General features: G+C 47.3%; 43 protein-coding genes, 16 tRNA genes and 1 rRNA gene (1 of these 60 running past the window's edge). 11 read left to right on the top strand and 49 right to left on the bottom strand.

The features are described 5' to 3' along the window. From AC0LWN_RS13780 to AC0LWN_RS13705, 16 genes are all read right to left on the bottom strand, one after another. On the bottom strand, positions 1-171 hold the start of the coding sequence (locus tag AC0LWN_RS13780; RefSeq protein WP_474666167.1) for a hypothetical protein. Its footprint begins 963 nt before the window's first position; 171 of the gene's 1,134 nt are visible here — the first part of the coding sequence; its start codon is at positions 169-171; its stop codon lies beyond the left edge, outside the window. Positions 172-184: 13 nt separating this feature from the next. Then, positions 185-4,672, bottom strand: a complete 4,488-nt coding sequence (locus AC0LWN_RS13775; RefSeq protein ID WP_474666165.1) for a hypothetical protein — start codon at positions 4,670-4,672, stop codon at positions 185-187. An 83-nt stretch (positions 4,673-4,755) separates the two neighbouring features. After that, positions 4,756-8,976, bottom strand: coding sequence for a hypothetical protein (locus tag AC0LWN_RS13770; RefSeq protein ID WP_474666163.1), 4,221 nt, complete (start codon positions 8,974-8,976; stop codon positions 4,756-4,758). A gap of 89 nt (positions 8,977-9,065) precedes the next feature. Beyond that, the gene (locus AC0LWN_RS13765) at positions 9,066-10,145 is read right to left on the bottom strand and encodes a hypothetical protein (RefSeq protein ID WP_474666161.1); all 1,080 of its coding nucleotides are present in this window, start codon (positions 10,143-10,145) and stop codon (positions 9,066-9,068) included. Between the two features lie 69 nt (positions 10,146-10,214). Further along, the gene (locus tag AC0LWN_RS13760) at positions 10,215-12,044 is read right to left on the bottom strand and encodes a hypothetical protein (RefSeq protein WP_474666159.1); all 1,830 of its coding nucleotides are present in this window, start codon (positions 12,042-12,044) and stop codon (positions 10,215-10,217) included. Positions 12,045-12,059: 15 nt separating this feature from the next. Further along, positions 12,060-12,473 carry a DUF8551 domain-containing protein gene (locus AC0LWN_RS13755; RefSeq protein ID WP_474666157.1) on the bottom strand — a complete coding sequence of 138 codons (414 nt, stop codon included), beginning with the start codon at positions 12,471-12,473 and terminating at the stop codon, positions 12,060-12,062. 16 nt (positions 12,474-12,489) lie between these two features. Next, positions 12,490-12,909 (bottom strand): hypothetical protein, encoded by a 420-nt coding sequence (locus AC0LWN_RS13750; RefSeq protein ID WP_474666155.1) that lies wholly within the window; start codon positions 12,907-12,909, stop codon positions 12,490-12,492. Continuing rightward, entirely contained in the window at positions 12,909-16,007 is a 3,099-nt protein-coding gene (locus AC0LWN_RS13745; RefSeq protein ID WP_474666153.1) for a M23 family metallopeptidase, read from the bottom strand. The genes AC0LWN_RS13750 and AC0LWN_RS13745 overlap by 1 nt, the downstream gene beginning before the upstream one ends. Before the next feature lie 15 nt (positions 16,008-16,022). Further along, the gene (locus AC0LWN_RS13740) at positions 16,023-17,435 is read right to left on the bottom strand and encodes a hypothetical protein (RefSeq protein ID WP_474666151.1); all 1,413 of its coding nucleotides are present in this window, start codon (positions 17,433-17,435) and stop codon (positions 16,023-16,025) included. 51 nt (positions 17,436-17,486) lie between these two features. Beyond that, positions 17,487-18,128, bottom strand: coding sequence for an S-layer homology domain-containing protein (locus AC0LWN_RS13735; protein ID WP_474666149.1), 642 nt, complete (start codon positions 18,126-18,128; stop codon positions 17,487-17,489). Between the two features lie 11 nt (positions 18,129-18,139). Further along, complete coding sequence (locus tag AC0LWN_RS13730) at positions 18,140-22,693, bottom strand: phage tail tape measure protein (RefSeq protein ID WP_474666147.1); 4,554 nt, start codon at positions 22,691-22,693, stop codon at positions 18,140-18,142. A 65-nt stretch (positions 22,694-22,758) separates the two neighbouring features. Continuing rightward, positions 22,759-22,929, bottom strand: a complete 171-nt coding sequence (locus AC0LWN_RS13725; protein WP_474666145.1) for a hypothetical protein — start codon at positions 22,927-22,929, stop codon at positions 22,759-22,761. A gap of 167 nt (positions 22,930-23,096) precedes the next feature. Beyond that, positions 23,097-23,558 carry a hypothetical protein gene (locus AC0LWN_RS13720; RefSeq protein WP_474666143.1) on the bottom strand — a complete coding sequence of 154 codons (462 nt, stop codon included), beginning with the start codon at positions 23,556-23,558 and terminating at the stop codon, positions 23,097-23,099. Positions 23,559-23,647: 89 nt separating this feature from the next. Next, on the bottom strand, positions 23,648-24,490 hold the full coding sequence (locus tag AC0LWN_RS13715; protein ID WP_474666141.1) for a major tail protein: 843 nt from the start codon (positions 24,488-24,490) through the stop codon (positions 23,648-23,650). Positions 24,491-24,611: 121 nt separating this feature from the next. Continuing rightward, positions 24,612-25,049, bottom strand: a complete 438-nt coding sequence (locus AC0LWN_RS13710; RefSeq protein ID WP_474666139.1) for a hypothetical protein — start codon at positions 25,047-25,049, stop codon at positions 24,612-24,614. Positions 25,050-25,123: 74 nt separating this feature from the next. Next, positions 25,124-25,654, bottom strand: a complete 531-nt coding sequence (locus AC0LWN_RS13705; protein ID WP_474666137.1) for a hypothetical protein — start codon at positions 25,652-25,654, stop codon at positions 25,124-25,126. A gap of 213 nt (positions 25,655-25,867) precedes the next feature. Between AC0LWN_RS13705 and AC0LWN_RS13700 the strand changes: the two genes are divergently transcribed. The 5 genes from AC0LWN_RS13700 to AC0LWN_RS13680 all read left to right on the top strand — a co-directional run bounded on the left by AC0LWN_RS13700 (position 25,868) and on the right by AC0LWN_RS13680 (position 29,276). Then, a complete protein-coding gene (locus AC0LWN_RS13700) occupies positions 25,868-26,479 on the top strand; it encodes a hypothetical protein (RefSeq protein WP_474666135.1) in 612 nt (203 codons plus the stop codon). Further along, positions 26,472-26,729, top strand: a complete 258-nt coding sequence (locus AC0LWN_RS13695; RefSeq protein WP_474666133.1) for a hypothetical protein — start codon at positions 26,472-26,474, stop codon at positions 26,727-26,729. The genes AC0LWN_RS13700 and AC0LWN_RS13695 overlap by 8 nt, the downstream gene beginning before the upstream one ends. 127 nt (positions 26,730-26,856) lie before the next feature. Continuing rightward, the gene (locus AC0LWN_RS13690; RefSeq protein ID WP_474666131.1) at positions 26,857-27,777 is read left to right on the top strand and encodes an aldo/keto reductase; all 921 of its coding nucleotides are present in this window, start codon (positions 26,857-26,859) and stop codon (positions 27,775-27,777) included. Between the two features lie 106 nt (positions 27,778-27,883). Then, the gene (locus AC0LWN_RS13685) at positions 27,884-28,699 is read left to right on the top strand and encodes a MerR family transcriptional regulator (RefSeq protein ID WP_474666129.1); all 816 of its coding nucleotides are present in this window, start codon (positions 27,884-27,886) and stop codon (positions 28,697-28,699) included. Positions 28,700-28,799: 100 nt separating this feature from the next. After that, positions 28,800-29,276: an SAM-dependent methyltransferase gene (locus AC0LWN_RS13680; RefSeq protein WP_474666127.1), complete on the top strand. Its 477-nt coding sequence runs from the start codon at positions 28,800-28,802 to the stop codon at positions 29,274-29,276. Positions 29,277-29,422: 146 nt separating this feature from the next. Here the strand turns inward: AC0LWN_RS13680 and AC0LWN_RS13675 are convergent, their stop codons facing one another. The 9 genes from AC0LWN_RS13675 to AC0LWN_RS13635 all read right to left on the bottom strand — a co-directional run bounded on the left by AC0LWN_RS13675 (position 29,423) and on the right by AC0LWN_RS13635 (position 43,957). Next, complete coding sequence (locus AC0LWN_RS13675) at positions 29,423-32,956, bottom strand: alpha-amylase family glycosyl hydrolase (protein WP_474666125.1); 3,534 nt, start codon at positions 32,954-32,956, stop codon at positions 29,423-29,425. 465 nt (positions 32,957-33,421) lie between these two features. Then, the gene (gene pgmB, locus AC0LWN_RS13670; RefSeq protein ID WP_474666123.1) at positions 33,422-34,084 is read right to left on the bottom strand and encodes a beta-phosphoglucomutase; all 663 of its coding nucleotides are present in this window, start codon (positions 34,082-34,084) and stop codon (positions 33,422-33,424) included. 51 nt (positions 34,085-34,135) lie between these two features. Next, positions 34,136-36,397: an alpha-L-rhamnosidase-related protein gene (locus AC0LWN_RS13665; RefSeq protein ID WP_474666121.1), complete on the bottom strand. Its 2,262-nt coding sequence runs from the start codon at positions 36,395-36,397 to the stop codon at positions 34,136-34,138. Between the two features lie 50 nt (positions 36,398-36,447). After that, entirely contained in the window at positions 36,448-37,287 is an 840-nt protein-coding gene (locus tag AC0LWN_RS13660; RefSeq protein ID WP_474666119.1) for a carbohydrate ABC transporter permease, read from the bottom strand. Positions 37,288-37,306: 19 nt separating this feature from the next. Then, positions 37,307-38,203, bottom strand: a complete 897-nt coding sequence (locus tag AC0LWN_RS13655; protein WP_474666117.1) for a carbohydrate ABC transporter permease — start codon at positions 38,201-38,203, stop codon at positions 37,307-37,309. A 58-nt stretch (positions 38,204-38,261) separates the two neighbouring features. Further along, on the bottom strand, positions 38,262-39,578 hold the full coding sequence (locus AC0LWN_RS13650; protein ID WP_474666115.1) for an ABC transporter substrate-binding protein: 1,317 nt from the start codon (positions 39,576-39,578) through the stop codon (positions 38,262-38,264). Between the two features lie 53 nt (positions 39,579-39,631). Further along, a complete protein-coding gene (locus AC0LWN_RS13645) occupies positions 39,632-41,968 on the bottom strand; it encodes a glycoside hydrolase family 65 protein (protein ID WP_474666113.1) in 2,337 nt (778 codons plus the stop codon). A 164-nt stretch (positions 41,969-42,132) separates the two neighbouring features. Further along, on the bottom strand, positions 42,133-43,143 hold the full coding sequence (locus AC0LWN_RS13640; RefSeq protein WP_474666111.1) for a LacI family DNA-binding transcriptional regulator: 1,011 nt from the start codon (positions 43,141-43,143) through the stop codon (positions 42,133-42,135). 88 nt (positions 43,144-43,231) lie between these two features. Further along, positions 43,232-43,957 (bottom strand): helix-turn-helix domain-containing protein, encoded by a 726-nt coding sequence (locus AC0LWN_RS13635; RefSeq protein ID WP_474666109.1) that lies wholly within the window; start codon positions 43,955-43,957, stop codon positions 43,232-43,234. Between the two features lie 135 nt (positions 43,958-44,092). Between AC0LWN_RS13635 and AC0LWN_RS13630 the strand changes: the two genes are divergently transcribed. Continuing rightward, positions 44,093-46,384, top strand: a complete 2,292-nt coding sequence (locus AC0LWN_RS13630; protein ID WP_474666107.1) for a glycoside hydrolase family 65 protein — start codon at positions 44,093-44,095, stop codon at positions 46,382-46,384. Between the two features lie 387 nt (positions 46,385-46,771). Here the strand turns inward: AC0LWN_RS13630 and AC0LWN_RS13625 are convergent, their stop codons facing one another. Beyond that, positions 46,772-46,975 carry a hypothetical protein gene (locus tag AC0LWN_RS13625; protein ID WP_474666105.1) on the bottom strand — a complete coding sequence of 68 codons (204 nt, stop codon included), beginning with the start codon at positions 46,973-46,975 and terminating at the stop codon, positions 46,772-46,774. Positions 46,976-47,036: 61 nt separating this feature from the next. On the opposite strand from AC0LWN_RS13625, the gene AC0LWN_RS13620 reads away from it, so the two are divergent. Together AC0LWN_RS13620 and AC0LWN_RS13615 are read left to right on the top strand one after the other, a co-directional pair. Next, positions 47,037-47,243: an alpha/beta hydrolase family protein gene (locus AC0LWN_RS13620; protein ID WP_474666103.1), complete on the top strand. Its 207-nt coding sequence runs from the start codon at positions 47,037-47,039 to the stop codon at positions 47,241-47,243. Positions 47,244-47,271: 28 nt separating this feature from the next. Beyond that, positions 47,272-47,421 carry a hypothetical protein gene (locus AC0LWN_RS13615; RefSeq protein WP_474666101.1) on the top strand — a complete coding sequence of 50 codons (150 nt, stop codon included), beginning with the start codon at positions 47,272-47,274 and terminating at the stop codon, positions 47,419-47,421. A 5-nt stretch (positions 47,422-47,426) separates the two neighbouring features. Here the strand turns inward: AC0LWN_RS13615 and AC0LWN_RS13610 are convergent, their stop codons facing one another. The 6 genes from AC0LWN_RS13610 to AC0LWN_RS13585 all read right to left on the bottom strand — a co-directional run bounded on the left by AC0LWN_RS13610 (position 47,427) and on the right by AC0LWN_RS13585 (position 52,465). Beyond that, the gene (locus tag AC0LWN_RS13610) at positions 47,427-47,621 is read right to left on the bottom strand and encodes a hypothetical protein (protein WP_474666099.1); all 195 of its coding nucleotides are present in this window, start codon (positions 47,619-47,621) and stop codon (positions 47,427-47,429) included. Between the two features lie 223 nt (positions 47,622-47,844). Further along, entirely contained in the window at positions 47,845-48,084 is a 240-nt protein-coding gene (locus AC0LWN_RS13605; RefSeq protein ID WP_038596501.1) for a NifU family protein, read from the bottom strand. A 321-nt stretch (positions 48,085-48,405) separates the two neighbouring features. Then, positions 48,406-49,803 carry a Fe-S cluster assembly protein SufB gene (gene sufB, locus AC0LWN_RS13600; RefSeq protein WP_474666097.1) on the bottom strand — a complete coding sequence of 466 codons (1,398 nt, stop codon included), beginning with the start codon at positions 49,801-49,803 and terminating at the stop codon, positions 48,406-48,408. Between the two features lie 43 nt (positions 49,804-49,846). Continuing rightward, positions 49,847-51,154 (bottom strand): Fe-S cluster assembly protein SufD, encoded by a 1,308-nt coding sequence (gene sufD, locus AC0LWN_RS13595; RefSeq protein ID WP_474666095.1) that lies wholly within the window; start codon positions 51,152-51,154, stop codon positions 49,847-49,849. Between the two features lie 23 nt (positions 51,155-51,177). Beyond that, positions 51,178-51,957, bottom strand: a complete 780-nt coding sequence (gene sufC / locus AC0LWN_RS13590; RefSeq protein WP_474666093.1) for a Fe-S cluster assembly ATPase SufC — start codon at positions 51,955-51,957, stop codon at positions 51,178-51,180. Further along, the gene (locus tag AC0LWN_RS13585) at positions 51,938-52,465 is read right to left on the bottom strand and encodes a MarR family transcriptional regulator (protein ID WP_474666091.1); all 528 of its coding nucleotides are present in this window, start codon (positions 52,463-52,465) and stop codon (positions 51,938-51,940) included. The genes sufC and AC0LWN_RS13585 overlap by 20 nt, the downstream gene beginning before the upstream one ends. Positions 52,466-52,805: 340 nt before the next feature. On the opposite strand from AC0LWN_RS13585, the gene AC0LWN_RS13580 reads away from it, so the two are divergent. The 3 genes from AC0LWN_RS13580 to AC0LWN_RS13570 all read left to right on the top strand — a co-directional run bounded on the left by AC0LWN_RS13580 (position 52,806) and on the right by AC0LWN_RS13570 (position 55,789). Continuing rightward, complete coding sequence (locus tag AC0LWN_RS13580) at positions 52,806-53,477, top strand: FadR/GntR family transcriptional regulator (protein ID WP_474666089.1); 672 nt, start codon at positions 52,806-52,808, stop codon at positions 53,475-53,477. 375 nt (positions 53,478-53,852) lie between these two features. Next, positions 53,853-55,094 carry a CynX/NimT family MFS transporter gene (locus AC0LWN_RS13575; RefSeq protein ID WP_474666087.1) on the top strand — a complete coding sequence of 414 codons (1,242 nt, stop codon included), beginning with the start codon at positions 53,853-53,855 and terminating at the stop codon, positions 55,092-55,094. Positions 55,095-55,246: 152 nt separating this feature from the next. Then, positions 55,247-55,789: a site-specific integrase gene (locus AC0LWN_RS13570; RefSeq protein ID WP_474666085.1), complete on the top strand. Its 543-nt coding sequence runs from the start codon at positions 55,247-55,249 to the stop codon at positions 55,787-55,789. 46 nt (positions 55,790-55,835) lie between these two features. On the opposite strand, the gene AC0LWN_RS13565 is transcribed toward AC0LWN_RS13570, so the two are convergent. The 17 genes from AC0LWN_RS13565 to AC0LWN_RS13485 all read right to left on the bottom strand — a co-directional run. Beyond that, positions 55,836-55,917: transfer RNA gene (locus AC0LWN_RS13565), tRNA-Leu, on the bottom strand. Positions 55,918-55,953: 36 nt separating this feature from the next. Further along, positions 55,954-56,027, bottom strand: a tRNA-Cys gene (locus AC0LWN_RS13560). A gap of 8 nt (positions 56,028-56,035) precedes the next feature. Continuing rightward, positions 56,036-56,110 (bottom strand) — tRNA-Gly (locus AC0LWN_RS13555). 5 nt (positions 56,111-56,115) lie between these two features. Then, positions 56,116-56,190, bottom strand: a tRNA-Gln gene (locus AC0LWN_RS13550). 23 nt (positions 56,191-56,213) lie between these two features. After that, positions 56,214-56,289 (bottom strand) — tRNA-His (locus tag AC0LWN_RS13545). 38 nt (positions 56,290-56,327) lie between these two features. Continuing rightward, a tRNA-His gene (locus AC0LWN_RS13540) sits at positions 56,328-56,403 on the bottom strand. 18 nt (positions 56,404-56,421) lie between these two features. Next, positions 56,422-56,495: transfer RNA gene (locus AC0LWN_RS13535), tRNA-Trp, on the bottom strand. A gap of 5 nt (positions 56,496-56,500) precedes the next feature. Beyond that, positions 56,501-56,586 (bottom strand) — tRNA-Tyr (locus AC0LWN_RS13530). A gap of 5 nt (positions 56,587-56,591) precedes the next feature. After that, positions 56,592-56,667: transfer RNA gene (locus tag AC0LWN_RS13525), tRNA-Thr, on the bottom strand. A gap of 20 nt (positions 56,668-56,687) precedes the next feature. Further along, positions 56,688-56,763, bottom strand: a tRNA-Phe gene (locus AC0LWN_RS13520). 137 nt (positions 56,764-56,900) lie between these two features. Further along, positions 56,901-56,978, bottom strand: a tRNA-Asp gene (locus AC0LWN_RS13515). Between the two features lie 4 nt (positions 56,979-56,982). After that, positions 56,983-57,059: transfer RNA gene (locus AC0LWN_RS13510), tRNA-Met, on the bottom strand. 15 nt (positions 57,060-57,074) lie between these two features. Beyond that, positions 57,075-57,150: transfer RNA gene (locus AC0LWN_RS13505), tRNA-Val, on the bottom strand. Between the two features lie 56 nt (positions 57,151-57,206). Next, a tRNA-Glu gene (locus AC0LWN_RS13500) sits at positions 57,207-57,281 on the bottom strand. A gap of 14 nt (positions 57,282-57,295) precedes the next feature. After that, positions 57,296-57,388: transfer RNA gene (locus AC0LWN_RS13495), tRNA-Ser, on the bottom strand. 3 nt (positions 57,389-57,391) lie between these two features. Next, positions 57,392-57,467 (bottom strand) — tRNA-Asn (locus AC0LWN_RS13490). A gap of 65 nt (positions 57,468-57,532) precedes the next feature. After that, positions 57,533-57,671 (bottom strand): 23S ribosomal RNA (locus tag AC0LWN_RS13485); the annotation flags it as partial.

Genomic DNA, 57,671 nt, shown 5'->3' with positions numbered 1-57,671 from the left:
AGAAAAGAATGCGAACAGAGGATCAACACCCGACTTTAACCGCAGTGCATTCCCAAGCAATTCATAACGTGATGCGTCGTTCGGGGATATCTCCCATCTCCCATCTAAGGACACCGCCTCGAACGTATCCCGGTAAATCAATCCGCTCTTCTTGAGCGCCACGACACCCATAACAGAGTCCTCCTTACGTAAACAGCCATATTTTTCTACCAATCGAGCAAGCCTTTGGTCTGTCCTGCCACAATTTCAGCAGGCACTTTATGAGCTCCTCAACACATTTGTCCCCTCCCCCTTTTTCACAGTACGGTGTAACGCGTACCCTATCACAAATCCAGTTCGTTAATTGCAGGAGATCAATATCACAATAGTCCCAGCTATATCCGCTGCCAAGCTCCGTGAACACCCACTTAAACTCATGAGCTCCTTTAGAAACTGGATACGAGACCTCATAAAAACCGCCTTGATTTGTGTACGTGTCTACTAGTGTGCTGTCTATAAAGAACTCCAGCTTCCCCTTGAACGGATCAGGGACAAAAACCCAATTTTCGTAGGCTGTAAAGTCAAGCAATTTGAAAGTAGTCATATAATGTTTCCCAGTCACAGTGCTGATCTGGCCACCCTGCTCTGTCTCGACTTCAACTCTGTACTTAGAGTAGGGTGAAAAGGGTAGTTTACTAACAAGGAATGAATCTAGTCCTCCACCGATGAAATCAGTACCGTACACCAAAGTTCCTGTCTCGTTGTATACCCTGACGTGAATCTTACTTGTATAACACCCCCCCATCCAAATAGGCTTGTGATTAGTTGCACGAAAGCCCGTGATCTGGGCATAGGAAGGCATAATTATGCTCTTATCAACCAGTTTGTACCTCCCTTTATACATAGAAGCCTTATCCCCGCTGCAGCCAGCCAAGAAACGCATTGAGATTTCATATGTCTGGACTGTTTGGGTACTGTTATTTAACTTTACAGTTACTTCCTGCTGGCTTGGTGAACTGTATACATCCTGAGAAATAAGACTGCCTCCACTTGTGACCACCACATCAAGCCCAGTTCCTGGGCAGACTGCGCGGTTGGACTGATAGAGCTTGATGACATCAATCCAGCAGTACGAACCATCATTTTCGGGTAATGTTTGAGGGGGATTGCTAGGGGATGGCGGGTACGGGCTGTTGCCTGGGGAGTAAAAGTTCCCGTTCTTATCCCGGCGATATGGGGACCAGGTTTCGGAGAACCAGCCGGAGCTGAGCTGCATGCTCCCTCCATTGCCGTTCAATCCACCAGTTGTTCCTTCTCCCTTCAGCAGGGTATACCTCACTTGATAGGCACGTCCTGGCTGCAAGCTGCCAAAGGACACTATTATATCCCGGCTTGCTGCACCTTCTGTTCCGTAAGTATAAGAATTCAGCACAGATCCGTTTGAGATATCAAGGAGATCAACTTTTACGCTTGTATGGTCTAAACTATTAGGTTTTGAGGGGACTGTTGAACCTGTAAGACTAAAATTTTTAAATGCTACATAGTACGGAAGACCACTAGCGTCTTTGTCGTAGTCTGCGATGGCATCAAACATCCTAAAATAGACATAGTAGTAACCTGGAGGAACACTTTTCTTAATGGGGGGAACGGACAGTGCATTATTCCAGTCAGTAATATATTTGTAGTTATATGCCGGCCCTATATTTTCCAATCTCTGATAAACTTGATTTTCATTTGTGTAAGTTCCATCTGCAGGAACGATGTGCACACTAAATTCTCCCCGATGATCTGTGTCACGCCCCGATTTGTTTCTGTTATCCGATGTGGCCAAGTCCCCTGTCGCGTCAACCAGATACGCCAGTAAATCAAAAGTGATATTTATCCACCCGTGGGTATAAAAATTATTGGAGATCCAGCCTACCGACTGTCCTGGGTCAATCCCTGTAATATTTAAGCAGTGATATCCATCGCCTTCATACAAGGTTCCGCCTGAACCGCCTTTACGGAAAAAATCAACAGAAATAGGTATTTTCTCACTTTTATACGGTATACCTTTCCCCGCCGTAATGGTCAGTTTTTCGTAGAAACTCACGTCCGCATAGCTGTTAAAAGAGAAGTTTCGCGTAATGGTTGCTCCGTTGGTGCTTGATGCCTGCTCCTGCTGCGATAAAGGAGTGTTGAAATGTGTACCTCCGCTGCGCATCCGTGATTGACGATCTGTTAGTAACGCCCAGTCGCTTTGACCATATACGATAGGCTGATTAAAGGAGCCTGCAGGGTAGCTCACCTCTCCTGAATCGGGAGCTCCCGTTCCTTCGGCTTCTGGATCAATATATGTTGTTCCTCCAAGGTCTTTATATACCCACTGGTACGTGTGATTTCCCGCTTTGACCGGAACTTTCACTTTGGTTCCTGTGGTACTGGTTTCAGTCTGGGCATCAGCCCAGACTACAGTCCCATCGATGGTAAGAACCAGATTTTCTTTTGACCCGAACTTTCCTCCATACTCAAATTCAAGGACTCCATCGTTAGTTAAAGGAACACCGGAAAGTGTGATAGTGTTGTTAGAGTTGTCCTTTCCCTCAACAATGTACACCCCGTCCCCGTTATCTGGGTCAGATAACCATTTGAGGATGTCTCTCCACTCCCAATTGGGAGACATGCTGATTCTTAGATCATGCTCGCCATTACTTTTGTTAAAATCCTCTTTGAAAATAGGTTCGTCCGGATTCTCATTCAAAGGAGCGGTGAGCTGAAGCATCTCTTCCACCTCAAAAGAAGCCCCTGGATTTAGGGTGACAGTGTAATTGATTTGGTTCCCATCCTGGCTTGTAAAGGTTCCAGCATTACTCATTTCCCAGTTTCTTGTAATCGTAAACTCACTTCCAAATGGGCCCGTTTTGGTATATGATTTTCCCTGTGTTGCTGAACCATAGCTGTAATCAAGATTTGTAGTAGCAGTGATCCCTTCTTCAGTGTAGGTATCCGTAATCCGAAAAGAAATAAAGTGCTGACCCTGATTTAACGGGATATAAATGTCTTGTCCAGAGTTCGTGTTCCCGGATTCAAACACAACCTCCTGGTCAACCAGAACCTCAAGCCGTTCTGTCGGTCGTAGTGAGTGATCAAAACTAAACTCAAACCAGCCGTCATCTTCCAGGTAAAGAACCGTCTGGAGAGCACCACTTCCTTCAGTAGGATTGTCAATGCGGTAAGTGCTGCTATTGTTTATTTTCTGCCAGTGAAGATTACCACTCTGACTCCAGTTTGCGGTTTCCATCGTCTGAAGTACGGAGTCCTCATAGTGGTCAATTTCTAGAGGAGGGCAGACCATTTCAATTGTCCCTCGGGCATCTACTGTACAACCTTCCCCAACCACTAGAGAATAAGCGATCTTCGCTTGATTCGCCTGCGTAGTGGAGCTGCTCCCATCCAAAGTCCACGACGGGTCGTGTGCTGCCGAAACTGAACTACCCCGCTTCCCCTGACTGTACTGAAAATAATCTTTTAGGTTGTCGGAAAACATCCAGTAACGCTCGCTGGCGACCCCAGGCTGTGCAGTGCCCATTCTGTAAGCAAAACGAACAGTACCGTCACATTCATTGTCCAGGTGGTAAAGGAGGGCCCGGGCTCGGTTTTCGTCTGTAACCACTCCGTTAAAATGGGTTTTAACCACACTGCTCTTCGACCAGGTGATCCACTCGAAGCCCGGTATACCGTAAGCCTCAGAACCCATGGTGTCAAAATCAGGCGGGGTATCTCCGCCCAGGCTGCGGATCACTTCAATGCACTTCACATCTTTGACATAGACAGCATTCTGTCCGAACTGATCCCCGACCTGTTTTCGTACTAGCCAGTCGAACTTATACGTTTGTCCAGGAGCCACATTAAATTTAACTTCCTGCCATCCGCTTCCCTCGGACCACTCCCCACCTACCTGGTTATTATTTATAAAAAAGTTAAGTCCATTACCGTTCGCTGCGCTGGCCCAGTATTTAAACGAGATATATCCCATACGCTTCCAGCGCCAGTTAAAAGTAACTTTAGAAGAATTGCCGGGGAGCAACTGCTTGAGGGCTATTTTCATAATATTTTCATTTCCCGCGGTCTCGTTCGAACCCACAGAATGGACAATTTCCCACTCCTGATCCTCGACAGAAGAAACATAGCGAAAAAGCCCGTGGAAATCGTCAGACTTAGGAAGTGCTGTCATATCAAACAGTGTACGTTCCACGTCATTGCCGTCAAAATGATTGTAATAATCCGCGTTAAATGGGAAGTAAAAGGGGGCAGGACAGTGAGGCAGGGTCACATTATGAGCGAGTTCAGGGTCCTGTGCTTCTTCGAGAATGTGCCTAATGCAGTCTTTTATTAATAAGAGTGCCCGCTGGTAGTCACTCCGGCTGGGGTCGACCTGCTGCTTTACCCACCATTCCAGCCGTTTGTACATATTCCAAAGAGCTTCACGACAGCGAACATTAGAGTACCAGGTCTTATCCCGAAGGTACTGTTCAATAATCTGGTCAATAACGGATTCCAAGGAATCCAGATTCACCGTCTGCCAGCGCCCTATTTGTCCTTTTCCCGGATCACCAATAGCAGGATTAACCTCCCCCGGTTCTCTCGGACCTACTCTTGGTCTATTTGGACTTGCCGGGTTGTCCGGGTGATTGGGGTCGTTAATATTGTTCACTAGCGATGCCTTCATCCGCCCGAAGGCCACTTGCCCCTGCCCTTTCGTGAATATACCAAATGTCGATTTCAATGCCTTCACCTCTAATCTGTAAAATCATATTGGAGCCGCCCGCTTACGGACAGTTTGATCCGAGACCCTTCGACAGAAACCTGAAATTTATACCATTTGTTTTTCTCCCAGGCAAAAGGGTTCATAGGAGCCCCTACCTGCTGCTGATTGCCATCAACTACCCTGTAGAGCTGCATAGGACGGCTCATCCCCAGCGTTCCGTCTACATCGCCCCCATGGGTCACAAACATGTAGTAGTTCTGGGGGTTGATATACCGGAACAAAATGCCTGCCGCGTGATCTCCTTGTTCTGCCCCTACCCTGAAGTCTGTCTCAAACATGTAGTCTGTGTGAGAAAAATCGTTTCGATATAGTCCTGTCAGGGATTCCAGTTGCTGCTCACATATAAACAACCCCTGATTTTTATCCCTGCTCCAAGCTGTGCCACTCTGGTTGTCGAATCGAATCCAGTCATCCTGACCGAGTTCCAGCGTGTTCAGTTCTTCCACCCAAGGATAATAAGGGTTAGATGGATCATAAGGGTCATAATCCTCCGGTACCCCATATCCTCCCGCCCAATCCTCCGGATCCATACCGTTTTCTAATACATCGTTATTGTAGTCATATACAAGCCCTTGTCCTTCGGTTTGGATAGCCTCCATGAAGGCCTGCTTAACTCTTTCAGTAGCCGTTAGGTCTTGATTAAAAGTACTGTCCTTCAGCTTCTTCACGGCTGCCAGGTAATCCTCAATGATGGATTCAGCCGCCTCTTTCGTACCGGTAATGGCACTTAATAGCTCGGTATAGTGTTCCCGCTTGTCAGCGATAAGTTCATCGTGATAAAAGGACGGCCATGCTTCAGGTTCTCCGTGATTGCCTTCCTCAAGCATGGCCGGAAAGGGCTCTACTCTCCCTACAATATCCTCAAACAACTCCGCTGCTTCCGAAGGTCTAACTGCAAACATGTGCTCTTCCAGGAAAGCCTGATGAAATACGAGACGCATATACCCCAGCAGGCCATCTTCAAGCGTACTTCCGTGCTCACTCATTCGAGCTGCTTCGTAGTACATCTCTGCGATAAATCCTGCCCGATCCTGATGCTCTCCAAAGACATACCCTGAAGCCAGATAGCTTAGACGCTCCTGAAGTTCTGCAAGCATGGACTCTTCAGCAGCAGCATCCCTTGAAATCTGACTTCCTAATGCTCCATCACCTGTTTGTGCTGGACGCTTTTCCTGTTGCCCGAGATTTCCTCGCTCCAAGTGCTCCGCAGGTCGCTCTTCTTGCTGAGCCAAGAAGGCTCCCTGGGCATCTAAGGCAGGACGGATATCCGGTCTTTCTCCTTCCAGTTCGACTGCTACCTCTGATGGTTTTGTGAACCGATCCAACTCTCCAGTATCCAGCATATCGCCCGGACGAATAGGTTCTGTTCCCTGGATAGCTTCCTCGTAGTGTGATGGTCGTTTTTCGAGATGCCCTTGTTCGGACTTACCTATTTCAGAAGGTCTTCCTTCCTGCTTCCCAATATCCCCAGCGCTTAATTCGGAGGGTCTCCGGGGTTTAGCGGCAGTCTTTCCTTCTTCAAAATGGGTGAGACGGCTGCTCTGGCCCCCTTCGGTGTGAACACCTAGATAAGAAGGGTCGGGTTCAAAATACCCAAAAGGATTTTGAACCTCAATCACAGCGGGGCGCAGCATATCATCCGCCAGCAGTTCCTCAGATAAATCAGCAGAAAAACTGTTCTTATCGAAGTGCTGACCTTCCTCAACGTGGCCATGCTTCTCCGTCCCGGATGCCAACTCTTCTCCTCGTACCTCTAAGGCGCTTCTAAGCTTATCCCGATCTGCGAAACTGACATCAAATACAAGAAGACCGTTATGGGCTTGATCCGTAGCGAACACGACTTTGGACTCAATAAGAGCATCAAGGCGGCCCTTTGCTCCTACCAGAAAATCCGGAGACATCAGCTCTGCAGCCCTCTCCTTGTTAGCCCACTGCAATGCATAATCAAACAGAGAATGGCCGTCGTGCAGGCGGTCCGCAAATATCATCGGATCGAAAAAATCAGAGAAGAACCCTTTCCAAGCAAAAATAACATCCAGAATTGTGCTCATGAATTCCCGGTCAATGATGCCTACATCCAGATCCTCCGGCAGTATTCCCCACTTATCCCCCTCACGAAGTTCACTAAATAAACGCTCAAACTCCTCGACCATATCCCCTGCCCGTGGAATCGTGATACCATTTGCAAAAGTAGGCGAATCTGTAAGCTCAGCAAGAGGTATACCTCCCTGTCGTACCTTCGCTCCAGCAATTCCTCCAGACACGTAGAGGTCTTTTTCTTTTTTGAAGCTATTTAGTGTATCTGTTAAATGAACGGGTATAGCACTTGGCCTATTGCCTTCGATTGCGCGGGTGAGGGCTGCAAGCTTCAGCGGGTCTTTGCTGCCTATAATGGAACGGGCGAGTTCTGTGTTCAGTTCATTTGATTTTGATGCCGCTTCATTATGTGAGAGTTGAAGCTTACGGACTTCACCATAATCTGCCTCCAGGTTTTGAGACAGATATAAGTCTGCTGAATTTCGCTGAGCCCGTCCAAACTCACGAATAACCTGAACGACCACTTTCCGGTTCAGCTCTGCCTGCTCCATGGAAGTCAGGTGGAGCGCCAGATCCACCGAACGTTTGCCAGAACCTATCGTGTGCCGATAGATCCGGCCATCCCAGTTGCGCGACCCTGAGACTCCCCCTCCATAGGTCGCTGAGCGTTTATTATTTCTCATCGCCCCCTGCACACTTCGCTCCAACGCAAGCAGATTGTCGTGCTTCCGGTTGGCAACCGAGTGAACGAAGAATCCACAATCCTTCAGCACATTCCTCGCGGCCTGCCGGATCAGCAGAGTATAGGTTTGAAACGATATTCCTCGCTCTGCTTCTCCACGCTCTCGTATTACATGTGCAGCATGATCAATATTCCTAATGCCCACTATATTATCAATGAAGCGGCGGGTGATAACCTCTGCCTTACGTAGAGCCTGGACTTCTTTTGCTAAGTGTGCATTATATTGTCTTGTTTTAAGTTCCGCCCAGTGATAGTCGTTATGAACAATAGCTTCACTAATTGCATCATCTCTTTCTCCGGAAAAGAGACTCGGAATTTTAGATGCGGGATGATTATCTCCAATGCGGGCACCTTTAATCCTGTTATAGTCCACTATAGTGCGTGGATCATCAACACGCCCAGCCAATACTTGGCTAGTGGAGACGGGGGCTGAATCCCAGGTAAACAGCCGTTTTCCTTCTTCCCGGTCTCTTAGAACGTTCCCTATCCAGTTAATAATGCGGTGGCTTAAAAAATAGTCACGATTCACAGCGCCGTCCCAGTTGAAGATCCGCTTACCCAGTAAACGCTCTGTATTAACCCGCAGATCGAAAATACTGCTCCGTTTAGCCTCAAGCCTCTCACGCATAATCGTTCCTTGGGGCGTATATGGACGGAATGCTGCTTCAATCTGCAGATCAACAAGTAGATCATGATTATCCACACGAAAGGCCAGATCCTTCATCTGCAGCCGCTGAAGATCAGAGTCAGCAACACGATTGGATATGAAAACACGACGTAGCACATTAAAGTCCCAATCAATGGGACGCTCAGCCAATAGTTCATCCAATGATTGCAGGCTTTCAGATTTTTTGGGGAGAATGGTTCCAGGCAGACCGTCCTCAAACATAGAGCTTCCATGATCGTTGCGATTGCCTATAGCATCCAATAGGATGTATCCCTCTCGGCTGTGCTCATTTACAGTAGCTTCTGTACTGAACAGATGATCGGCTTCCCGGCTACTTTCACTCAACTTAGCAACACTTAGGTCAGTAAGCTCTCCGGCACGTTCGGGTACTAATGCCTGCATATTCCTTAGAAACAAAGCCATTCTTTCATCTTGTGTGGCGTGCGCTGCTTGCATCAGTTCAGCAGGCCGATTCTGATCTTGCCCTAAGATCACTATTCCGCCTTCAATTCCTTCCATGTCTTTCCGAATAGCCTGCGCAATTTGCTGATGTAGTAATGCCGGAACCTCTTTTCTCGTTGCAACAAGAAAATCCAGCATAAGCACACTGCTGTACCTGCCGAACGGAATATACACAAAAAAGTAAGGCTTGACGGATGGTCGCAGCGTAGTGACCTTAAAGAAGTACCCCGTCTGGGACACTGCATAGTCGGACACTTTGAAATTATATTGTTGACCAGACATAAGAATCCTCCGTCCTAAGAAAAAAGGGAAATTCAGAGGGCTGTCTGAAGTTCCCTTTAAGCTCTTATACGATTTAGTAGGGCGATTTTTTAGTAGCGGACTTCTTTCAGAAACGCGATACCCATCTGAACGTTCGCCGATTTTTTCATAAAATTGTTTTCGGTGTTGTGATCGAAGTAACGATAAACCTCCTGCTTCCAGGTCTTTCCTTCTGTTCTTTCAGGGATATCTACAATCAGCTCATCCAAATGAAGAATATTATTCTTCGAAACTGCAATGCAGTAGTCCAGGCTGCCGCGGTATCCGTCAAACGGGTGAACAATGTAAATCGGGGAAAGGTGATACTTCTTAGTCCAGGAAGATGCGTTGAATCCCTGTGGCTCCAATTTCAGACCTGTATCACCTACTTGAGTATCAACAAATGCTTTTCCTGGTGCCGGTGCCTGTGTAATGAAAGACGCAAAGTGCTGCTGGAACTTGATTCCTGATCTTGTCTTAAACATTTGAAGGGTGTTGTTGCCATAACTGGTATATGCGCCAAAGTTATAAGGTGCCGACGGAACGGCACTTGGCTCGTTGGTTACCGACCCACCGGTTACCATGATATTGCCATCCACATCATCCTCGTTATATTTGAAAGGCTTCAACGCCCCAATATAAACGAAAGACTTGCGATAATCGTCAAAGTTAACTGCCGGGTCACCAACGATTACCATCGCCAGCCGGTTATTCATTACGTTCATATACAGGTACACAGGTTTATCATGGGTACGGTCTGTTGCAGGGCTGGCATCCTGCTTTGCCCATTCAATGTTGACAGGCTGTCCTGCCTCTCCGAAGGTAGCTGAACCGCCGGTACCTGTTTTATTAAAAAGAACCTGTACAACCATCGAGCTATGCTTTGCAGAAGCTCCGAATCCACTGTTAGTGAATTTAACATAGAACTCACGGGTTAGCGCATTGATCTTGCTAGTTCCCTTTAGGACCAGTTCTTTAATCTTACCGGTTGCTACGTCTACAACTTCTGATTCGAGGGCCCATGTGTTAGTAACAGCAGTTTCTCCTGCCGTTGCATTGAAGGGGTATGATGCTCCAATCACCTGTGCTTTGATCGTATCCAGTAATTCACGGGAAGTGGTAATCGTTTCAACGTACTTAAAATTTGCCATGCGGGGAGTCCTCCTTAGGATGGGAAATGTAAAGCGGGGTTAGTAGAAAGGTTTCTGTACAGCGGTGTTTTACCTTACTTCTTTCAGAATAGCAATAGAGCATTCATCAGGGTTAGCAGAGAACTTCAAAAAATTAACGGGAGAGTTCACACTGAAAAACTTATAGACTTCTGTCCAGGTTCCTTTGGAATGGTCCGCCGGGTCTTTCCACTCTTCAGTGTCTACAATCAGCTCATCCTTGTTAATTAAGTTAAAGTCATTGATGGCTACAACACCATCCATGTAACCACGATAGCCTTCGTACTGATGTACCAGGTAGACTGGACTGGCATGGTAACGCTTGGTCCAAACTGAAGCCTGGAAGAAGTTTTTAGTCTTATCAAGGATTAGTTTAGACAGATCGGAAGGGATGCTACCAACTCCACTGTAGGAGGGAAGCTGTGTGATAAATGCGGGATAGTAGGATTGGTACATAACATTTGAGGCCGTTCTGAACATAGAGAAGGAATACATTCCGTTCGAGGTATTTCGCCCAAATCCGGCATAGGCAGGGTTCTGGTCTACACGAATATCAGCAATAGTGAAGCCGGACTTTTCCACAGTCATGTCACCCATGCCTACAGTCACCCCGAAGTTACCAGCATAATCCGTATCATTGAACGGGATAATTCGTCCGATGTATCCAAAGCTGCGGTAGTAGCCTTCAATGTCGGGAGCCGGATCTCCTTCGAGTACCAGAGCCACCCGGTTGTTATTGACAGACAGCCAATAGTTAACTCCATAGTCCGGACGTCGCTTCTTGTTGGCAAGCCAGCTTACGGTACTATTTGCCCCGAAGAAAAAGTGTGCCGGTGGACTGGTAACTTGGGTTGTTCCATCATAGTCGTACAGCCACTCTATATACGCAGGGGTATATTTACCCTCGGATGTTTCAGGGTCATTCCACTTCATATAAGCAAAGTGAGCTTCTACCTGATCCTTAATTGTAGGGACCTGGTTTATCTTTACTGTGGCTACATCACAAGCCTTATTATATGTGCTGAGCGAACTTCCCGCAGCTTCGACCACTTTAAAATTCCCACCGTAGTACACATCAAAATAGTTAAATTGCTGTGCAGGCATTTTCAGCATCACATAGAAGTCTTTTGCCACCTGTCCCTCTGGAGGCTTTTTGACCGACTTCAGCACCACTGTCGTATCTGAATAATGTGTTAAATCAGCCTTATATGTGAGCTGGTCGAACCTGTGTGGTAAAGCGAGATTCGGAGCTACAGAACCATATTTACTACTAATGTACAGATAGATATTAAGCTGGCCATTTGCCAAAAAGGAATCATAATCCGAGGGCATCGGAGCTACGATTTTAAAATCCTGCCACCGGGCATGGTCGATAAAATCAGAACCCTTACTATATCCCTGTTTTACAATGTAACAAGCTTTTTTAGATGCTCTAGTTGTATCATCTACGTTAACTACAAGTAAATCAGCGACAGGCCGTACTACAGGCAGGTTTGTATCAGGGTCCGTATACGCAACCTTTGTCACAAGCAATTTCCTGCCAGTTGGAGTATTGCTGAAGTTAGCAGTGTTGACCTCATTTACGTATCCGTCGGAATCTACAAGTGAAGCTTCCGAAGCCGGATTCTTCACTCCCGTCAAGTCACTCAACTTATACACCGGATACTTTTTCCCATCTGTATGCAGATACATGCCCGCCGTAGACGGTGTGCTTACAGGTGTATAGGTTACCCATTTGTCTTGTACAGATCTGTAAGATTCAGTCCAACCATTTTCCTCGTCATCCGGTAGTTTTGCATTTACAATTTGATTCGAGAGCTCAAAGACAATCTTGTCTGCATTTGCGCTGCCTTCTACCCAAGCAACTCTATTACTTGGCATATTACACACCCCTCCTTATTTACGCAAAAATTTCACGTTGTACCATACCTGCTTTGCCGAGCCGCTGAGATTGTGGTACTCGAACTTGATCTCGGCGTTGTCCGGGAGAGGATATACGATCCCGAAGGAATTGCCCATGGATACACTCTCTGGCAGCTCCTTGGTGTAGACCGTCTCGCATATCTTATCTCCGTTGACGGTCAGCTCCCAGAAATCTCCGATGCAGTATTCACTGGCCGCAAAGGCCACGGACAGAAACTCTGTCGCATAAGGGAGACTGTACGTGTCCTCATAGACTTTCGCCACAGCCGTCACATCAATCATTCTCCCGCGGACAAAGGGCCGGGTGAATTTACTAAAGTGCGGATAAGGCAGCTCGCGGACTTTATCAATCGTGCCTCCTGCCGGGTGTGTGATCTGAAAAGACATTCTGCTTCACCCCCTCCTATATACGAGTTAAGGTTGTCCCATTTAAGAGTCCGCTTTCCTCATCATAGTTTAGACCGATGATTAAATTTTCTAGCGTTGCCCCTGCCGGATTCTTGCGGATCACGTTCACCGACCCCAGCCGCCAGACCGTGTAGTATTCCCAGTCCGGATGCTCCGAGTCTACATTAACAGGAACCCCCGCCATATCATCTCCGCATCCAAAAGTCATATAAATATCAGTAACATACCCTGATTCATAGAGCATATGCGCTCCGGTAACCTTCTCTGCGTCCATAGGATGCTCTCTGATCAGAAGGACAGAGGGGGTTCCTGCAAACGGATCAACAGCTGTTATTTTAGTTGTAGACTTTTTTGTCTCTGCCTTAATCAGATCCAGAATAGGATAAATCAAATAGTCGTTTGCCACACCGGCCATTAGAGAATAGCCCCCTCTCCGCTCGACCAGGTTAAGTCGATGATTTGCAAGTACCCGTTCTCCACAGAGAACGTCGATTTGATTCCTTTAATAGTGTAGACACTTCTTGTAGTTGTATTGCGGTCTGAAATGTATACTCTATCCAGCACTTCAAGCGCAGGATTACCCGGGACAGAGATTTGAAGGGTGCGGCATAGACATTTGTTGTCGAAGAAAAATCTTTCGGCAATCTTCCGCTTCTCTGATTCGCTTTTGGCATACGGAATGTTAAGGACAGCAGTGCGGACCTCTCCCTTGAGCTCAAGCAGGATTTCCGTGTCTAAAAAGTGCATATACTTGCCTTCATCATCGAAAACAGCAAGATGGCTGCGGCCCCGGCTCCAGTCGGTAGTCTTCGCCAGAGATACCAGATTCTCGTATTCGGTAAACTGTCCGGCAATCGGCTTGTTCATATTAATCATTTCCAGGCGATACGTCCCGTAACGGTCACAGTACGACCGGTAGTTCGTATCCTTGGTAATTTCAGAAATAGCCTCTCCAGCCTTACTCTCGAATGCCTCGAACTCCTTGCCGTATTCCTCTATGAAGGGGTTCAGCCAGCCATTGGGAGTCATGACAGCCTCAATATCCACCTCTTCAAACTCGCCCTCCTTGTTTGGGACAGCACGAATAACTTTACCTTTAGCTTGGCTAGTACTGATAAAATATGATTCCTCAATCACATAGTCGGGGTAGTGGATATCGCTTGGAGCTTGCCGCCAGCCGGTCATTCCGGCAGAAACAATCAGGTCTGTCACGACTGCGGATTTCAGCCACGCTGCTTTAAGATCGTCTGGTCCTGTACCCGTTGCTACAGTTGTGGAAGATGAAGACTGGGGATATGCCGGAATATCAGCAAAGGGTGACGGGTCCGCCCTATAACTCTGATAGATCGCCCATACCGGATTTGGCCAATTGGTATCTTTAGACCATTGGTAGTTCCCCTTGTCTCCTCCCCGCCAAAAGTATTTCACATCTTCAAGCGAGTTGATCCGCCAGCCCCGGCTCTTAAGCGCCTCCGCGTAGCGTTTGGCTCCAAAATACAGTTGTTTGTTAATCCCCGCATATTGCGGTTGTTTGGCAGAGCCACTGGGTACACCATATCCCAGGATATAACCTCCGCTGGATTCCCGGCCCGCACCTGTCGTCCCCATGTTCGTTTCATGTTTCGCAATGGCGAGCAGGAAGAGATAGTCTACAGCAGCCCCCTTGAAGTCGGGGTGTTTGGCATTGTACTTGGCCCTGGCCACAATTTCTTCAAAGCGGGAACCGCTGTATCCCTCGCTCACGCTGCCTGCGTCAGTTACCTTCGTCTCAGTTTTATTAGTATCCAGCACACTTACCTTGGGATAGGCTTTATCCTCCAGCAGCACATGATTCAGCACTTTTTTATACATGTCCCTGCAGGTAATGGTCAACTGGTGGTCGTCTGCCCCGCCGTCCACTTTGTCAATAAGTCCTGTAAATACACGAATTAAATTCTGACCATACCCGAAATAAATACGCACTGGCGTATTCTCGGAAAGAACGCCTACATGATAACCATTAATATAATAGCTCCATGGGGACTGCTGATACATCTCAGGGAAATAGAAAGGGTTGTAATCGGGGGAATAGTATCCATCGGGGTTCGAAATGACAATTCGGGCTTCATGAGACTCCATCTCCAGTTGATCATCAATATCAACCGAAATAATATTATCCAGAACCAGCGTATCCATATACACGAACTGGCCCACCTGCAAGGAGTTCTCTTTCTTCACTTCATTGAACACAATAGACTCGATTTCAGTAGTTTCATAGTATCCTTTCTTCTGTGTAGGATCGGCAGCGGACAGCTTATCAGTGTTTACCTCGCCATTCACTTCATTAATCCTTATATAATTCAGACCCAGTTTGCAGCTCACTCCTCCATACCATAGAACCTCGACTTTGATGGTATAGGTTCCGGCAGGAAAGGCTACATCTTCAATAGATTCTATAGAACTCCCGGCATCGAATTTCTTAATCTTCACCTGCAACTGATTGTTAAAATAAATATTCAGGTCCAGACCTTCTGCCACATTACAGAAATACCCGGCTTTTAGAATACAGTCCTTGGCTGATTCAAACTCAATCTCAAATGAGCATGAACGCGGTGCATTTACCATCTTGGCTACAAAATCGTAAACCAGGTAGCTTTCAGGACTTGGCCTTTGCATAAACTGTATAGAGCTTAGCTTAACCGCATCAGGGCTTATATTCTTGATCCCCGGGGCACTAATCCATTGTTTATCCGTAAATTGCTGATTGAACACCTGCGCTCCTACAGTCCCTTTAATCGTCGCTCCATTAGTAAGGCCTCCACCTGTATTCGTCGAGGAAGTGAACATTTTGGAGGTGCCTTCCAGATACGGCTGCGGATCTTTAGGCTTATTATTTACTCTAATTTCAAAATGGAGATGGGCCCCCTTGCCTTTCGAGCGGTCCGAGTTGGGGTCGTCATAAGTGCCCTGAACATCCTTACCTCCGGACATCACATGTCCCGTATTCCCGGAAAGCCCGATTGTATCCCCCTGCTGAACTACGCTGCCTACCTGGACGAGAATCTGACTGAGGTGGGCGTACCGGGTCATTACTCCATTGTCATGCTGCACATCAACATAATAGCCGTATCCGGTATACGGTTTAGCATGGCTTGTTGCTGACACACTTCCAGACCATACTGCTACTACTGTCTCTCCCACGGATGCGCCAATGTCAATTCCGGTATGCATATTCTTATTTCGCATGCCGAATTTACTGGTGATGTCGTCCGGGGAGAAAGACCCTCTTGCTGGAACTGGAGGCACGATAGACTTATAGTTCACCAGCGTTTGTCCCTCTGATCCCTCTGCAATAAACGTCTGCTGAAGCTCTACCTCTTTTGATGCCTCTCCGGTTACAAAGGAAATGTCTTCTGTTCGTCCAGGAATGAAGGCCATTCGGTCTACTTCAACCCGGCATACGGGTTTCGCATATTCTCCGAGCTTTAAGCGATCAGCCAGGAGCTTTTGCAATTCATCATTCACATACTGCATCCTTATCCCCCTTGCTCATTTAAATCGTTCTATGCACCATTTTCTGAACCGGTTAAGAAATGTTACAGCCTGAGCACGGTTCAAGAGAGTGGATGGCAGAAAATAAGGCTTCTTCTGTCCTTCGGAAACCGCATCAACCGGTGTATACATGTTATCCACTACAGGATTTCCATTCACAAACCGGGAAAGCTCATAACCTTCAATTAAATACTGGCCATCCTGAAAGGTTTCTCCTTCCAGAGACAGAACCGGCTCCGCCCACCATGAACCATTCGGTACCCGCCCATCAACGGTGATCGTCTCTTTGGTTTCATTGTTATATATGGCGGTAAGTGTACCCACATCCAGAAATCTTGTAGATACCGTCTTTTCGTAATAAAAATATAAGGTAGTCCCTGCTGGCTGCGGGTTCACAAAAGTAACGGTGTGGTTGTCCGTCTCCTGATAATTCACATCTTTGGTGAGCAGCACACCATTGCGTTTGACCTTAAGCACTCCCTGGCCTGCCGGGTACGTGCCATTCAGCCGGAAGCGCCGCTGCCCCTCCTCGGCATAAATATACTGATCCAGCTTGGCGGTTGGAGCATCAATATCACTGAATCGGCTGTACAGCGTTTTGCGCACTCTATCAATTAAAGTGAAGGCCTCCCCCCGGGTGATGTATGCATTAGGGAAGAAACGGTCATTACGCCAAGTCATTCCTGCTGTCGCCTTGAACTCGCCGCCCTTTAGCTGGTAATACCCGTCTTTATAAACGACATAGTTAAATTTGCAGGTTACACCATTCAGATTATAGGGGAGATAAATGCAGGCATTGGGAGCGGGGGATACCATATAGGAATCCGTTTTGTTTCCAAGGTATTTGGCAACAAGCGCGCTGGGCACACTTACTCCCCACAGCTCTTCGTCAATTACAATTCGCTTCAGGGGCCGCCCGAAAGCATAACAATACTCCTGATAGCTTCTGTTAAATGGGTCCCAGACGTAATCATCGCCATTATCGAGCACATGCTTCGGATGTCCAAATCCTGACCAGCTTGCCGGGTCCTGCGGACGGCCGAATCGGTCTGTAAGAACTTTTCCTTGGCTGACAAATGACACGACAGACCCTTTGCGCGGAGCACTATAGAATTCAACCAGAGTCGATGTTGCCGAAGGATTGCTCACCTTCTTATACACGGTCTGTACACCATCTACATAAACAAATAATGGATTGGCCGGAGTGGGAACGATTTTCTTCGAAAGAGTGAATTGCTTTTTCCCCTCTGAGCCGTTCTGCTCTTCGTACAGATAGGGGGCGTCGGACATAAACATTCCATACTCAATTCCGGAAATCATAGGTTTCCCATCTTCCAGATAAATTCCGGACGCTTCCATAACCTCGTTATAGAACCAATCATTTGGGGTAACGTCTACCCAAGTCGCCATCTCAGCTCACCTCATATATAGTATAGAACGGAAAAGAGAATAGCCTACAGGCTACTCTCTCAACATCCGCTCGACAAAACGCCGCGTTCGGTTCAAAAAAGAAACAAACTCTGCCCGGGTAATATAGCCGTTCGGTCTGAAGTAGAGAACCGGAGTACCGTCTGCTTGCACGACCGTGACCAACCCCGCGTCAGCCATTTCTTCGATATCTGTTTCGGCCCAGTGACCTGCAGTATCCTGATATTCAAAACGGTGCTTCTTGTCATAACCGTCCTTCTTGATCATCACTAGCTCAACCACGCACTTATATCCCCGGTTGCGGTCTTGATTATTATCCAGACCATTATTGAGCCATACTGGCGAGGGATTGATGCTTTCCAGCGATCCCAAATACAGAACTCCGCGTTCATCATAGAACTTATGGGTCCAGCCGCAGTAGGTAAGATAATTATTGTAAGCCTCTTTATCTTTGAAGAGTAGGCTGAGCTGAACCTTGTAGCTGGAAATGCCCATCTGGTGAAAATGGCTCGGAGCATTTATGATCTTGATCTCTTTAAGTGATAATTGCGGACTTGGCGGAGCATAGGGCTCTACAATCTTAGCGTCTACTTCCGTGAAATTTAGTCCTGATTCTACGAACAACCGCTTCTTATAGCGGTCATTTGCTGTCCCAAAAGGATACTGAGCAGGCATAGCCTCTCCTCCTATCTATGATTATATTGCATCCCCGTCTTCACCTGCTGAGAGAGCTCGCGGGAGACGTTGACGTTGGCATTCTTAACGATGCCTGCCACCTGATTGCCTACAGCCGCCCAATCCTGCTGTCCGTTGACATTCGCCTGAATTGTGACGTTCACATCTCCAGAGCCAAAGGATACCTGCTTGGCTGTCCCCTCACTGACCTTCATTTCGTAATAACTCATAGCCTGTACGCCATCCGGAAGATTGAATGTGGATTTCCCTTGCAGCAGATTATTTTTAATATCTACCAGATTATCCTTCTGTTGAACCTGTAGCTCCTTGATCTGCTCTAGTATTTTATTGCGCTGTGTCTCGTTATCCTTGTTTTTATCAAGCAGGGCATTCAGATCGCCCAGTGTGACGCCAATGCGTGAATTGATATCCTGAGCCATCGCCGACTGAATTTGCTTGACACCGCTTGAGTCTTCTCTGGCGCCTGAAAGAATAGCATCACTTCTCTTCATACTCCAGTCCGCATTTGAAATCTTCAGGTCATGATTAAGCTGCTCCATGATGTCGTTGAACTCGCCGTCAGTGCTCATCTGATATTCTTGAAGTTTCAGCGAAGAGATTTGCCCTTTTATCTTAGCAATCTGGGCGTCTATTTCGTTGTAGGAGTCCGACCCTGCTGTCAGCCGGTTACGTTTGGCAACCAAGCCCTCATCAATAATTTTTCCATCCGCATTTTTCGTGCCATTTAGAATACCATCCAGCATTGCGATGTTCTTCTTAAAGTAAGTTTCGAAGAGCGCCCGCATCTCAGCGGAATCCTCACGCACGCCGGACATGACAAGCTTGGCATAGCTTTCATCATGGGTGGCCTGAATTTTAGTCGCTTCGTTATCCTGGAGACTCAAAGTTCTGGACATCATCGTTTGTGCGTCCTCATACCTTGCAGTCTGACCCCAATTTGGATAATCTGTATAGCTTCTCCTAATATCTGAATAGCTTCTCTTATTATCTGTATTCGAATCAAGCGGCTTATCCGCCTGCTTTGGTTTGTCCTCATCCTTTTTGGTTGCTTTCTCAGTGTCTGCGTTCCCTTTAAACTTTTGCTCCAGCGCTTTAGTAAGCTCTCCGCCTTTTTTTCCGCTAAAAGCAATTTTTAAAGCATCCGCGTATTCCGTCCATTTAACCCCGGTACCACCGAAGATTTGATTAATCCCGCCTCGAATACCACCATCCAGAATCATTTCACCAATACCAAAAGCTTTCGTCAGAAAATTACCATCACCGATCGTCTGGGCCTGCTTCTGCAGATCAACACGCCCGCTTGCATCCAGCTTATCTCTTTCTTCTTTGGTCATGCTGAGCGGGGCAACAACATCATTATAAAAGTCCATTCCGGTTTCAACTGCCGAAATCAATGGAATCTTTTTAAGCCCGATCTTCAGCCCCTTTCCCACCGTTGAAGCAAGCTTTCCAAGCTTCCCGCCTTTGGAGAATAGTTTCCCTACTCCTCTGGTCAGACCTGATAGTTTTCCTGCTATTCCCCTCCTGCCACCGCCAGAGCCGCTTCTTCTGCCTCCTCTATTACCTCTATTTGAGCCGCCTGAGCCGCTTCCTCTTCTCCTGCCATCATCCTCATCTGAGCCGCCTGAGCCGCTTCTTCTGCCCCCGCTATCCTCCTCGCCCGAGCCGCCTGAGCCGTTTCTTCTGCCCCTGCTATCCTCCTCGCCCGAGCCGCCTGAGCCGTTTCTTCTGCCCCTGCCATCCTCCTCATCCGAGTTGCCTGAGCTGCTTCTTCTGCCCCCGCTATCCTCCTCGTCCGAGCCGCTGCCTGAGCCGTTTCTTCTGCCCCTGCCATCCTCCTCATCCGAGCCACTGCCTGAGCCGCTTCTTCTGCCCCCGCTATCCTCCTCGTCCGAGCCGCTGCCTGAGCCGCTTCTTCTGCCCCCGCTATCCTCCTCGCCCAAGCCGCCTGAACCGCTTCTTCTGCCCCCGTTATCTTCCTCATCCGAGCCGCCTGAACCGTTTCTTCTGCCCCCGTTATCCTCATCCTTGCCCTTAAACCAATCATCGGTGAAAAATTCCTTGATTTCCTTTGCTATTTCATAGGCAGATTTCTTATCCTTGTCTTTATCCTTATCCTTATCTTTATCTTTTTCCTTGTCTTTATCTTTGTCTTTGTCTCCGGAGGCAGGCTTGCTTTCAGTTTCAATGGCCTGCATATGGTCAATTTCTAAATTATACAGTCGGGTCTCTCGCTCTAACCGGGCTAGAGCATTAATATATTTTTGAATATCGCCTGTATCCCGGAACTCTTTGTTAAGTTTCACCATGTCATTAATGAACTGCATAATGCGTTGATTTGAACGTCCTGCGCTGGAACTAACACGCATTAGCTCTTCTTCAAATTTCCGGGCATGCATGGTTCCGCTGATAAATCCCCCGGATATCCTTGCTATTGTGTCAACCAGCATATCTCCATCCAGCCTATCAACCCTCGTGGCGATATCCAGTAGCTCCATTCGGGTGTTTACAGAGTCGGCCTGACGCTCCAGCTCTTTCATTTGGCGAATAAGCATTGTCAGTGTACGTTCCAGGTGCTGCGCTTCTAAGTCCAGCCTCGGATCAACCGATTGAGCCCATACCAGACTTCGACGGGTCTGATCAATATCCCATTGCTTCTTGTTCATCCGGCGGTTGATGTTCATATGCGCTTCAGAACCATATTCACCGCTGAGTTCGATTTCAGCACGCCCCTGCTTAAGCTGTTCATACTCCTCGCGCTGCGTACCAAGCTTGTCATTCAAATGTCCGACACTCAGAACGCTACGCTTACTGTTTACGAGATCAAGCCGATTTTGTACAGCCGTAATGTGATTTTGCAGATCGGCCTTGGGAGCCTGTTGAGCAGCAAAGCTCTGCCCATCCTTCCCCGGGCTCGTAATCCCCGCAGTAAAAAGTCCGGCATTGTCACGAACCACATTTAAAAATGTAATAATTCTGGAGCTTACAGTTTGAAACTCTTTCTTCAGATGATCGAATATCCCTTGTGTCGAAACCTCCCACATCGTCTTCAGCTTCTGCTCCTGGAATGCAAAGGACAGCGTATTCTCCGCAAGCAACTGATTGGATTGTTCGGCCGTCCAGTCCTTGTCTTGCAACTTCTCTACGAACCTTACAGCACCACCCTGTGCCTGGATGCTTGGGGTTGTATTGATCCTGCCCATGTCCTCGAATAGAGCCGTAGATGCACCGGAGTCATCCCCTAATTTGCTGGTATAGGTATGTTTAACAAAATCCCGGTCATCTGAAGCTAATCTATCAATGACATCCGTAATCGCAAACAGCATATCCATTCCTGATTTTTGCTGCTTAACCGGCTTTCCATTCGCATCGTTTTTTTCATTCCAGGGATCAAGAGCCTTAAGCCCCGTCTGCTGAGACATCTCTTCAAATTTCTTGGATGCAGGATCATTCAGAGGAGCGAGTATGTTCTTAAAGAACTCACCGTTTTTATCTCCTGTCTTGCTCAGGGTTGAGGGGTACATCGAAGACATTGCAATGGAATAGGCCATCGTCTTCCGCTTGTCTTCATCAGATTCACCAGATCCAGGGATAAAACCCGCTGATTGCTGCAGAAATTCAAGCAGATCGCTTATTTTGGCGGAAGCTAATGTTGAACCCGCAGCTACCATATTAGCGGCATCTTCAACACCTGCAGCGTCTAGTCCCCACTTGGCGGCTATTGCAGCAAGACCGCTTGCGGATTGCCGGGTATCCAAGTCTCCAACATTGTTCAACTTGGCAGCCGAGGCTGCCATACGCTGTGCTTCAAGCGGATCGGTTGCAGCGGTAGATGCATACTGGTAGGCCGCAGCCGCGTCTTCCACAGGCAGTCCATGGGCAAGAGCCATATTTTGAACCGGCTTCTCTGGATAATCAAACTCTTTATTGGTTTCATATCCCATAGAGAGCAGCAAAGATGCACCGCTGTCAAAAGAATCGCCCAGAACATTTTGCATGGCGTTCATAACAGTGGACATTAGTTTTTGGCTTTGGTCAGCCAATATCTTTACAGCAGAGTTCATCTCACCGCTCATGTATTCAGGCTTGCTCTGCTGTCCTGCAGTATTTCTCCCGTACTGAGGGAACCCGCTTAGCTGAATGGTTGCGGCATTATTACCAAAACTTACCGGTGCAGCTTGCAGATCGTTCAATGCTTTGGCAAGCTCCGTAAATTGAAAGTCCAGCAACGCTCTAACCTTATCTGTGAGTGTTTGCTGAAGAGATTCCATCTTTTGTGCCAGAAAAACGGCCGGGGAATAATCTGACGTAGTCTTAATACCGTTAATGTTGCTGTTGATGCTCTTTATCTTATCCACCATAGCCTGCAGTCTGCGGCCAACGATATCAATTGCCCCAGCTTCCTTCGTGATATCGCCAAAAGAAGCAATCAGCGCATCCGCTTGCTCAGTAAATGAGGCAGCCTGGCTTGCAAGAGATCCCATTTTGAGCGAAATTTCCGCTTCTAGCGAATTACTTTGCTCCTGATTATAATCAGACGCCATAGTTCATCCCTCCCCTTATCAAATAAAAAAAGCCCATCCTAAATAGAATAGGCCGGACTTCACTTTTACCCTCCGCCAAACATACGCGCCAGCTCCATAACACCGTCTTCATCAATTTCACGGTAGTCTGCATCGTTGTAACCTTCAGGTTGGCCCCCCTCTCCGCCGCCTCCGCCAAACATTGCCCGAAGAGGGGCGGTTGCAACCTCCACCTCAAAACGAATATATTTATGCACCTGCTTCAGGAGCTCTTGAATCTGCGGGTAAGTGTATCTCCTGATTGCCCACTTATCGAGGTTGCAGTGCTTATGGAGATAGAAAAAAACCTCGCTCCATGTGACAGGCTCTCCTGTCTCGGCGTCGCGGACTTCTACCCCTGTCGGCTCTTCTCCCTCAGCCCGTTCTACTTTTTTAATCCGTTGAGATCCATCATGACATCCAGAATACGCTTTGCTGTACGAAGGTCCACATTACGGTCAATAAATGAATGATCCACAACCAGATTCCCATCTTTATTCCGGTAAGCAATTTCCGGATAAATTTGAAAAGCTAACCCCAAGATATCGTGAAGTGTCTTTTCCTTGGCTTCCTGGCCCGGTGCAAAGTTGAGAATAATTTCGCCTACATTTACCGTTTTTAAGTACTGCATGAACTCTCTTGTATCTCCAAAGGTCATTGGCGGAATTCGATACAGCTGTCCATTGCGCAGCATGATTTCTTCATCCTCTTCAAACCACACACGCTCAGATAAACGAACGTCCTTATCTTCTGGCAATTCTTCTTCTGAGCTCTCTGCCTTAATCCGTTGCAGCGCCGCCTCATTCATCTCTTTCGAATGCAGTAATTCCTGAACTGTCTTGCTCATAAACTCTCTCCTTTGTGCTTTTATTGAAAAAAACAAAGACCCGGGTGGGGATACCCGGGCCTCCGTTCATCCGCGGCAAGCTTCAGAGTTTACACGTTCGAGGCTGCCGAATAGCGTTTGATACTTCCCAGCTTACGGTCTGCGCGTTCTGGGTCAAGCACTTGCAGGGTAACCTGCGAAGTAGATGCAGTAGCCCGGGCAGCGTCAATGGAGAACGAACCCTTGGCCCGGCATTGATACAGCTCTGTTTCAATGCCTTGGAATGTACCGTCTTTTTGCAAAAACGATCCATGGTGAATGATGTGAACCGGGAACGGAACCTCATCAACCAGAATATCCACTACATCAATGTTTTCTGTACGCTGGTAGCTCAGTACAACATCCTTATTGGTATGAGATGCATTCAGAATTACATAGGTTTTTCCTGCATCAGTAGTGACCATGAACTGTTTGTTCGTTGGCGCAACTGTTGAGCTATAGGCCACTTTCTCAAGGAGAGAGTTGGCGTCCTTCAGCTTCACAGTGAAATTGCCGTCGCCGTAAAGAGTGCTGCCGAATGTGACTTCTGCTACAGCAACATCCGGTCCGGAAGCAGCACTGCGGTCAAGCTCACCTTTAATCAGCTCATGCTGTTCATTTAGTACCCAGAGAGAACCGCTAACATCTTCTTTGACAGTTGAACCCATCATTAAGGATAGCTGAGCCAGGTCAAATTTTGCGTCAGTAGCTGTAATCTCAATTGATTTGGATTTCACCAGATTATCAATCGCGAATAGGCCATCAGAACCGAACACATCTTCCAGTTCTACATTGAGATCAATTTTTAGATTTTGAAGTGTACCAAGCGATACCACCTCAACACCTTTACCATCGGCTGCATATTTCTTTGCAAGAAATTGTCCTACTCCCTTAATGATCATCTTTTTAGCCATTCGGAAATTCACTCCTTTAATTGATACATCAGGCTTGTCTAACCCGTGATCAGATCAACAAGCCCGAAGCTCTTATTTGTTCTTCCTGCATAGAGTAGGCGGGCTGCAATAATTCCTAACACTACCCATCCAAAGATAGAGAGAATTGAAGCACTGTAGTGAAACAATAAACATCAGGGATAAGGGTTGCCGACTCATGCTGCTTATACAGAGTTGTTTCGAAGTTCTCCACATTCTCAAACGGACTTATGACATTCCGAAATAATTCAACAATTCGTTTAGAAATTTTCAAAGCCAGATCCACATTATTAACAGTGTAAGTATTAAATTTAATTAAAGAATCATAGACCAGATAATTCTCCCGATTGATCTTGCCTTTCCGGCTCGCATAAAAGCTAATTAGCGGCAGATTGCCTTCGCTAAGATCTACAGGCCGTGACCGCTTTTGAATTCGTTTCTCTACACTGGGCAGGTCTGCCGGATCAAGGTTCATCAACTTCAGAAGCTGCTGATCTGTGCGGAGCTTGCGGTAAATTTCAACATAAAGGTCAGTAACCATAATAACCTCCTAATTAAAAACCAGCACCGTGATAACGATACTGGGTCTATTTATAGCATTTAGCTGCTGATCCATTATTGACGTGGCGGTTTTCTGCTGGGTTTGCTTTGCATAATTCTCAGCGCTTTTCCTGCACCTGCTGCATTAGCCGGAATAAAATTATGTTCTTGGTCCAGATCATAACTGAAGACAATATCGGCTAGTTCGTACATATCCTCCTCCTGGCGACCGCTAATTCCTTTCTCTCTATCGTCATACACAATTAAGTTTGGGTGTGCAGTTCTAAACGTGTCTGCATACCCCGGCGAGTCAGTCCACATAATGATACGGCCCTGGAATAAAGAACAAACGTCAGAGCCAGCTTGGGCTATCGTTAAATTATTTAATCGTGCAGATTGATAGGCAGCCTCTTTCTTCTCCCCTTGATGCAAACAAATAACCGCAACCTGATCTCCCCCAATACGCGCCATATGCTCCATTAGTGTGCAAGTCCGATGATTCGCCGGAGATTTATAATCTCCATCGAGCAAAGCAATTATCGTCATAGGATGCTTAATCTCTACAGATATTTGCCTGCCAAGAAACTCTCTGAATTTATCAAGCATTCACAATCACCTCTTTTTATAGAGTATACCGATATGCTGCTAAACAATCAGAGAATGGTGGCGTATGTGATAGTGGGGCAGTAAAAGCCCCGTCCCCTTTCCACAGTCCTCCCAAGACTGTTTCACTATAAGCGGCCGCCCGGCCGCCCTCACCAGGCGGGACCTCTTCCCGCCTTTTTTATTAGTCTAATTTTATTGAAGGAGTTATGTACTATGGATTTGATATTTAAAACAGCAGACGGACGCGGACTAGGTGCAAGAAATTCTGCTTTATTCGACACAAGCCCCTTTTTTGTTAACGCGCTGGCCTACAATCGCATTTTAGATGTATATATAGAAACTAATAGCTATCAATTGCAAAGCTCCCGATCACACATACTAAATACTTTTTCCCATACAGCACATGGCCTAGAGTTGAAACCCTACATCTATGTCCAGAAACCGGATTGGGCTAATCCGCTGCGTCTTTGGCTCATTGGTGATCTCATCCAATCCGTTATCCGTTTTAATCATGAACATGAAGATTCTGAGTTTACCGGGGTCCTGTTTGATATCCAGCCCTGTGATTTACCCGGCAGCAAGAGCGATGATCTTTATTTTAAAAATTGCCTAACCCAGTACATTGATGCCTTGGAGAAAGAAAAACGCAAGGTCGAGCTCTACAACACAAGCCATGAAAAAGATTTCCGTCTCAAAATGGTTATGCCACGGCAGCTCTCCCGTTTTTTTGTAGAGGATGCTGCTTTGATATATGAACGACTTAACAATGCTGTTCACCAAGTTGTAGTAGTAGAGTATTTGCACGGGGGGCTGGACAATGAATAGGCCATTGATGGGGGACTCAGCGTATCCGGTATATTATGCTTTGAAAGCAGGCCTGTCACACGGTACTGGAAATTTCAATCAAATTCTTGCCGCTCTAAAGTGTAACAATATGGGTATTAAACTAGCGGAAATAAATGATAATCTTCAGAGTCTTATCCTGCGTGGTTTTGTAGAAGAGTACATGGGCAAGAATCCTCACACCGGTGTGGAAAATGATACCCTTTACCGCATCACTAAGCTTCAAAGCTGATCACTTAAAAGTGAGACCGTTCCTTCCTGTGCAGCAACATGTGTATATTGGCCAAGTCTGTTCTTTTATGCTATGGTTTGGATGCTGTATCCTACACTATACCTTCCATTCAAGGAGTGAAGCATTCATGGTAAAAAGAATTAACGCAGGCAATGGCGCTCTCGAAGTTGCCGAGATTTCACTTGGCTGTATGCGGATTGCCGACTTGTCCTCCAAGGAGGCTGATGTGCATATCCACAGCGCGCTTGAGGCAGGGATCGACTTTTTTGACCATGCGGATATATATGCTGCCGGCAAAGCCGAAGAGGTGTTTGGCGACGTTCTGGCGAGCAGTCCCGGCATGCGCGAGCAATTGATGATCCAGACCAAATGCGGCATCCGGCAGGGCTTTTTCGACTTTTCCAAGGAGCATATTGTGAATTCGGTGGAGAACAGCCTGAAACGTCTCAAGACCGACTATGTGGATGTGCTTCTGCTGCATCGTCCCGACACCTTAATGGAGCCGGAAGAAGTCGCTGCGGCCTTTGATTACCTGGAGCAAAAAGGCATGGTCAAGCATTTCGGCGTCAGCAACCTGAACCCGCTGCAAATCGAGCTACTCAAAAAAAATGTCAAACAACAGCTGATCTTCAACCAATTGCAGCTGAGCGTAATGGTTACAGGCATGATTGATTCCGGCTTCAACGTCAACATGACCAACTCCGCTTCGGTTGTGCATGATGGAGGCATTCTGGAGTACAGCCGCCTGCATGATATGACCATTCAACCTTGGTCCCCATTCCAGTACGGCTTCTTTGAAGGCGTATTCCTGGGGAATGACAAGTTCCCTGAAGTGAACCAGGTTATTAACCGGTTGGCTGACGAAAAAGGTGTGGCCGACACTGCCACCGCTATCGCCTGGCTCCTAAGACACCCGGCCAAGATGCAGCCGATTGTAGGCACTACAAACACCCAGCGCCTCCTCGACATTGCCAAGGCTTCAGATATCACCCTCTCCCGGGAAGAGTGGTATGAGATCTACCGTGCAGCGGGGAACAAGCTTCCTTAACGGGCTTAGGGATACCGTTTTTTAGAGAATGGTATCCCTCATCTTTGCTCTTAATTTCTTCCTGCTGCCTATAACAACGCGATTATAGATAATAGTTGGTGATAAGATGTTCAAAATAGGAGAATTTTCTAAATTGACACAAATTTCAATTCGAATGCTCCGATACTATGATGAAGTAGGACTTTTAAAGCCAGCAGAAACCGACAAGTGGACAGGATACCGTATGTATTCGGTCGAGCAAATACCTGTTCTTAATAAAATTATTTATCTCCGGGATAGTGGATTTAATGTTTCGGAAATTACAGTAGCCCTTGACAAAATGGATGATAAATCTCTTATAGAACAGCTTGACGTAAAATATGCGGAAATAGAAAAGATAATTCAAGACAACATAGTTAAATTAAGGAAAATAGAGATCGCTAAAAAAGAGCTTTTAGGGCAGAAAAATGAAATTCACTATAACATTTCAATTAAATCCATTCCAAGTTATCAAGTTCTATCCCTGCGTAGAATAATTCGGGACTATTACGCCGAGGGCGAACTATGGCAAGAGTTATCTGCTTTTGCCGAAGAAAACCACATACATATTTACAGTAATACTTTTTCTATTTATCACGACATAGAGTACAAAGAGACTCATGTTGATGTTGAGCTATGCATTCCTGTAAAAAAACAGGGGAAAAGTACAAACAGCTTTACCTATCGAAATACCGAGCCTATACCCACGATGGCTTGCACAATGGTATGTGGTGATTTTCCTAATATAGCGGGAGCATATATAGCTTTTGCTGAATGGCTGCAACAGAATAGCCAATATAAGATGTCCGGGCAAACACGACAAATCGTACACCGTGGCCCCTGGAATGAGAATAATCCAGAAAAATACCTAATAGAACTTCAAATACCATTGGAGATTGTATAAAAACGTCTTGCATTTTTGCAGGACGTTTTTTATCCTCTTGACTCTCACATGGTGTGAGGGCTTACGCTGCACCTGACATCGAATACGAGGAGGATATAATTTGAGTAATTTAGAAGTACATTCCATTGGCAAGGTTCGCAGCGACCAGGGCGGTACTTTCATTACATTGGAAAAAAAATTCATTCCAGCTTTACAATCATTAGAGGGTTTTAGCCATATCAATGTACTTTGGTGGATTAGCGATTATGACGACGAGCATTCGCGCTCCGTACTGCAAAGCGAGTCACCGTACAAAGGCTCTCCCGAGGTCATGGGGATTTTTGCTACAAGGTCGCCTATACGTCCTAATCCGATAGCGTTGACCGCAGCGGAAATTATCCAAATCGACTTTGAAAAAGGTATAATTCAAGTGGCATTTATGGATGCATACGACAATACTCCCGTTCTTGATATTAAGCCCTACACGCCCAGCATTGACAGAGTTGAAACCCCCGGTGTCCCGGCATGGTGCAGCAGGTGGCCGAAAAGTACCGAAGAATCTGGTTCCTTTAATTGGGCAGAAGTTTTTAATTTTTAAGGAGGGAAGAGCTTAGCAGATCGAATTATTCAGGCGGCATAGCATCTTGTAATTGCTATACCGCCCACATCTTAAAACATCCTTATCTCAGCCCAGTTAAATCAAGGGTTTACGGGTTTTTATTTCTCACATCCTGCAAGTTTGTTTTACTTCAAATAAGTTCCCGTCTCTCCAATCCCGCCCTTGCCATTTAATACATACACTCTTGCATTTCCTTTGCCGGAGCAGGTTAATGTGATCGTGCCGTTGTTAACGTACTTGGTATCGCCTGTGACCGCATCCACATAGGTTCCGTTCGGAATTCCGGTAAACGTAGCATTTCCCGAAATCGTAACGAGTGCAAAGCTGTCAATGCCTTTCGCATTGTCGGTATATCTTCTCTTAAATGCCAGATTGCCCGTTACATTCTCTGTGGAATACTGGCCTTTTTGCAAGGCTGGAACGGCTCTTCTGATTAAATTAAGCTGTCTGATATGCTTCGCCAAAGGATAATTCAGCGATTCCGCAAGTTTGCCGGTTGCATTTGTATATTTGCCGTAATCCTGAACCGTAACACTTCCTTCTATTTGATCACCGAAGTAAGCGCGGCCTGTGGTGCTGAGCGGTGCGTTCGGGCCGGGGTCAATGACTTTCCCCTTTTGGAATTCGATCTCTGAACCGTAGAAAATGGCGGGAATTCCCCGGAAGGTGAACATCAGTGCCAGATTCTCCGCCCAAGTGTCCTGTGTCCCTGCGAATCTTTGATTTTCCGGAGCCTGGTCAGGTGCATAGTCATGAGAGTCCACATAGGTGACATTCCAGGTAGCATCGTTATAGTATTGGTCACCGCTTCTCATGCCGAATGCTTCCTGTGCCGACTTAAAGGCCCAATGCATCGGAAAATCAATCACATCCATCCCCGATTTCATTGAATAGTCAGGCGTATGATAATTATTGCCGTTTAAAAAAGCATTGTTCGAGGTTGGCTGTCCTGCTGTTGTCGAATTATCCGCCCACTCCTGCTCAACTGATGTTTTATTGGAAGCGTAGTCATTTTTGCCGTCACCAGGGTACGATTTGGCACTCTTCCAGGTATAGAACGGGGTTGAGATTGCCGGAATCCCACTGTTCCATACATCTCTGTACCGGGTAGCCACTTCACCAAAGATGTAGAAATCAGAGCCTCCTCTGGCCTTCCAGGAAGGAATAAAATATTTATTGAAAATATACCGGCTCACATGCTTCACTGTATCAAGGCGGAAAGCATCCACACCCATGTCAATATATTGGTTATAGGCGTTGATTAAATATTGATCCACTACAGGATTTTCCGTGTTCAGGTCAACGCAGTCTCCGGCGATCTGCCCTGTCTGTACAGTGTAAGATTCCCAGGACAAGCTTTTCTCCGTGTGGTACATGTTATTATTCGTGCCTTCAGTCTTCATTAGGGCAAGTCTTGCCTGATACTGCTGATCGGGTGTCATGGAATCATAGTTTGCCGGCAGCTTATCTGTTATTTTCATCATGTTATTTACAGTGTCCGCTTTAGTTGGATCTTTCTTGAACATAGGGAACAGATTCTCTTCACCAAAATTACCCGTGTGATTGACGACGATATCCTGAATAATCTTCAGCCCTTTGGCATGCGCCGCATTGATCAAATCCTGATACGATGCTCCTGCCGATTCATATCTTGGATCTACTTTGGTAAAATTGATCGCGTGATAGCCATGATAGTCATACCCGCTCGCATTCTGCACAACAGGTGTGATCCAGATGGCGCTGAAGCCAAGAGCTTTGATGTAGTCCAGCTTCTGGATCAGCCCCTTGAAGTCTCCTCTCCAAGCCGGGTCGGAATCCGGATTTCCCGCCTTGGCATCCTCCCATGAGTGTACGTTGTTGCCCGGATCGCCATCATAGAACCGGGAGGTCATCACGAAGTAAATGGTGTCCTCGCGGAAATCGCCCGACTTTCCAATGTTGTACACAAAGCTCTGCGTGGTTTGATTCCCGGCACCGTCTACCACAAGAAATTTCAGGGTCGTAGTCTTGGAAATGAGAATGGACGGTCCAGCCAGGCCCGCCAATGCATTGCCGGAGATATAAAGTTTGGAGCTTGCCGTTGGTTCTGTACCATCATCCGTGTAATAGGCTTTAGTTGTTGCCGCTTTGTTGTCTTTTATGTTAAAAGATACAGTAACTGCGGACTCCGAATGCCCGACAGGCAGATTGGCCGTAATGGTTGGCGCCTGTAAATCAGCATTTAGATCAATGACATAAGCGAAAGAAGCGATGCTTCCCGCTTGACCGAGTGAGTTGACACCGAAGGCCTTGATCGTTAAAGAGGACGCAACCTGAACTGGAGCAGTATACAGAGTAGATGAAGCTGTAGGCGTCGACCCGTCTGTCGTATAGTAGATTTTATCGCCGCTGTTACTGCTCGATAGCGTCACTGTCTGGGCAGAATCATACGTTTTCGGAACAGGAGCGGCTGAAATCACCGGAATTTTTGGGGTTTCCGGGTTGGCATCATACCACGCGTTATCTGTATAATACCAGCCCTCCTTCACGTTGCGGGACAAATCAGCCGTCTGTTTGCCGCTGCCATCATTAAAGATCAGGCTTGCGCTCGTGGCTCCAGTAATAGTATAGCTATACCAGTCATTTCCGTCCGCATTCATCAGAATCCCTGGCCACGCTCCGCTTGTAGGAACTGTTGCAGGGCTCAAATTCCAGTAATGGATTCGCAGCGCCGAATTCCAGCCTGAAGGCTTCTTAACGTGAACCGTTACCCCTGTGGACGTCGGAGTAGGCGTTACTGTTGGTGTTACTGTTGGTGTGGCCGTCGGTGTTGGTGTTGGTGTTGGCGTTGGCGTTGGTGTCGATGTCGGTGTTGCTGTTGGTGTTACTGTTGGTGTCGGTGTTGCTGTTGGCGTGGCTGTTGGCGTGGCTGTCGGTGTTGCTGTTGGTGTCGGCGAAGTCCCCAGCGCGATCTTGATGTAATCAATATTGATATTTCCGCTGTCGGTTGAATCGTATTTGTATGCAATTGTATTATTCCCGGCCTGCAGGGAGAGCGTTTCTGTCTGATCGCCCCATGTATCCCAATTGGCCAAGCTTGCGAGAGCAGTCTGCTTCACCTTTGTTCCGTTAACGTAAATAGAAACGTTTTTGGCGCTTCCGGTGGCATTTGCGTAATGAAGAGTGGCGTTATAGGCAGCTGCAACAGAAGCCTGAACAGTGAAAGTTGTTGCCGCTCCGCTGGCTGTGTACCCGTCAACAAACCCGGTTCCCGAATATCCGGTGTGATCCGTATTTATTTTCGCCCCACCTGATAAGGCTGCGCTCTCAGCTTCATATTTCCCGGCAACCGGAATAACAGCTGTCCAGTTCTTGCCGCCATTGTTGTCCCAACTGTCTGTAGGAGCTGTGATGTGATAACAATAAATTAATGTGGCGCCCTCAGGGACATTAATATTTGCCGTAAATGTGGTCCCCGTCTTCGACATCGCTGTGTCCGTAACACTGGTCCAATTATTAGTGCTCCAATGCAATGTTACTGCCGTTGCCGTGGAATTTGTATAGGTGACTGTATAATCAGTATTGCTGGCAGATGCTCCGCCGGATAAACCAAACAAGCTGCAAATTAACGCAAAAATAACCATCCAAGAAATAAAAGACCTAGTTTTTTGCCGTTCCAAGCAAACAACCTCCTCAAAAAATTATTAAATTCATTGCGCAAACGTTTGCATTTCAAGGAAAAAAAATAAGATTCCCTACATTGTTCATATTTCACCCCCCGGATTTTAATAGAAAAACATCATTGTATGCGTTTTCAAATATAGCTGATGAAGTGTCTTATACCGTATCTACCCAATGAGTTTTTCCTTTTATGATTATAATCTCCAATCTTTTACTGGTCAATGATAATCTTTCCTAGAATATTCCTTGAAATCTACTGTCTTAAGGCGAAGCTATAAAAGCTGACCTATCCAAACCTCCCCTCCATCACTTCTGCCCTTTAGTTCAACTTAAATAAAAACAGGCTGTGAAATAGTTCTGTCTATTTCACAGCCTGGTATAATCGAGGCAGGGACTTGCTGGAAGAACTTGCGAATTGGCGAACAGCAAGCTAACGACGGTTCTGCTCTATCCTTTGCCTGAACTTACAGCAGACGATTAAGGAAGTCCAGACTCAGTGCCGTCGTCTCCTGTAGAACCACATCTGCGCCGGCAGCTTCCAGAGCGGAACGCTCACCAATGCCAACCGCCTTCATACCCGCAGCCTTGATCGCTTGGATTCCAGCGGTGGCATCTTCGATGCCCACGCAGTTTTCCGGCTGCGCGCCAACCTCTGCAGCTCCGCGCAGGAACAAATCCGGTGCAGGCTTGCCGTGCTGTACGGAATCAGGATCAACCACATAGCGGAACAGTCCATCCAGCTTGAGCGAGCGCAAGATTTGCGGCGCATTTTTGCTGGCGGAAGCAATCACCGCCGGGATATTCTGCGCTTGCAATTCTGCCAGCAGCTCTGCAATCCCGGGATACGTATCGCTAGGCGTAAGTCCGCTCAGCAGCGACACATAATGCTCATTCTTGCGCCGGGCCAGCTCTGCCTTTTCCTCAGGCGTGAACTCTGCATCCTTGCCGCCAAGCCGCAATATCCGCTCCAGCGACTCTCCCCGGCTGATGCCTTTCAGCGTCTCGTTAAATTCGCGGTCAAACGGAATCCCGATGGATTCCCCAAGTTGTTTCCAGGCGATATAATGATATTCCGCCGTATCGGTAATTACTCCATCAAGATCAAAAATAACTGCTTCCAGTTTCATACTCTCTCCATCTCCTCTGGTATAACGTTTCTCTTTTGTTTTAATCTCCGTCTAGGACAGTTTCAATACTATGCGCTTCTCACAGCTGTCCACAATCTGCCCTTTCCACTCTACTGTTACCTTCCACCCGGCTTCATTATGAATGACCGCCTGCAGAACCCCGTCTTTCTCTGTCAGGGACAAATCAAATTCCGCTTCGCCAATGACCAGCCGCTCAAGCTTACAATCTTTGCCGTTCCACGCTGACGGAAGCTGCGGCTTCAGTCTCAGCTCTTTCCGCACAGCAAACGGCTGCACACCGAAGAAATGGCGTACCACCGGTACCGCCAGGGCGTAGATCGTCCAGGCTTGCACCACGCAGCCGTAATCCGGCGACATCTCGGAGAAAGAGCCTGGCAGGACGCGTGAGAAGCTGCGCAGCATCCGGTTCAGCAGCGCCAGCGCTGCGTCCGGGTTGCCGCTAGCGGCCTCGGCGATCGCATGAGCCCCGGTCGAGATTGTCATCGTCCCCTGCTGGAACATCCCGGATAAATACGTGCCATATTCCCCGATGAAGGTATCATTGCGCATATTGTCCAGCGCCCGGCGGGCCTTGTCTGGCTCAGCAATGCCGGCCTCCATTGGAGTGACAATAACCCAGTTCTTGTTCAGCAGCCAGCCACGATCGGCCGTTTTATCGGCATTTGCATGGATTCCTGCAGTAAGATTAGCATTGGCATCATCGCCATCGGCGGCAATATCAATTCCGGCCGTCCCCAGCAGACTATCCATATATTCGCGATATCCGGCCACACCCTGCGCTTCGGCAAGCGAGACCAAAAAGTCTGCCTTGGCCGCAACATCGGCGACCGGAGCAACCGCATCGACGAACAATCCTTCGTTCTCCTGCCAGAATGAAGAGTTCACGGCATCCGTACAGCGCCGGGCCAGTTCACCGTATTTCTGCTGTGCCTCTGTCTCCTCCAGATATCCGCTCATCTTCTCCATCGCCTGCAGCGCTTTGGCTGTATAGACGGCGCTATCTATCAGTTCCATATTGAGTCCGGCAATCTCGATAATCCCGTAACCTGACGGGAACAAATCACCGTCAGAGTCCATTTCCCCCAGGAGCCAGTCGATTCCCTTGACGCAGTAGTCATAGTGGCGGCGAAGCAGCTTCACGTCACCTGTCCAACAGAACAGCTCCCATACAAAAGCGATATAGTGGGCTGTCTCTTGCGTGTTGCCGGGATTAGATACCGCCCCCAGAGTTGTCAGCTCATGGATAAACCGCCCGTTGCCGTTGGCCTCCTCCGACTTCTCCAGCAGCAGATTCAGCGTATCCTTGGCAAGCTGCGGATCTCCGATGGCCAGCACGCCTTGCAGGGCATATGTGCTATCGCAGCCGAACCACCACGGATAAGTCGGTCCGCCTGCCGTGAGACCCCGGCCTGTTCCATCTACCTGCTGGATCAGCCATTGATTGTTCCACTTGGCCCATCTGAACGCTTCATTCCAGGCAGCTTCGCCTTCGACAGTAAACTTTGCCCGCTCAGCTATGGCGCCATACACCTCTTGTTTCTCGGTAAGCAGATTTTCATGTTCAGCGGCGAGCTGCCGATAGCTGCCTTCACACTCTTCCCGGGAAGTATAAGAACCAGCGGCAAACAGATGGAACTTGTGCCGCTCCCCGGCAGCAATCGTCAGCTCAGTGCGGAAGGAAATGCCGCAGCCGGCCCCGGCGGTAAATTCAGGCCCGTACAGATCGGACCGAACCTCCAGCTCATTGCCCGCCAGATCAGTCCCAACCAGTGTAAACCAAGGATGAGCTTCATCCTTTACCAGCACTTCACGTGAATTCAACACCGTTGCTTCGTCACGTACTCCGTCATAGACACCCACCTCATCCGAGAACCAGACCGGCCGGAGATCGGTGCGGACAAGCAGCTCCACCTGCAAATGCAGATCTCCTTCCCCGTAATGATGAAGCTCGTAGGCAGCAGTCATACCTTTTACCCGTTCAGGGGCAAATTGTGTCCGCTCCATCGCCACCGGAATGTGGCTTAGCCCGTGATCGTACTGGAAACGGCTGCCCCAGGACTCACTCGTGAAGCCGTCGGCCCGTGACCAGACGGAAATATTCCGCTTCGTATCCGTCAGCTTCAGCCAGAAACCGTCCAGCAGCTTGATCGGATGCAGCCAGATTCCACCCATTTCATTCGCCGTATGGTGGCCGAAATCAGGGAAATAGCCATCCTGCGCGCCGCAGATTTTGACGTATTCACCGCCGTTATAATATAAATTGAATGGATGCTTGCTAGTAATGCCGGTCATATGGAAATCCCGCTCCTTTATCTGTAGATCACAAATGCATGGCGGGCCGCTTAGCCCTTCACAGCAGAAGAGATAGAAATCCCTTCAATAAAATATTTCTGTGCAATAAAGAACAGCACCAGCGCAGGCAGCATGATCAGAATGGTCGCTGCCATCAGCATATTCCACTCCACATTGTATAAGCCCTTGAACATGGACAGTCCCAGCGCCAGCGTATATTTATCATTAGAATTCAAATAAATCAGCGGCCCCTGAAAATCATTCCACACCCCCATAAAGGTGAAAATGGACACCGCAATGAGTGGCGCCTTGGACAGCGGGAGCATAATCCGGCTGAATATTTGCCACCGGTTCGCCCCGTCCACAAAAGCCGATTCATCCAGCTCACGTGGAATACCGCGCATAAACTGGCGCACAAGGAAGATGTTGAACGCGCCACCGCCAAAAAACGAGGGCAGGATCAGCGGCAAGAAGGAGTTGGTCAGGCCAGCTTCTTTGAACAGAATGAAGGTCGGAATCATCGTTACCTGACTCGGCAGCATCATTGTAGCCAGCAGCACGAGGAACAGCGTTTTTTTACCACGGAAGTTGAAGCGGGCGAAGCCGTAGGCGCTAATCGCCGAAGTGAACACCGTACCGATCATGACCGGTATCAGAATGACAATCGTATTGCGCAAATATAAAAAGAACGGGATGGCCTTCACGGCATCCACATAGTTGGACCAGAGCCATTTCTGCGGAAAAAAGGAAGTCCCGAACACTTCAGCCGGCGTTTTGAGCGAGGTAGATACAGTCCACAGCAGCGGCACCAGTACAATAGCTGAACCGCCGATTAGCAGCAGGAATGCAAACCATTGAGACAGATTGATTTTACTTTGTATTTTTTGCATTGTAGGCGTCCCCCTTCCTTTAGTCATGTTGATCATCGCCCTGGTAGTACACCCAGAAAGAAGAGCTGCGGATGACCAGAAGCGTGAATACCAGAATGATCAGGAACAAAATCCAGGAGAGCGCGGACGCATAACCCATGTCAAATTCTATAAATGCTTTGTTGTACAAATACAGATTGTAGAACAGTGTCGAGTTGAGTGGCCCGCCGTTGGTCATAACGAATGCCTGGGTAAAATATTGAAAACCGCCGATAATCCCCATGATCAGATTGAAAAATACAGTTGGTGTAATCAGCGGCAGCGTAATGCTGAAGAAACGGCGGACCGGACCGGCACCATCAAGTTCTCCCGCCTCGTACAAGTCCTCCGGCACTCCCTGCAGACCGGACAGATAAATGATAATCGTATTTCCGATTCCCCACACGCCCATGACGATCAGAGCGCCGAGCGCATAACTTGGGTCCTGCAGCCACGCTGGGCCTTGAATGCCGAACCAGCCCAATGCCTGATTCAGAATTCCGTATTCCGGATTGAAGATCATCACCCACATCATCGAGGTGGCGACAGCAGGAATAACGGACGGCATAAAAAAAATAAGCCGGAAAAACTTCATTCCGCGCGAACGCCCGTTAAGCATTAGGGCAATCAGGATTGACGATATCTGGAATAACGGTACTGACACAAGCGCAAAGATTAAAGTGACTTTCAAAGACTGATAGAACAATTCATCGTGAAAAATGTCGCGGAAATTGTCCAGCCCTACATATTGAATCGACTCGACACCGGTGATGACATCCCATTTGCTGAAGGAGAGAACCAGCGAAAAGATCATCGGCCCAAGTGTGAAAATAACTAATCCCAGCAGCCACGGCAGGATGAACCAGTACCCGGCGCGTTCCGATTTGGCATTATTCATGACGGCCTCCTTGATGGAAGCGGGTGAAGCACCGAGGATGGCGCTTCACCCGCTAAGCTTATTTTTTGATTTTGGCATCGGCATCTTTGGCCGCTTCATCGAGCGCACTCTTCATATCCAGCTTGCCAAGCAGCGCTTTTTCCAGCGCCTGTGTGAATGTTTCCTTAAAGATCGGGCCGTTAACCGAACGCAGGGACACCGGCTTACGTGCAAAGTCCATCATTTCGATAACCGGTTTGTCCTTCTCTTCGGTCTTTTTGACCTGATCGAGTTCTGCTACAGTTGCCGGCAGCACCAGCCCGTTCTTGGAGCGCAGCTTCTGGGCTTCTGTGCCGGACAGCCATTTCATCAGCTCATAGCTTTCCGCTTTGTGTTTTGTCTTGGAGTTCATCGCCCAGCCTGCTGCAGCGATAATGCCGGTGCGTGTACCGTCTGATCCTTTAGGAATCAGCGCTGAGCCGTATTCCACGTTCGATTTGTCCAAATCGGACTTGATCCAGCGTCCGGTAACCATCATAGCCAGCTTACCAGTCATGAACATCGAGGAGTCGCCGCCCAACGACTGCGTATCCTGCGGCGTAGGCGACACTCTGTTCTCGCCTGTGGACAGCGCCACGTATTTCTCCATAGCCTTAACGGTCTTCTCACCGTTCATGAAGCCTTCGGCTTTCGTACCGTCTTCATTGGCAATATCAGTACCGTTTGCCCACAGATAGGTGTAGATCGGATATTCCCAAGTACCGGCATTGAACCCGAACTGGGTGTATTTTCCGTTCTCTTGCTTGGTCAGCTTCTGGGCGGTAGCGAACATATCATCCCAGGTCCAGCTATCACTCGGATAAGCAACCCCCGCATCATCAAAAATCTTTTTGTTGTACCACAAGGCCAGCGGATTGAAATCCTTCGGCAAATAATACAGCTTGCCGCCTATCCGCTCCATATCAATCAGATTCTTCTGGTAAATGTTCAGATCAAAGGATGAATCCTTGGCGATATAATCATCAAGCGGCTCAATAACACCCTTGTCTACAAAGGAGATAAAGTCGCCTTCACCGATCAGAAACACATCGGGAGCTGTTCCGCTGGCCAGTGAGGTCGTTATCTTTGTGCCATAACCGTCTCCCGGTATCGGCTCAAATTTGACCTCCATGTCGGGGTGGGCGGCATTGAATTGATCAGCCAATTGCTGTTCTACCGCGCCGCTGTTCACATCCCCCCAGATGGAGAAGGTAAGCTTTACTTTTTCCTTGCTGCCTCCTGCATTGTCCGTTCCGGCGTTGCTGTTGGCATTGTTCTCTCCACCTGAGGAACAGGCTGAGAGCATCATAACACCAGCGAGTACTGCGGCGATTTTGTAAGACCATTTCTTTTGCATTTTGAATGACCTCCCTTAATGATTAATTATTTGGAATGCAATAATACCTATTTCTATGAATTGGCAAAAATTGCTTTTTCCCGTACTTCCTGCAGCTGGCTGTGAACGATCAGGCTAACCGGCTTACCCGCAGATTTGGTTATGGCGATTTCCTGCGGTGTAATGCTGATTTCAAGACGCTGACCCTGCCAGTATAGAGGGAAAGCTAGTTTTCCCCAATGTTCCGGCAGCTTTGGTGCCAGATGAAGCTCGCCGTCCAGCATTCTGACTCCGGCAAAGCCCATGACTGCGCATTCCCAGATTCCGCCGAGCGAAGCGGAATGAATGCCTGCATCCGAGGAATGCACCTTTGGTCCAAGGTCGATCTCGGTAGCTCTTTGGAAGAGACGGTACGCGAGCGGCTTATCGCCGAAGTCACTTGCCAGAATCGAGTGTGTCGACAGCGACAACGAGGAATCATGCAATGTTTTTTCCTCATAGTAATCGTAGTTGGCACGCTTCACTTCCGGCGAGAATTTATTTTCAAGCAAGAAGAACAGCATCATGATGTCCGCTTGCTTCGAAACCTGCATGTTTCCAACCTGATCCAGATTGTAATCATTGAATATGCTGCCCACTTTTTCCCGGTCCTTGTACGGAGTGAGATCAATAATTTCCTTTTGCAAATACGTATCATCTTGCGGAATAAGCAGGCGCTCATTCGGCTGCGGCAGGTAGATTAGGTTCAGCTTGCTTTCCCACACGCTGTAAGCCTCGCTCAAGTTCAGCAGCTTATTGTAGGAGACAAACAGTTCCGGCTGATTCTGCTCCAATTCCTTGTAATATTGCATTGCCAGCTCAATGTTGAAATGCGCCATATAATTCGTAAATGCATTGTTATCGACATGCTCCTTGTACTCATCCGGCCCGACAACTTCATTGATCTCATAACGGCCTAGAGCCTCATTCCATTCCAGCCGGCTAGCCCAGAAAATCGCCGTATCGAAGATCATTTCATACCCGCAGCGCTCCATGAAATCCTTGTCTCCTGTCGCCCGGTAATAATGCCAGACGGCATAAGCGATGTCCGAGGTGATATGCTGCTCGATGAAGCCGGACCAGATCTTGGTCTGTTCACCGGTTACGATATCGACAGCCCCCCATACCGGGGTCACTTCACCGTCAGACGGCCAAGCTGCTTCCCACGGATACATAGCTCCGGCATACCCGTTCTCTTTCGCTTTGCTCCGGGCACCTTCCAGTCCCAGGTAACGGTATTCCAGCAAGGAGCGGGCAATTTCAGGGTTGCTGTAAATGTAGAACGGCAGGATGAACATCTCGGTATCCCAGAAAGAATGGCCTTTGTATCCCTCACCGCTTAAGCCCTTGGCTCCGATACCCATTCGATTGTCATGCGCTGGAGTCATGACGACGAGATGATACAGCCCAAAACGTACACCCAGCAGATCGAACGGATTGCCCGATTCAATAGTAATACCGTAGTTTTCCCAAACTTTAGCCCAAGCAGCAGCATGATTACTGAACAGAGCCTTATAACCGGATTCATGTGCAGTCTTCAAAACCTTCAATGCTTCTTCACGCATCGCTGGCAGGCTGTAATTGCCGGCAAACTGCTTGTCGCGGCTTGTGTATACGACAGCTACCTTTTCAAGGGTTAACGTTTGACCTTCTTCCAGATCCAGTTTGTAAGCTACAGCTACCTTACGGCGTTCAATTTCCATCGCCGGTGCAAGATCAACAGCCTCGCCGTCGATCTTCAGCTTATGGGAAGCTCCGATCGCAAAGTCGACCTTGGATTCCGTGGTAGTCTGGATCAGTTCCAGGAAAGTCTTGTCGTAGATCCGCTTCTCGCCTTCATGGAAGTGCTGGCTGCCACTGTTGCTGACTTGAGCGTCAATACCGGAGGCTACGGACAAATGAACTGAACCTTTTAACACTTTTACTTCCAGCTTCAGTCCGATCAGGTGCAACTGATCCAGAGAGACGAACCGGCGGAAGGTGAATTCCAGCTCCTTGCCGTCGCCATTGCCCCAGATGAACGTCCGAACTAGTTCGGCTTCCCGAAGATTAAGGCTGCGGCTATATGATTTTACCTCTCCCTGGTCCAGTGAAAAGCGCTTGCCGTCAATCCGTATGTCCATCTGTGTAACATCAGCTGCGTTCGGCAACTCGCTGACCTCCAGCTCATCGAAGCGGTTAAAGGTTCCGTTCACGAAAAGATTGCGCTTCTCGCCGACATAGGATTCTTCAGCAGCGGAACGAAGTCCCATGTAACCGTTGCCGAGCGACATGATGGCTTCACACTTGGCTAGGGCCAGATTTGAAAATCTTTCTTCCGTTACAACCCAGCCTGAAGCCCCATCAGGTAATTTCTTGTTGTAATTCAGCATAGTATAAATTTCCTCACTCTCCTAAATTTAGCCCTTATTTCTGTAAGCGATGCCGAAATCGTTTTCGAATTAATGAAAAAAATCGAAAACGATTTCGATTATTCCGGGCAAAAACCACTTTTCTGTTATTTTATACAGCGGTTTCGAAAACGTTTTCGGGTTTATTATAAATTCATTATTGTCTCTCTGTCAACTATGCTGAAGGGAAGAATTTTATTGTAGCCCGGTGTATTGCTCTCCAGCATCTTTACCACTTGCTCCAGTGCCGCATAACCAAGCCCTACAAAATCCTGCCTGATCGTGGACAGCTTTGGCGTTGTATAGCTCGACAGCACAATGTCGTCAAAGCCCATAAGCGAGATATCCTCAGGAACGCGCAGTCCCAGCTCCTTGAAGCGCGTTATCAGTCCAATCGCCATCAGATCGCTGGCGACAAAGACCGCCGTAAGCAAGGGATTGGCAGCAATATAGTCTTCCGCCAGCTCATAAGCGCCTTCCTCAGTGAAATCCGCTTCAACCACCCGTGACGGAATAAAAGGAAGACCCGCCTCTTCAAGCGCTTCGCGGTATCCCTGCTCCCGTTTGATGCTGACTGTAGCGTATCGGTGGCCATTGATCAGCCCGATTTCCTGATGCCCCTTGCTGATCAAATAATGCACAGCGCGGCGAGACGCCTCCAGATTGTCTGTAATCACAGACCCCGCATGCGGCCCGACAGTGTCTGCGTCAATTACAACACTTGGAATATCGCTGTCGATCAGCTCTTCGAAATAAGGGTCGGTTGTCCGTAAGCCGGAAATCACGACGCCGGCAATTTTGTGATCATGGCAGAATTGCCAATACGATCTATCCTGCTGTTCGGAAAGGCTGCGGGTATAGATCACGATTTCATAACCGTAACGGGTAGCGGCGGCATACACACCGTTAATAATTTGATAGACCACCCCATCCTTACCGTTCGCCTGCTCGAAGTTGGAGATAATGAGAGCTATCGTCTTCGTCACTTTATGCTTGAGATTCTTGGCTAGCATATTCGGAGAATAATTCAGTTCCTGCGCCGCCTCAAGTATCTTTCGGCGTGTTGCCTCACTTACATCGCTGTACCCATTGAGTGTCTTCGAGACCGCAGAGATCGAAACACCGGCATGTTTTGCTACGTCTTTTATGGATACCATTATAGGCTTTCCCATCCTTTTTTTATTTTTCAATGTATCTCATCTGGTCTTCATTATAACACATAGGCAGGAGACAAAAATGCCCATATCAACCGCGCTCCTTGCGGTACTGTCTGGGTGTTTTTCCTGTGTATTGCTTGAACAACTGCGTATAGTAGCTTTGGGTGCAAAATTTAAACATCAGCGAAATGTCGGAAATAGACTGATTGCTGTGAATCAGGATGGACTTGGATTCTTCGATTTTCCGGCGGTTGATGAATTCGGTAAGGGGCATCCCCATCTCGCGTTTGAAACGGTCCGAAAGATAACATGGGTGAACGCCGACATACTCTGCAATCCTTCCCAGCGTCAATTCCCGGCAAATATGTTCGCGGATAAAATAAATGGACAAATTCACAATGTGCGAATAGTGCAGGGTCTCCTTCTCTCTTTTCATAACGGCTATGAACTGCAGCACCATCTCATATTCAAAAAGAAGCAGCCGTTCGAGGTCATCCGTGTTCTCAATATCGCGAATAACCGTATCACTCAATTGAAAAGCCATCTCCGGGTTCACGCCGCCGCGGATGATCGCCCTTGTGAACAAGGTGCAGGAGGCAATCATCGCGTTCTTCTTGGAACGGAGCGGATAGCGGGCCAGCGTGGCCGCCTCCAGCGCATTAATCTTGCGCAAAGCCCTCATCGCCCGTGACTCATCGCCAATCCGGATCGCTTCCAGCAGCTCATGCTCATAATCCAGAGGCGGATGAACAAACTCTCTATTGAGGTCCTGGGATCGTGTTGACCAATAAGAGGACACTCCTAAAGTGGGCATCTGTATTTCCTCTTCGCCATCAACCATATTGATCCCCCACCTAAAGATTTTGATAATAAGATAAATAATTTAGTATAATCTTAAGCTTTTCTAACCTAAAATTCAATCCATAACGATCCAGGAGGAGATTAGGCGATGAGCTGGAGCATTTTGGGTAATGAACTTTCCGCAGATACCCTGCTAAATCTTGAAAGTATTTTTGCGTTAGGGAACGGTTATTTAGGAGTGCGCGGCAACTTCGAGGAAGGTTACGCAGACTCTGGAATTCAGAGCATCCGCGGGACGTATCTCAACGCCTATCACGATGTAATCCGCATTCCATACGGTGAAAAGCTGTATGCTTTCCCTGACACCCAGCAGAAGCTGGTTAACGTGATCGACGCCCAGGATGTGCGCATCTATATCGGGGAGGAAGAGGAGCTTGTAACACTTACGGAAGAGAGCATTCTCGGTTACGAGCGCATCCTGCATCTGGACAAAGGGTACTCGGAACGCAGGCTGCACTGGAAATCGCCCACCGGCAAAGAACTGCAGCTTCGCTTTCGCAGGCTCGTATCTTTTACACACAAAGAGTTGTTCGCTATAGATATTCACATTGAGCCGATAAATTTTACGGGCCGGATCAAGGTTGTTTCCCGGGTCAACGGAGATGTCAGCAATTACAGCAATCCGAATGATCCCCGGGTCGCTGCCGGACATTCCAAACTCCTGTCTGTCATAGACTGTAGTGTACAAGGAGAATATCTGTATGTGGAGGATGAGACTTCCGTATCGGCACTGCGCACTTGCTGTGTAACCCGGCATCAATGGGAAGGAAACTGGCAGACCCACGCACATGCCGGCGCCACAGCAGGAACAGTTACTGCCACCGCAGAACTGTGTGAACCGCTGCACCTGACCAAATGGAACATATATACAGACACTTTACGTCATGAAGAGCGCTTGGTGGAAAAAGGCATCGAACTTCAGAAAGCGCTTCAAGGGCTTTCGATGGATGATCTTTTGACAGAGCAGCAGGCGTATTTGCAGGATTTCTGGAAAAGATCCGATGTGGTAATTGAGAATGACCAATTGCTCCAGGAGGGAATCCGTTTCAACCTTTACCAGCTATTGCAATCCGCAGGTCGCGACGAGCACAGCAATATTTCCGCCAAAGGCTTATCAGGCGAAGGCTACGAAGGGCATTATTTCTGGGATACGGAAATTTATATGCTGCCCGTATTCCTGATGACCTCCCCGGAGCGGGCCCGGCAGCTTCTGCTGTACCGGTACTCCAAGCTGGAGCAGGCCAGAAATCGGGCCAGGGAAATGGGCCATGCCCGGGGTGCGCTGTTCCCTTGGCGGACGATCGCCGGGACGGAATGCTCCTCCTTCTTCCCATCGGGCACGGCCCAATATCATATTAGTGCAGACGTGGCCTACAGCTATATCCAGTACTACCTGGCAGAAGAGGACCGTGAATTTCTGCTGAACTACGGGGCTGAAGTGCTGTTCGAAACCGCCCGGCTGTGGATGGAAATCGGCCATTACCACGAGGGAAATTTCCATATCGACGAGGTAACCGGGCCGGATGAATACACCTGCCTGGTGAATAACAATTACTATACCAATGTCATGGCCAAGCATAATTTGAAATGGGCTGCGCGCAGCTTTGAAATCCTGCAGTGTTATCAAGAGCAGGTTGCACAAGAATTGTTCGGCCGGCTTGGAGTTACCCCGGAAGAAGTGAACAGTTGGAGACACGCCGCCGAAGCAATGCTGCTTCCCTATGATCAGGAGCTAGGCATCAACCCACAGGATGACACCTTCCTCCGAAAAGCAGTATGGGATTTCGAAAATACACCCAAGGACCAATACCCGCTGCTGCTGCATTATCACCCGTTGACGCTATACCGTTATCAGGTATGCAAGCAGGCGGATACACTGCTGGCCCATTTTTTGCTGGAGGATGAACAGACGGAAGAGACCATCCGGCGTTCGTATGACTATTACGAAGCCATCACTACTCATGACTCCTCTCTGTCATCCTGCATTTTCAGCATTATGGCCTCCAAAGTCGGCTATCACGACAAGGCTTACGAATACTTTATCGAGACAGCCCGGCTTGATCTGGACAATACACACGGCAACACCAAAGATGGCCTGCATATGGCCAACATGGGCGGAACCTGGATGGCCATCGTCTTCGGCTTTGCCGGAACGAGACTGAAAGAGAGCGGGCTGTCGCTGTCCCCGGTGATCCCGGCTGGATGGACAAAATATGCGTTTCGCCTGGCCTTCCGCGGGCGGCTAATCGCAGTCACAATCGGTGGTAAGGAAGTCGAGCTGGAATTGCTGGAGGGCGACGCTCTAACGTTGACTTTGTATGGACAGCCGGTTGAGCTTTATCCAGATCACATTGTCAGACAGGCGTGTAGCGAGAGCTAAAGCAGGCATTTGCCAACGTACCATTCTTCATCACAATGAGATGTGTGGCGTATCTGGCTGCATGATTCAAATCATGCACCACAACCACCAGCGTATGCCCCTTTCCATCCCGTTCCGTAAAAAGCTCCATCGCTCAATCTGGTGAGCAATGTCAAGAAACGTCGTAGGCTCCTCCAGGAGCAGCAGAGAAGTCTACTGCTCCTGAGCCTTTGTAATAAGCACACTCGTACGTCCCGCCTGCCGGGCGCACTACAAAAAAGAAGCTATTTTTAGACGTTCGGAAGAACTTGGAAAGAACTACAGCAGAACCAGCCCGCTCCCTGCCATTGACAAATTAATGGAACACATGTTCCCGGGAGGGTTTTAATATGTCCAACACAACAGTAATCACCATTGCAAACCAAAAAAGGCGGCACCGGGAAAACGCCCCCCTAATAAAGAAAAAAAGTGCTGCTTGTCAATTTCGACCCGCAAGGCAATCTGTCCATGTGCTTTGGGATTGAGCAGCCGAATCAACTCAATGACATCACGAATGGAATCATTACCAACGACCGGCAGCTTACAAATGTGAATCAGGAATGGATAGAGCACGGTGGTCCGATGCTCATGTATAGTTATGTTTTATTCTTTGAGTTTCAGCTATTAGCTTCGAATGGCTTTGCCGTTATTTATACGAATCCGCGTAGGAGTATGGGGTATAGATCGGATTTTGCTTCTACCATTTCGTGGTGACTGGGATCATTATGATTATATAGACTTAATGACAGCGGTAGATACCATCCTATTACAAGGCAAGCTAGATCCTAATTGTTTGGGTGTAGCTAATGGCAGCTACGGTGGCTATATGACAAGTCGATAATTACAAGAAACCGCCTTGGGAGTCGTTAATGGAAAATGACGCAATGATTAATGAAATGGTGAAAAAAGCTCATACTTTCTTTGGTAAGGAAACCTTCCAAGCCCTTCAAATGAAAGCGATGCAGTCCATGACGTTGCCTATGGGATCAAGGGACTTTTTCGACATAGCTAATGGGTGATTGTTTTAAATACGTTTTGGGTTTTCGCGTATACGGCGTACTAATTGTTGCGCGTGTGGTCCGTTGATGTGCTTTGCAACACGTTCAAGAAGTACTTTAGTATCACCAGAAAATAGACGGGCAACGAAGTGACCCGCTTGAATCGCCTCAAGATAAGAAACCCTTTGATCGGAAGCTATATCCATAAAAGTATATGTCATTTTGTCCCTCCCCTTTACCTCTACAGTTCTCTACTTTGGTATTCAAAATCAAATCTTTAGGTGTTTGTCAGGCATTATATTCCGAATGGGATGGCAAAAAGGAACCCATGAAGAGTTCCTTTCCCACAACACCTTCTATGCGGATTTGTATAACAGCCTCTTTACTAAATCTGTAGAACGTTTATCTTAAGGATGTTTTTAAAGTCGTTTCTGTAAAAGAAATTTAGAATACTTGTACAACTTCTTTAATATCATCGATTTCTTCAAGAATTGCGCGCTCAATAGCGGCCTTTAACGTAATCGTAGCACTTGGGCAACCGTTGCAAGCTCCCAAAAATCTTAATTTGGCTATACCGTTCTCAACTTCGACAAGTTCAGCATCCCCACCGTCACGTAGTAAAAAAGGACGTAGTTTGAGAAGCACTTCCGATACTTCATCGAATAAAATTCCATTCTCCTCCATTATGCCAGCTCCTCTCATTGTTTTACCAACAATCAATTCAAGCATTTTTTCACCCTGGATAGTCTGAGTGATCCTTTGCTTTTTGCCTAAGAATGGCCTCTTGATCCGAAAGTTCCCTTATAGCCGTATAAATAGAGTCTAAAGGTATCATTACACCACAACTTGCGCTTATTCCTGACAGCATATTGAAGTAGAACTGAAGTTTCCGTAGCTCTCGGGTAATTTGAGCTAGTTCTGAATTGTCCGAATTATTTTTCTTCATTACTAACACCTCGTACCTTTTTAAAAAGCGATAAAGGTTTGGTCTATTTAATTAATGAATCAACCGATGCTTCCTTCCATCTCAAATTGAATCAGCCGATTCATTTCAACGGCATATTCCATCGGCAATTCTTTGGTAAACGGCTCAATAAAGCCCATTACAATCATTTGTGTGGCATCTTGTTCTGTAAGCCCGCGGCTCATTAAGTAAAATAATTGCTCTTCGGACACTTTGGATACTGTTGCCTCGTGCTCCAAAGTTATCTGATCGTTTTTAATTTCATTGTACGGAATTGTATCTGATGTTGAGAGGTTGTCCAAAATCAACGTATCGCACTTAATATTGGACTTGGACCCTGCGGAATCACGGCTGAAACTGGACAATCCCCGGTAGTTTACTTTGCCGCCCTGCTTGCTGATGGATTTAGATATAATCGTAGATGTTGTCTCGGGAGCAAGGTGAATGACCTTCGCGCCGGCATCTTGATGCTGATCTTTACCGGCTACGGCAATAGACAGGATGGCCCCCTTGGCTCCCCGACCTTTCAATAATACAGCCGGATACTTCATTGTCACCTTGGAGCCGATGTTGCCGTCCACCCATTCCATTGTGGCGTTTTCCTCTGCCACAGCCCTTTGGGTTACCAGGTTGTAGATATTAGGAGCCCAATTCTGAATTGTCGTGTAACGGACACGGGAATCTTTCCGGCAAATAATTTCAATAACTCCGCTATGCAGAGAACTGGTACTATAAATAGGTGCTGTACATCCTTCAACATAATGGACAAAGCTGCCCTCTTCGGCAATAATTAATGTCCGCTCGAATTGGCCCATATTTTCAGAATTAATACGGAAATACCCTTGTATAGGAACCTCACACTGAACGCCCCTCGGAATGTATACAAAGCTGCCGCCTGACCAAACCGCACTGTTAAGCGCCGCAAATTTATTGTCGGCGGGAGGGATGATCGTTCCAAAATATTGCTTAAACACTTCGGGGTATTGCTTTAATGCGGTATCCGTATCAAGGAAAATAACGCCCTGATCCTCCAGTTCTTTCCGCATACTATGATAGACTACTTCCGACTCGTATTGAGCGGATACGCCCGCCAGGAACTTTTGCTCCGCTTCAGGAATCCCCAGCTTGTCAAAAGTTGCTTTGATCTCGGAAGGAACCTCCTCCCAGGTCTTTCCCTGTTTTTCAGAAGGGCGAACGTAATATTGGATGTTATCAAGATTTAGTCCGGACAAATCCGCTCCCCACCCAGGCATCGGCATTTTGTAGAATTGTTTCAAAGCTTTCAGCCGAAAATCGAGCATCCACTCCGGCTCTTCCTTGATTCGGGAAATTTCCCGGACGATCTCTTCAGTCAGACCTTTTCCAGATTGAAAAATAGACTGGTGCTTGTCGCGAAACCCATATTTATATTCGCCCATATCCGGCGCTTTTTTAGCCATTAGTATCACTCCTTTTTTACCTTTCAAGACTTATTTTGATTTGCTATGATCTGCCGAGCTTGCTCTCCACTAAATCTTGTAGGCGACTGCGAACACCCTCCAGCGGGATCTCCGAAATGACAGGAGCGAGGAATCCGAAAATAACAAGATATTCGGCTTCACTCCGTGATATCCCGCGCGACATCAGATAATAGATTTGTTCTGCATTTACTTGCCCCACGGATGCAGCATGACCGGCGGTTACATCATCTTCATCTATCAGCAGGATTGGATTGGCATCGCCGCGTGCTTTAGGACTTAACATAAGCACGCGTTCTGTTTGCTGACCATCACAATTGGTTGCACCTTTTTCAATCTTTGTAATACCGTTGATAATCGCTGTAGCTTCTTCAAGCATGACTGCACGCGTAATCATTTGGCTCACCGAGCTTCTGCCAAAATGGCGGGCTTGAGTTGTATAGCTCAATTTTTGATTACCCGTGCCAATAGCAATCACCTTAGTGTCGGAGACCGACCCGCTGCCTTGAAGCAGAGTCTTGGTATCGCTGGCGGTATAGCCATTGTTCATCTCACCGATAATCCATTCCACACTGCCATCAGCAAGAACGACCGCCCGCCGCTGGGTGAAATCTGTTGTTGCTGCAGCAAGCTGATGCACCGAAGCTACTTGCACCTTTGAGCCCGCTCCCGCAAAGACCTCCATCACACCGTTATGCAATACCTTGACATCATCCCCGCTCGATACACAATTATCCACATAAATGATCTTGCTGTTGCTCCCTGCCACAATTAAGATGTGAGGAGCAAAACACACACCGCTTGTATCGTTAAGAAAGATCGCTTGAATGGGCGCTTCAACCTCTACACCGTCAGGGACATAAAGAAATACGCCACCACTCCATAAGGCACTGTGTGCAGCAGATAAACTATGCTCTTCCGGCTTCACTGCCTGAAAGAGATAACGTTGAACCAACTCCTCATGCTCTTTTGCTGCAGTATGCAGGTCCGTTAAAATTACTCCCTGGGCGGCTAAGCTCTCGGACAATTTCGTATACACTACATCCGAATTGAATTGGACGATCAGTCCGCCTTTCACTGGAGAAGCAACCAAACCTCGAACAGCCTCCGGCGCATCTTCCAAACCTAACCACGCATTCTCAGCTTTATAATCTCCACTTTCATAGATATCCCATTTTTCAAGCTTGATTTTCACCACTTTAGGCAGTTCCAACGTCCCTGCCAGCTCGAGTGCCCGAAGACGGCGTTCAAGCAGCCAACGAGGTTCATCCTTAGCACTTGACCAGGCGCGTAAAGCGTTCGTATTCATTGAAATTCTTGCTTGTATACCCACTTGCTTTTCCTCCTCTTCAGCTTCTAAACTTCCTCGCCTACCGTCTCATCCGTAATCCCAAGCTCCTCTTTCACCCAATCGTACCCTTCAGCCTCCAAACGGTGGGCAAGCTCCGGGCCGCCAGATTTGACAATCCGACCTTGCATCATGACATGCACAAAATCCGGGGTAATATAATTCAACAGACGTTGATAATGAGTGATGATTAAAAAACCTCTATCCGGGCTGCGCATCTCATTTACACCATTAGCCACAATACGCAGTGCATCAATATCAAGCCCGGAATCTACTTCATCCAAAATCACAAGCTTGGGTTCAAGCAGCATCATTTGCAAAATCTCATTCCGCTTTTTTTCACCGCCGGAAAATCCCTCATTCAAATAACGATGCGCGAATTCCGGATTCATCTCCAGCCCCTTCATTTTGCTCTCCATTTTACGGATAAAACGGATTAATGATATCTCCTCGCCTTCGTCACGCCGTGCATTGATGGCACTTCTGAGAAAGTCCGAGTTCGTCACGCCGGCAATTTCACTTGGGTATTGCATAGCGAGGAACAAGCCTGCCCGGGCACGCTCATCCACCTCCATCTCCAGAAGATCTTCATTGTCTAATGTCACCTTGCCGTCAGTAACCTCATATTTGGGATGGCCCATTAAAGCCGAAGCCAACGTACTTTTCCCCGTCCCATTAGGCCCCATAATCGCATGAATCTCTCCGCCATGAATCTCCAATGTGAGCCCTTTTAAAATTTCTTTCCCTTCAATCTTGCTTCTTAATTCCTCAATCTTTAAGGTCGTCATTCTCCCATACTTCCCTTCCGTAGTTTTCTTCGGCACGCGCCAACAAATCACTCATAAATTTTCCGATAGTCTGTAACTCAGCCTCTGAATAGGATTCAATAAATCGGTAAAAACTTTCTTCTTTTTCTTGATGTAGCTTTTTATGCAAATGATAAACATGTCTCCCCTTATCCGTTAGACTAAAATAAATCTCCTTACGATTATTGTTCAGTTGACTTCTCATAATAAAGCCCATTTCCAGCAGCTTTGTACTAATATTAGTAATGCTTGCTTTGGACAACCCCATCTTCTCCACAATCCCGGTATGATTTATCGGTTCATAATCACCAATGCAATCAATAACGTGTACACTAGTGATATTGTTGGAGAGCATGTCAATCTGGTACTTTCTGGCCAGTTGCCGAAACGAGTTAAATTCTTGTTCAGTATACAGTTCATTCAGATGCAACATTCTAATATATTGCTCGTAAAGATGACCTTTAAAATCATGTTGAAACTCCAATTTCACAATCTCCCCTCTCTTGTAGTAGTTGCAGACCAAGTTCAGTGTCAGCAATAAATTGTTATTTTTTGTTCACTACTGAACAAAAAGAAGAATAACACAATTGATATTGATAATCAATATCATTTAATTTCAGTGAGATGTAATTCCGGAGGAACAGTTGATGAAGATTGCAAACAACAGTTGACAATTGCTTTTATCCCGGCAGTTCATCTACTTTTCCAATGGATTCCCTGAAAAAAATGATGATAATCATTATCAATTTCATCTTTTCAAGTCAAAAGTCATTATGATATAATACTTCCGAAATACCAAACATCCTACGTTTTGTAAAGGAATGATGCTCTTGTTAACTCAGACTCAACGCTTAACCTTGGTTGAACAGGTGGCCTACCAGATCCAGGGGAAGATCGAAAACGGTGAATGGCAAGTAGGGATGCGTATTCCTCCAGAGCCCGTGCTAATGGAACAGCTTCAAGTCAGCCGTAATACCTTGAGGGAAGCCATTCGGGCTTTAACGTATGTGGGTCTACTGAAGACCAGACAAGGGGATGGGACCTATGTCTGCTCCTCAAGTGTTTTGGGGTCAGTGATTGAAAAAGTGATTCAGCATACCGATATGCTTGAGAGCCTGGAGGTCCGATATGCATTGGAAAGAGAGGCTGCTGCCCTGGCTACGTTCAGGAGAGACGAAGAAGATTTGAAGGCGATTCGGACATGCTTGGACCAGTGCAGACAAGCAGCCAGCCAGCAGGATCTCAAAGCTTATGCTCACTGGGATGTCGAGTTTCACAAAATGGTGATTGCTGCTTCACATAACCAATTGATGGTGAATTTGTACAATCATATTTCCGAGGCGCTGGAAAACATGGTTTTGGAAACGAAGGACTTCAAAAATGTAGCTTTCTATCACGACTCACATGACCTGCTTTATCAAGCCATTGTCAATCAGGATTGCCATCAGGCCGAGGAGGCTGTTCGTTTATACATTGAGAAGGCCCGTGCTAAACTATGCTAAATGAAGCACTCAAACGAACGAGTACGAATAGTCCCAAGAATAGCAGTATTGGGGCTTATCAACGTGCTACGAAGCTATTTTCTCTGATGATCGACCACACAAAAAGCTTTTTTTATTAGACTTCATCTGTGCGGTGATTGCAGGCCTGCCTTCAGAGCAATATCGGGATTGTCCAACAGGATGTCTATTTATTTTCTGGAAGCATCCGTGAGATTATTGCTTATGGTAAGCTTCATGCTGCTGCTGGACATTACAATCGACTATATCACGCACAATTTAGCAACATGCAATGTATCCCCTTCTTAAGGGTACTTCTTCCACACGGATGAAATTGACGATTAATTAACTTAAAACTAAAGCGTAGGAGGAACCCTTATGAGTTCATCAGAACAATTGTTAAAAAAACAGAATGCAATATCCAATACCGGAATTCGCAGGCAAGCGACATTCTGGTTCATGATCTTAGGAATTATTTTTATTGCAGCAAATTTGCGTGCTCCCCTCACATCGGTGGGACCATTAGTCAGTATTATTCGGGAGAACGTGCATATTTCAAATACCTTAGCAGGCCTGATTACCACAGTTCCACTGATTGCATTTGCATTGTTATCACCTTTTATACCAAAATTAGGACGAAAATATGGTGTAGAACGTATTATCCTGATTTCCCTTATTTTCTTGACCATGGGTATCGCTGTTCGCTCGTTATCCGGGGCGGTGACCTTGTATGTTGGAACCGCAGTTCTGGGGTTTGCTATTACCATATGTAATGTATTACTGCCGAGCCTGATTAAACGGGAATTTCCGCAGCAAATGGGTACTATGACAGGGGTTTATTCTGTTTCCATGAATCTATGCGGGGCGATTGCTTCGGGAATTAGTGTTCCCTTAGCTGTGGGGGCAGGCTTGAACTGGCAAGGTGCCTTGGGAGTATGGGGGATACTTAGCGTCATCTCCATTCTCTTTTGGGTACCGCAACTCAAGGCTCCAGCGAAACCAGCCGCTGTTGAGAGCAGTGCAGGGAACAACCATCAGATCAATATATGGCGCTCTCCATTGGCTTGGCAGGTAACTCTTTATATGGGAATACAATCGACCATTTTTTATGTGCTGGTGGCATGGCTGCCTGAAATACTAAAAGATCAGGGCATCAGCTCAAGCCAATCAGGCTGGTTTCTCTCGATTCTGATTATAGCTTCGCTCCCCTTTGGATTTATCGTTCCTGTTATAGCTGGGCGCATACCTAACCAACGGTTGTTAGTGGTTATTACAACAATTCTGCTTTTGATTGGAACACTTGGACTTCTCTATAGCAGTATCCATCTGGTTTCATTTTGGGTTATTATTCTAGGTATTGGAGTGGGCTTTGCCTTTGGGTTGTCTATGATGTTTTTCGGCTTGCGTACCCAAAGTGCCCATCAGGCAGCTGAATTATCGGGTATGGCCCAATCCATCGGATATCTACTGGCCGCAATTGGCCCAGCGCTGATTGGATACTTGCATGATGCCACTCATAGTTGGAGCCTTCCACTCCTGATATTGGTTGGCGCTTCTGCCCTACTCGGTATCGTTGGTCTGGGTGCAGCTAGAAATCAATTTGTTGGTACTGCGAAGTAGGACTATGATAGAAAAGGTTTGAACACATCAGCACGCATTTATTACGGAACGTATTCACACAAACCCAGCCGACAAAGTCATACGCTCTAAAAAGGAAGCATTTTCCAGCAGTTCTTATAATTCCTCTCAAGTCAATCAACTTTTTAGAAATTGTGCGAGGAACCAAGGTTGAGCTTGCCATAATTCTGGCCGCTTTTTATGGGCTAAGACGAAGTGAGGTTGTAAAGCATACGATTACTACAAGTTCACTAAATGGTAAGCTTATCACGGTTGAGAAGGATCGTACTAAAAACAAGGCACGTCGCCGTACGCTTCCTCTTGTTGACACCTTCTATAACCTTCTGATGTTCATAAAGCAGCAGCAAACAACAAACCAACAACTGTACAACGATTCTTACTGTACGGATTATCTGGGTTATATTTATGTAGATGCTTTAGGGAATCGAATCAAACCTGACTATATCTCACAACATTTTGCTCTTGTCTTAAAAAAGAATGGCATGCCACACATTCGCTTTCATGATCTTCGTCATAGTTGCGCCAGCTTGTTGTTGGCAAACGGTGCGAGTATGAAGGAAGTCCAGGAATGGTTGGGCCATAGTGATTACTCAACCACAGCAAATATATATTCTCACTTGGAGTTCAGCTCCAAAGTTTCTTCAGCTAATACAATGAATGAAGTAATAAAAATATAAAAAAGCTCATTAGAAATTATCTCTAATGAACGATTGATTGCTAATATGGTACCGGCGAGAGGACTCGAACCTCCACGGTTTCCCACTCGATTTTGAGTCGAGCGCGTCTGCCATTCCGCCACGCCGGCATATATCTTACGAATATAATAAGTTCCATTATAAAATGGAGGCGCCACCCAGATTCGAACTGGGGATAGAGCTTTTGCAGAGCTGTGCCTTACCACTTGGCTATGGCGCCATAAAAAATGGAGCGGACGACGGGAATCGAACCCGCGACCCTCGCCTTGGCAAGGCGATGCTCTACCGCTGAGCCACGTCCGCATAAATGGCTGGGGATATAGGATTTGAACCTATGCATGACGGAGTCAAAGTCCGTTGCCTTACCGCTTGGCTAATCCCCAACATTATTCATTTGTTAAATTTATGGGGCGATCGATGGGACTTGAACCCACGAGTGCCGGAGCCACAATCCGGTGCGTTAACCCCTTCGCCACGACCGCCATAATATTTATTCAATTAATATTCAATTTACGGTATATGGGGCGATCGATGGGACTTGAACCCACGAATGCCGGAGCCACAATCCGGTGCGTTAACCCCTTCGCCACGACCGCCTTATTGAATTATTAAAATGGCAGGGGCAGCAGGAATTGAACCCACACCAACGGTTTTGGAGACCGTTGTTCTACCTTTAAACTATGCCCCTAAAGATGGTGGAGGCTGATGGATTCGAACCACCGAACACGTACGTGAGCAGATTTACAGTCTGATGCGTTTGGCCACTTCGCTAAGCCTCCACGGGTGGTGCCGGCGAGAGGACTTGAACCCCCAACCTACTGATTACAAGTCAGTTGCTCTACCAATTGAGCTACACCGGCATATTAAGTTGTAAGAAAAATGGTGGCGCGGGACGGAATCGAACCGCCGACACAAGGATTTTCAGTCCTTTGCTCTACCGACTGAGCTACCGAGCCATATAAATTATTTAAGCCATCTGATGGCGGAACCGACGGGATACTCTTCACTTCGTTACGAGATTGCGATGTATTGCTAACGAAGCTTATGCTCCAACGAACCCTTTTATGGATTCTCATCCCTGAAGTAATGCTGATGGCGGAACCGACGGGATTCGAACCCGCGATCTCCTGCGTGACAGGCAGGCATGTTAGGCCAACTACACCACGGTTCCATATTGGTTGCGGGGGCAGGATTTGAACCTGCGGCCTTCGGGTTATGAGCCCGACGAGCTACCGGGCTGCTCCACCCCGCGTCAGTAATCAATCTATGGTGGAGGCTGAGGGGTTCGAACCCCCGACCCTCTGCTTGTAAGGCAGATGCTCTCCCAGCTGAGCTAAGCCTCCATAAATCAACAAATGTTATTTTACCAAATTCTGCACATCAAAATCAAGTGAAGAAATGGTGACCCGTATGGGATTCGAACCCATGTTACCTCCGTGAAAGGGAGGTGTCTTAACCCCTTGACCAACGGGCCTTGCTGTAAAATAGTGGCGGAGAGAGAGGGATTCGAACCCTCGAGACGCTTGTGGCGCCTACACGATTTCCAATCGTGCTCCTTCGGCCAAACTCGGACACCTCTCCATATGGCTCCCCGAACAGGACTCGAACCTGTGACAACTCGATTAACAGTCGAGTGCTCTACCAACTGAGCTATCAGGGAATATTCATATCAGACGCTTGATCGCCTGAAAACTGAATCCGAAACGAAATCTGCGTTTTAGTGTTTTGGATAAGCCCTCGACCGATTAGTATTGGTCAGCTCCACACGTTACCGTGCTTCCACCTCCAACCTATCTACCTCGTCGTCTTCAAGGGGTCTTACATGCTGGGAAATCTCATCTTGAGGGGGGCTTCACGCTTAGAT

Source organism: Paenibacillus sp. sgz302115 (genome assembly GCF_056120445.1).
This window is presented reverse-complemented; position numbering and strand designations above follow the sequence as displayed.

Excerpts from the sequence above, each read along its gene's own strand:
- AC0LWN_RS13770 (WP_474666163.1), bottom strand. The coding sequence starts at position 8,976 with ATGTCTGGTCAACAATATAATTTCAAAGTGTCCGACTATGCAGTGTCC.
- AC0LWN_RS13765 (WP_474666161.1), bottom strand. The coding sequence starts at position 10,145 with ATGGCAAATTTTAAGTACGTTGAAACGATTACCACTTCCCGTGAATTA.
- AC0LWN_RS13760 (WP_474666159.1), bottom strand. The coding sequence starts at position 12,044 with ATGCCAAGTAATAGAGTTGCTTGGGTAGAAGGCAGCGCAAATGCAGAC.
- AC0LWN_RS13755 (WP_474666157.1), bottom strand. The coding sequence starts at position 12,473 with ATGTCTTTTCAGATCACACACCCGGCAGGAGGCACGATTGATAAAGTC.
- AC0LWN_RS13750 (WP_474666155.1), bottom strand. The coding sequence starts at position 12,909 with ATGGCCGGTGTGGCAAACGACTATTTGATTTATCCTATTCTGGATCTG.
- AC0LWN_RS13745 (WP_474666153.1), bottom strand. The coding sequence starts at position 16,007 with ATGCAGTATGTGAATGATGAATTGCAAAAGCTCCTGGCTGATCGCTTA.
- AC0LWN_RS13740 (WP_474666151.1), bottom strand. The coding sequence starts at position 17,435 with ATGGCGACTTGGGTAGACGTTACCCCAAATGATTGGTTCTATAACGAG.
- AC0LWN_RS13735 (WP_474666149.1), bottom strand. The coding sequence starts at position 18,128 with ATGCCTGCTCAGTATCCTTTTGGGACAGCAAATGACCGCTATAAGAAG.
- AC0LWN_RS13730 (WP_474666147.1), bottom strand. The coding sequence starts at position 22,693 with ATGGCGTCTGATTATAATCAGGAGCAAAGTAATTCGCTAGAAGCGGAA.
- AC0LWN_RS13720 (WP_474666143.1), bottom strand. The coding sequence starts at position 23,558 with ATGAGCAAGACAGTTCAGGAATTACTGCATTCGAAAGAGATGAATGAG.
- AC0LWN_RS13715 (WP_474666141.1), bottom strand. The coding sequence starts at position 24,490 with ATGGCTAAAAAGATGATCATTAAGGGAGTAGGACAATTTCTTGCAAAG.
- AC0LWN_RS13710 (WP_474666139.1), bottom strand. The coding sequence starts at position 25,049 with ATGGTTACTGACCTTTATGTTGAAATTTACCGCAAGCTCCGCACAGAT.
- AC0LWN_RS13705 (WP_474666137.1), bottom strand. The coding sequence starts at position 25,654 with ATGCTTGATAAATTCAGAGAGTTTCTTGGCAGGCAAATATCTGTAGAG.
- AC0LWN_RS13700 (WP_474666135.1), top strand. The coding sequence starts at position 25,868 with ATGGATTTGATATTTAAAACAGCAGACGGACGCGGACTAGGTGCAAGA.
- AC0LWN_RS13695 (WP_474666133.1), top strand. The coding sequence starts at position 26,472 with ATGAATAGGCCATTGATGGGGGACTCAGCGTATCCGGTATATTATGCT.
- AC0LWN_RS13690 (WP_474666131.1), top strand. The coding sequence starts at position 26,857 with ATGGTAAAAAGAATTAACGCAGGCAATGGCGCTCTCGAAGTTGCCGAG.
- AC0LWN_RS13685 (WP_474666129.1), top strand. The coding sequence starts at position 27,884 with ATGTTCAAAATAGGAGAATTTTCTAAATTGACACAAATTTCAATTCGA.
- pgmB (WP_474666123.1), bottom strand. The coding sequence starts at position 34,084 with ATGAAACTGGAAGCAGTTATTTTTGATCTTGATGGAGTAATTACCGAT.
- AC0LWN_RS13665 (WP_474666121.1), bottom strand. The coding sequence starts at position 36,397 with ATGACCGGCATTACTAGCAAGCATCCATTCAATTTATATTATAACGGC.
- AC0LWN_RS13660 (WP_474666119.1), bottom strand. The coding sequence starts at position 37,287 with ATGCAAAAAATACAAAGTAAAATCAATCTGTCTCAATGGTTTGCATTC.
- AC0LWN_RS13655 (WP_474666117.1), bottom strand. The coding sequence starts at position 38,203 with ATGAATAATGCCAAATCGGAACGCGCCGGGTACTGGTTCATCCTGCCG.
- AC0LWN_RS13650 (WP_474666115.1), bottom strand. The coding sequence starts at position 39,578 with ATGCAAAAGAAATGGTCTTACAAAATCGCCGCAGTACTCGCTGGTGTT.
- AC0LWN_RS13645 (WP_474666113.1), bottom strand. The coding sequence starts at position 41,968 with ATGCTGAATTACAACAAGAAATTACCTGATGGGGCTTCAGGCTGGGTT.
- AC0LWN_RS13640 (WP_474666111.1), bottom strand. The coding sequence starts at position 43,143 with ATGGTATCCATAAAAGACGTAGCAAAACATGCCGGTGTTTCGATCTCT.
- AC0LWN_RS13635 (WP_474666109.1), bottom strand. The coding sequence starts at position 43,957 with ATGCCCACTTTAGGAGTGTCCTCTTATTGGTCAACACGATCCCAGGAC.
- AC0LWN_RS13630 (WP_474666107.1), top strand. The coding sequence starts at position 44,093 with ATGAGCTGGAGCATTTTGGGTAATGAACTTTCCGCAGATACCCTGCTA.
- AC0LWN_RS13620 (WP_474666103.1), top strand. The coding sequence starts at position 47,037 with ATGGCTTTGCCGTTATTTATACGAATCCGCGTAGGAGTATGGGGTATA.
- AC0LWN_RS13615 (WP_474666101.1), top strand. The coding sequence starts at position 47,272 with ATGGAAAATGACGCAATGATTAATGAAATGGTGAAAAAAGCTCATACT.
- AC0LWN_RS13610 (WP_474666099.1), bottom strand. The coding sequence starts at position 47,621 with ATGACATATACTTTTATGGATATAGCTTCCGATCAAAGGGTTTCTTAT.
- AC0LWN_RS13605 (WP_038596501.1), bottom strand. The coding sequence starts at position 48,084 with ATGGAGGAGAATGGAATTTTATTCGATGAAGTATCGGAAGTGCTTCTC.
- sufB (WP_474666097.1), bottom strand. The coding sequence starts at position 49,803 with ATGGCTAAAAAAGCGCCGGATATGGGCGAATATAAATATGGGTTTCGC.
- sufC (WP_474666093.1), bottom strand. The coding sequence starts at position 51,957 with ATGACGACCTTAAAGATTGAGGAATTAAGAAGCAAGATTGAAGGGAAA.
- AC0LWN_RS13575 (WP_474666087.1), top strand. The coding sequence starts at position 53,853 with ATGAGTTCATCAGAACAATTGTTAAAAAAACAGAATGCAATATCCAAT.